Source organism: Nonomuraea sp. NPDC049684, assembly GCF_044465345.1.
In the GTDB taxonomy this organism is placed as follows: domain Bacteria; phylum Actinomycetota; class Actinomycetes; order Streptosporangiales; family Streptosporangiaceae; genus Nonomuraea.
This window is the reverse complement of record NZ_JBITLO010000022.1, coordinates 112,458-167,867: the sequence shown is the minus strand read 5'-3', so window position 1 is coordinate 167,867 and position 55,410 is coordinate 112,458. Positions and strand designations below refer to the sequence as shown.

Annotated in this window: 54 protein-coding genes and 1 pseudogene (2 of these 55 running past the window's edge); 32 read left to right on the top strand and 23 right to left on the bottom strand. The window is 71.8% G+C overall.

Annotated elements, in window-relative coordinates; genetic code table 11:
• Positions 1-282, top strand: the end of a protein-coding gene (locus tag ACIBST_RS44705) for a hypothetical protein (RefSeq protein ID WP_397179553.1). It extends 573 nt beyond the left edge of the window; only the last 282 of its 855 coding nucleotides appear in the window; the start codon falls outside the window, past its left edge; its stop codon occupies positions 280-282.
• Between the two features lie 236 nt (positions 283-518).
• Here the strand turns inward: ACIBST_RS44705 and ACIBST_RS44700 are convergent, their stop codons facing one another.
• A complete protein-coding gene (locus ACIBST_RS44700) occupies positions 519-818 on the bottom strand; it encodes a hypothetical protein (protein ID WP_397179552.1) in 300 nt (99 codons plus the stop codon).
• Between the two features lie 580 nt (positions 819-1,398).
• Between ACIBST_RS44700 and ACIBST_RS44695 the strand changes: the two genes are divergently transcribed.
• Complete coding sequence (locus ACIBST_RS44695; RefSeq protein WP_352361466.1) at positions 1,399-1,782, top strand: metalloregulator ArsR/SmtB family transcription factor; 384 nt, start codon at positions 1,399-1,401, stop codon at positions 1,780-1,782.
• Positions 1,782-2,681, top strand: a complete 900-nt coding sequence (locus ACIBST_RS44690) for a cation diffusion facilitator family transporter (protein WP_397179551.1) — start codon at positions 1,782-1,784, stop codon at positions 2,679-2,681. Before ACIBST_RS44695 ends, ACIBST_RS44690 begins: the two co-directional genes overlap by 1 nt.
• Positions 2,682-2,690: 9 nt before the next feature.
• On the opposite strand, the gene ACIBST_RS44685 is transcribed toward ACIBST_RS44690, so the two are convergent.
• On the bottom strand, positions 2,691-3,104 hold the full coding sequence (locus tag ACIBST_RS44685; protein ID WP_397179550.1) for a DUF3105 domain-containing protein: 414 nt from the start codon (positions 3,102-3,104) through the stop codon (positions 2,691-2,693).
• 454 nt (positions 3,105-3,558) lie between these two features.
• On the opposite strand from ACIBST_RS44685, the gene ACIBST_RS44680 reads away from it, so the two are divergent.
• The 6 genes and pseudogenes from ACIBST_RS44680 to ACIBST_RS44655 all read left to right on the top strand — a co-directional run bounded on the left by ACIBST_RS44680 (position 3,559) and on the right by ACIBST_RS44655 (position 10,405).
• Positions 3,559-4,806 carry a S1C family serine protease gene (locus ACIBST_RS44680; RefSeq protein ID WP_397179549.1) on the top strand — a complete coding sequence of 416 codons (1,248 nt, stop codon included), beginning with the start codon at positions 3,559-3,561 and terminating at the stop codon, positions 4,804-4,806.
• 585 nt (positions 4,807-5,391) lie between these two features.
• Positions 5,392-5,754 carry a hypothetical protein gene (locus ACIBST_RS44675; RefSeq protein ID WP_397179548.1) on the top strand — a complete coding sequence of 121 codons (363 nt, stop codon included), beginning with the start codon at positions 5,392-5,394 and terminating at the stop codon, positions 5,752-5,754.
• Positions 5,754-7,811: a hypothetical protein gene (locus ACIBST_RS44670; RefSeq protein ID WP_397179547.1), complete on the top strand. Its 2,058-nt coding sequence runs from the start codon at positions 5,754-5,756 to the stop codon at positions 7,809-7,811. Before ACIBST_RS44675 ends, ACIBST_RS44670 begins: the two co-directional genes overlap by 1 nt.
• A 43-nt stretch (positions 7,812-7,854) precedes the next feature.
• The gene (locus ACIBST_RS44665) at positions 7,855-8,391 is read left to right on the top strand and encodes a hypothetical protein (RefSeq protein ID WP_397179546.1); all 537 of its coding nucleotides are present in this window, start codon (positions 7,855-7,857) and stop codon (positions 8,389-8,391) included.
• Positions 8,392-8,430: 39 nt separating this feature from the next.
• Positions 8,431-8,829, top strand: a pseudogene (locus ACIBST_RS44660) (RNA-binding S4 domain-containing protein); the annotation flags it as partial.
• 421 nt (positions 8,830-9,250) lie between these two features.
• Complete coding sequence (locus ACIBST_RS44655; RefSeq protein ID WP_397179545.1) at positions 9,251-10,405, top strand: RNA ligase RtcB family protein; 1,155 nt, start codon at positions 9,251-9,253, stop codon at positions 10,403-10,405.
• Between the two features lie 84 nt (positions 10,406-10,489).
• Here ACIBST_RS44655 and ACIBST_RS44650 read toward each other — a convergent pair whose 3' ends face one another.
• Positions 10,490-10,957, bottom strand: coding sequence for a hypothetical protein (locus tag ACIBST_RS44650; RefSeq protein WP_397179544.1), 468 nt, complete (start codon positions 10,955-10,957; stop codon positions 10,490-10,492).
• A gap of 123 nt (positions 10,958-11,080) precedes the next feature.
• Positions 11,081-11,623 carry a hypothetical protein gene (locus tag ACIBST_RS44645; protein ID WP_397179543.1) on the bottom strand — a complete coding sequence of 181 codons (543 nt, stop codon included), beginning with the start codon at positions 11,621-11,623 and terminating at the stop codon, positions 11,081-11,083.
• 297 nt (positions 11,624-11,920) lie between these two features.
• On the opposite strand from ACIBST_RS44645, the gene ACIBST_RS44640 reads away from it, so the two are divergent.
• Positions 11,921-12,538 carry a DUF305 domain-containing protein gene (locus ACIBST_RS44640; protein WP_397179542.1) on the top strand — a complete coding sequence of 206 codons (618 nt, stop codon included), beginning with the start codon at positions 11,921-11,923 and terminating at the stop codon, positions 12,536-12,538.
• A 44-nt stretch (positions 12,539-12,582) separates the two neighbouring features.
• On the opposite strand, the gene ACIBST_RS44635 is transcribed toward ACIBST_RS44640, so the two are convergent.
• Complete coding sequence (locus ACIBST_RS44635) at positions 12,583-12,870, bottom strand: sterol carrier protein domain-containing protein (protein ID WP_397179541.1); 288 nt, start codon at positions 12,868-12,870, stop codon at positions 12,583-12,585.
• Positions 12,871-12,958: 88 nt separating this feature from the next.
• Between ACIBST_RS44635 and ACIBST_RS44630 the strand changes: the two genes are divergently transcribed.
• Positions 12,959-13,306, top strand: a complete 348-nt coding sequence (locus tag ACIBST_RS44630; RefSeq protein WP_397179540.1) for a hypothetical protein — start codon at positions 12,959-12,961, stop codon at positions 13,304-13,306.
• Positions 13,307-13,571: 265 nt separating this feature from the next.
• Here the strand turns inward: ACIBST_RS44630 and ACIBST_RS44625 are convergent, their stop codons facing one another.
• Positions 13,572-14,084 carry an RICIN domain-containing protein gene (locus ACIBST_RS44625; protein ID WP_397179539.1) on the bottom strand — a complete coding sequence of 171 codons (513 nt, stop codon included), beginning with the start codon at positions 14,082-14,084 and terminating at the stop codon, positions 13,572-13,574.
• A gap of 205 nt (positions 14,085-14,289) precedes the next feature.
• A complete protein-coding gene (locus tag ACIBST_RS44620; protein WP_397179538.1) occupies positions 14,290-15,462 on the bottom strand; it encodes an ROK family protein in 1,173 nt (390 codons plus the stop codon).
• 141 nt (positions 15,463-15,603) lie between these two features.
• Between ACIBST_RS44620 and ACIBST_RS44615 the strand changes: the two genes are divergently transcribed.
• From ACIBST_RS44615 to ACIBST_RS44605, 3 genes are all read left to right on the top strand, one after another.
• Positions 15,604-16,848, top strand: coding sequence for a Gfo/Idh/MocA family protein (locus ACIBST_RS44615; protein ID WP_397179537.1), 1,245 nt, complete (start codon positions 15,604-15,606; stop codon positions 16,846-16,848).
• Positions 16,800-18,452: a beta-N-acetylhexosaminidase gene (locus tag ACIBST_RS44610; RefSeq protein WP_397179536.1), complete on the top strand. Its 1,653-nt coding sequence runs from the start codon at positions 16,800-16,802 to the stop codon at positions 18,450-18,452. Before ACIBST_RS44615 ends, ACIBST_RS44610 begins: the two co-directional genes overlap by 49 nt.
• Before the next feature lie 216 nt (positions 18,453-18,668).
• Complete coding sequence (locus tag ACIBST_RS44605) at positions 18,669-21,083, top strand: hypothetical protein (RefSeq protein WP_397179535.1); 2,415 nt, start codon at positions 18,669-18,671, stop codon at positions 21,081-21,083.
• 79 nt (positions 21,084-21,162) lie between these two features.
• Here ACIBST_RS44605 and ACIBST_RS44600 read toward each other — a convergent pair whose 3' ends face one another.
• Entirely contained in the window at positions 21,163-22,329 is a 1,167-nt protein-coding gene (locus ACIBST_RS44600; protein WP_397179534.1) for an erythromycin esterase family protein, read from the bottom strand.
• Between the two features lie 153 nt (positions 22,330-22,482).
• Between ACIBST_RS44600 and ACIBST_RS44595 the strand changes: the two genes are divergently transcribed.
• On the top strand, positions 22,483-22,908 hold the full coding sequence (locus ACIBST_RS44595; RefSeq protein ID WP_397179533.1) for a DNA-binding protein: 426 nt from the start codon (positions 22,483-22,485) through the stop codon (positions 22,906-22,908).
• 16 nt (positions 22,909-22,924) lie between these two features.
• Here ACIBST_RS44595 and ACIBST_RS44590 read toward each other — a convergent pair whose 3' ends face one another.
• Genes ACIBST_RS44590 through ACIBST_RS44570 form a run of 5 tightly spaced genes read right to left on the bottom strand, consistent with a single transcriptional unit; the run spans position 22,925 to position 27,762 of the window.
• Positions 22,925-23,971, bottom strand: coding sequence for a VWA domain-containing protein (locus ACIBST_RS44590; protein ID WP_397179532.1), 1,047 nt, complete (start codon positions 23,969-23,971; stop codon positions 22,925-22,927).
• Positions 23,972-25,018 (bottom strand): VWA domain-containing protein, encoded by a 1,047-nt coding sequence (locus ACIBST_RS44585; RefSeq protein ID WP_397179531.1) that lies wholly within the window; start codon positions 25,016-25,018, stop codon positions 23,972-23,974.
• Positions 25,015-25,935: a DUF58 domain-containing protein gene (locus tag ACIBST_RS44580; protein ID WP_397179530.1), complete on the bottom strand. Its 921-nt coding sequence runs from the start codon at positions 25,933-25,935 to the stop codon at positions 25,015-25,017. The genes ACIBST_RS44585 and ACIBST_RS44580 overlap by 4 nt, the downstream gene beginning before the upstream one ends.
• A 6-nt stretch (positions 25,936-25,941) precedes the next feature.
• On the bottom strand, positions 25,942-26,919 hold the full coding sequence (locus tag ACIBST_RS44575) for an AAA family ATPase (RefSeq protein ID WP_397179529.1): 978 nt from the start codon (positions 26,917-26,919) through the stop codon (positions 25,942-25,944).
• Between the two features lie 36 nt (positions 26,920-26,955).
• The gene (locus tag ACIBST_RS44570; protein WP_397179528.1) at positions 26,956-27,762 is read right to left on the bottom strand and encodes a S1C family serine protease; all 807 of its coding nucleotides are present in this window, start codon (positions 27,760-27,762) and stop codon (positions 26,956-26,958) included.
• A gap of 237 nt (positions 27,763-27,999) precedes the next feature.
• On the opposite strand from ACIBST_RS44570, the gene ACIBST_RS44565 reads away from it, so the two are divergent.
• Positions 28,000-28,281 carry a hypothetical protein gene (locus ACIBST_RS44565; protein ID WP_397179527.1) on the top strand — a complete coding sequence of 94 codons (282 nt, stop codon included), beginning with the start codon at positions 28,000-28,002 and terminating at the stop codon, positions 28,279-28,281.
• On the opposite strand, the gene ACIBST_RS44560 is transcribed toward ACIBST_RS44565, so the two are convergent.
• A complete protein-coding gene (locus ACIBST_RS44560) occupies positions 28,262-28,600 on the bottom strand; it encodes a putative quinol monooxygenase (RefSeq protein WP_397179526.1) in 339 nt (112 codons plus the stop codon). The genes ACIBST_RS44565 and ACIBST_RS44560 overlap by 20 nt on opposite strands.
• Positions 28,597-29,658 carry an aldo/keto reductase gene (locus ACIBST_RS44555; protein WP_397179525.1) on the bottom strand — a complete coding sequence of 354 codons (1,062 nt, stop codon included), beginning with the start codon at positions 29,656-29,658 and terminating at the stop codon, positions 28,597-28,599. Before ACIBST_RS44555 ends, ACIBST_RS44560 begins: the two co-directional genes overlap by 4 nt.
• Positions 29,659-29,816: 158 nt before the next feature.
• On the opposite strand from ACIBST_RS44555, the gene ACIBST_RS44550 reads away from it, so the two are divergent.
• On the top strand, positions 29,817-30,680 hold the full coding sequence (locus ACIBST_RS44550) for a helix-turn-helix transcriptional regulator (protein ID WP_397179524.1): 864 nt from the start codon (positions 29,817-29,819) through the stop codon (positions 30,678-30,680).
• A 16-nt stretch (positions 30,681-30,696) separates the two neighbouring features.
• Here the strand turns inward: ACIBST_RS44550 and ACIBST_RS44545 are convergent, their stop codons facing one another.
• Positions 30,697-31,011, bottom strand: coding sequence for a hypothetical protein (locus ACIBST_RS44545; RefSeq protein ID WP_397179523.1), 315 nt, complete (start codon positions 31,009-31,011; stop codon positions 30,697-30,699).
• A gap of 169 nt (positions 31,012-31,180) precedes the next feature.
• Positions 31,181-31,477, bottom strand: coding sequence for a hypothetical protein (locus ACIBST_RS44540; protein ID WP_397179522.1), 297 nt, complete (start codon positions 31,475-31,477; stop codon positions 31,181-31,183).
• A gap of 431 nt (positions 31,478-31,908) precedes the next feature.
• On the opposite strand from ACIBST_RS44540, the gene ACIBST_RS44535 reads away from it, so the two are divergent.
• From ACIBST_RS44535 to ACIBST_RS44520, 4 genes are all read left to right on the top strand, one after another.
• A complete protein-coding gene (locus ACIBST_RS44535; RefSeq protein ID WP_397179521.1) occupies positions 31,909-33,033 on the top strand; it encodes a hypothetical protein in 1,125 nt (374 codons plus the stop codon).
• A gap of 56 nt (positions 33,034-33,089) precedes the next feature.
• Positions 33,090-33,698: a hypothetical protein gene (locus ACIBST_RS44530; RefSeq protein WP_397179520.1), complete on the top strand. Its 609-nt coding sequence runs from the start codon at positions 33,090-33,092 to the stop codon at positions 33,696-33,698.
• 14 nt (positions 33,699-33,712) lie between these two features.
• Entirely contained in the window at positions 33,713-33,907 is a 195-nt protein-coding gene (locus ACIBST_RS44525) for a hypothetical protein (protein ID WP_397179519.1), read from the top strand.
• A gap of 100 nt (positions 33,908-34,007) precedes the next feature.
• Positions 34,008-35,219: a PP2C family protein-serine/threonine phosphatase gene (locus ACIBST_RS44520; protein WP_397179518.1), complete on the top strand. Its 1,212-nt coding sequence runs from the start codon at positions 34,008-34,010 to the stop codon at positions 35,217-35,219.
• Positions 35,220-35,224: 5 nt separating this feature from the next.
• Here ACIBST_RS44520 and ACIBST_RS44515 read toward each other — a convergent pair whose 3' ends face one another.
• Positions 35,225-37,048, bottom strand: coding sequence for an ABC transporter ATP-binding protein (locus tag ACIBST_RS44515; protein WP_397179517.1), 1,824 nt, complete (start codon positions 37,046-37,048; stop codon positions 35,225-35,227).
• Positions 37,048-38,859 (bottom strand): ABC transporter ATP-binding protein, encoded by a 1,812-nt coding sequence (locus ACIBST_RS44510; RefSeq protein ID WP_397179516.1) that lies wholly within the window; start codon positions 38,857-38,859, stop codon positions 37,048-37,050. The genes ACIBST_RS44515 and ACIBST_RS44510 overlap by 1 nt, the downstream gene beginning before the upstream one ends.
• A 142-nt stretch (positions 38,860-39,001) precedes the next feature.
• Between ACIBST_RS44510 and ACIBST_RS44505 the strand changes: the two genes are divergently transcribed.
• Positions 39,002-40,201 carry a hypothetical protein gene (locus tag ACIBST_RS44505; protein WP_397179515.1) on the top strand — a complete coding sequence of 400 codons (1,200 nt, stop codon included), beginning with the start codon at positions 39,002-39,004 and terminating at the stop codon, positions 40,199-40,201.
• Positions 40,202-40,281: 80 nt separating this feature from the next.
• Here ACIBST_RS44505 and ACIBST_RS44500 read toward each other — a convergent pair whose 3' ends face one another.
• Both ACIBST_RS44500 and ACIBST_RS44495 read right to left on the bottom strand, forming a co-directional pair.
• The gene (locus tag ACIBST_RS44500) at positions 40,282-41,088 is read right to left on the bottom strand and encodes a hypothetical protein (RefSeq protein ID WP_397179514.1); all 807 of its coding nucleotides are present in this window, start codon (positions 41,086-41,088) and stop codon (positions 40,282-40,284) included.
• Between the two features lie 104 nt (positions 41,089-41,192).
• A complete protein-coding gene (locus tag ACIBST_RS44495; RefSeq protein WP_397179513.1) occupies positions 41,193-43,295 on the bottom strand; it encodes a histidine kinase in 2,103 nt (700 codons plus the stop codon).
• Positions 43,296-43,457: 162 nt separating this feature from the next.
• Here ACIBST_RS44495 and ACIBST_RS44490 point away from each other — a divergent pair, with 162 nt between their 5' ends.
• Positions 43,458-43,733, top strand: coding sequence for a sulfurtransferase TusA family protein (locus tag ACIBST_RS44490; protein ID WP_357976369.1), 276 nt, complete (start codon positions 43,458-43,460; stop codon positions 43,731-43,733).
• Between the two features lie 16 nt (positions 43,734-43,749).
• Here ACIBST_RS44490 and ACIBST_RS44485 read toward each other — a convergent pair whose 3' ends face one another.
• Positions 43,750-44,721 (bottom strand): GlxA family transcriptional regulator, encoded by a 972-nt coding sequence (locus ACIBST_RS44485; protein WP_397179512.1) that lies wholly within the window; start codon positions 44,719-44,721, stop codon positions 43,750-43,752.
• A 72-nt stretch (positions 44,722-44,793) separates the two neighbouring features.
• Here ACIBST_RS44485 and ACIBST_RS44480 point away from each other — a divergent pair, with 72 nt between their 5' ends.
• On the top strand, positions 44,794-45,990 hold the full coding sequence (locus tag ACIBST_RS44480) for an MFS transporter (protein ID WP_397179511.1): 1,197 nt from the start codon (positions 44,794-44,796) through the stop codon (positions 45,988-45,990).
• Between the two features lie 274 nt (positions 45,991-46,264).
• Positions 46,265-47,053, top strand: coding sequence for an alpha/beta fold hydrolase (locus ACIBST_RS44475; RefSeq protein WP_397179510.1), 789 nt, complete (start codon positions 46,265-46,267; stop codon positions 47,051-47,053).
• A 51-nt stretch (positions 47,054-47,104) separates the two neighbouring features.
• Here ACIBST_RS44475 and ACIBST_RS44470 read toward each other — a convergent pair whose 3' ends face one another.
• Entirely contained in the window at positions 47,105-47,851 is a 747-nt protein-coding gene (locus tag ACIBST_RS44470; protein WP_397179509.1) for an SRPBCC domain-containing protein, read from the bottom strand.
• A gap of 219 nt (positions 47,852-48,070) precedes the next feature.
• Between ACIBST_RS44470 and ACIBST_RS44465 the strand changes: the two genes are divergently transcribed.
• The 7 genes from ACIBST_RS44465 to ACIBST_RS44435 form a co-directional block, all read left to right on the top strand.
• A complete protein-coding gene (locus tag ACIBST_RS44465; RefSeq protein ID WP_397179508.1) occupies positions 48,071-48,658 on the top strand; it encodes a hypothetical protein in 588 nt (195 codons plus the stop codon).
• 16 nt (positions 48,659-48,674) lie between these two features.
• Positions 48,675-49,844: a sensor histidine kinase gene (locus ACIBST_RS44460; protein WP_397179507.1), complete on the top strand. Its 1,170-nt coding sequence runs from the start codon at positions 48,675-48,677 to the stop codon at positions 49,842-49,844.
• On the top strand, positions 49,841-50,497 hold the full coding sequence (locus ACIBST_RS44455; protein ID WP_397179506.1) for a response regulator: 657 nt from the start codon (positions 49,841-49,843) through the stop codon (positions 50,495-50,497). Before ACIBST_RS44460 ends, ACIBST_RS44455 begins: the two co-directional genes overlap by 4 nt.
• Positions 50,498-50,526: 29 nt before the next feature.
• Positions 50,527-50,844: a DUF3140 domain-containing protein gene (locus ACIBST_RS44450; RefSeq protein ID WP_352323139.1), complete on the top strand. Its 318-nt coding sequence runs from the start codon at positions 50,527-50,529 to the stop codon at positions 50,842-50,844.
• Positions 50,845-50,926: 82 nt separating this feature from the next.
• Positions 50,927-51,139 (top strand): hypothetical protein, encoded by a 213-nt coding sequence (locus tag ACIBST_RS44445; RefSeq protein WP_352323140.1) that lies wholly within the window; start codon positions 50,927-50,929, stop codon positions 51,137-51,139.
• A 171-nt stretch (positions 51,140-51,310) separates the two neighbouring features.
• Positions 51,311-54,277, top strand: a complete 2,967-nt coding sequence (locus ACIBST_RS44440) for an AfsR/SARP family transcriptional regulator (RefSeq protein ID WP_397179505.1) — start codon at positions 51,311-51,313, stop codon at positions 54,275-54,277.
• A 172-nt stretch (positions 54,278-54,449) separates the two neighbouring features.
• On the top strand, positions 54,450-55,410 hold the 5' portion of the coding sequence (locus ACIBST_RS44435) for a fatty acid desaturase family protein (protein WP_397179504.1). 56 nt of this gene lie beyond the right edge of the window; the window shows 961 of its 1,017 coding nt (coding positions 1-961); the start codon lies at positions 54,450-54,452; its stop codon lies beyond the right edge, outside the window.

The following is a 55,410-nucleotide window of genomic DNA, read 5'->3' as shown; positions in this document are numbered from 1 at the left end:
CACCCCGCCCGATCCGCGATGGCACAGGTCCAGGGCCGGGACGGACGAGCACGACACGAGATGGATATGACGGGAGTCGCGCCGCAGCCTCTCCAGCGGGACCGCTTCCTGTCCGCCCAACTGCCGGATCGCGCGCTGGTGCACGACGTGCAGTCAGGGGTGTCCGCCGAGATCCGCGGCATCGACACCCGGACCCGCTACCGCGCCCCGGCCGGCGGCAACATCGCCCTCTTCGGCCGCGGCGACAAGTTCGTGGTCGTCGACCTCACCGCTGTTCATTGACCGCTCGTCCAGAAGCCTGATCGTCGCTTTCCACATGACGCCAGAACGTCAGAACCCCTGCCCTCATGAACGAGCGGCCCCGACTTCATGACAGGCCGGCCACCAGCGCCTTGGTCTCTCGGCGGGTCTTATGCATGCCTGCACATTTGCAGGAGGCGACCGACTCCTCCGTGTGGGTGCCGACGACCGCTCTTGAGGACTGAACTTCATGTCCGTGTGCCGTCGCGGTAGAGCGATCAGCCGAATGCGCACAACCTGTTGAACTCCGCGACGTCCGTATTGATATCCGCGATCACCTGGTTGGGGTCGCCGCCGGTCATGCCCGTCAGGCGGAAGCTCAGTTCCTGGAACTCCGCGGCCAGTCGCCTGATCTTCACTCCTACCGCTCCCTGCGCGTTGAGTCCCGCGCCCATCAAGTCGCTGTACGTCTGCTGAGCCGCGGCCGCCTGGCCGCGGCGGCTGGTTCCGGCATTCCTGGTGTAGGCGGTCAGGACCGCCGCCGTCTCGTCACAGCCGACAGACCGGACCTCCGGCACCGCTGGAGGGGATTTCTGGACCGCTCGCGTGCGGCTCGGTGATTGGGACGTGCTGGGCTCAGGCGATGAATCCACCGGCGATGGTGGGTGGCGAGTGACGACCCGACCCGGCGAGGACGGCGGCGGGGACGGACTGGAAACCACTGTGCCGGGCGGGGTCTTGGGTGGCATCAGGTAAGCCAAGAGCGCGACCACGGCTGCGATCGAACCAGCCAGAGCGCTCACTGCCGTCCAGTTCAGGCGCGAGCCCGTTCCCCCGCCACCCGCCCCCGCTGATCCGCTTCCGGTCATGTTCTGATGGTGGCCGAGCCGCCGAACTCGGTCCAGGAGACTCCTGCAGCTGTTCTTGATCCGCAGACAGCACCGACGCCGGCTGCGCTCCGACCACGGACGATCCCGACCGGACGGCCACTATCCCGCTGCCCCTTCCCTACCGAAGGGCCAGCGCCGCTGACCGGGACGACGCCGCCTCGGGGTGCGTCCCGGCGTAGGTGCGGTGTGGGGGAGTTGTCGTTGTTGACATTCGCTGCATGGGCGCCAAAATACACATATGAACAGTTCTTCAGCTGAGAATGTGTTGATGGTGGACGGCTGCGCCGTCAAGGTCGTGGATGCCGACCGGGTGTCCGCGGTGTGCGAGCGGATGCCCGCTGCCGAGGACCTCACGGACACGGCGGACATCTTCGGCCTGCTGTCCGACCCCAACCGGCTGAAGCTGCTGGTCGCCCTGCTGGACGGCGAGCTGTGCGTGTGCGACCTGGCGGCGGTGACCGGGCAGAGCGAGTCGGCGGTCTCCCACGCGCTGCGGCTGCTGCGCGCCCATCGCATCGTGGCCGCCCGTCGCTCGGGCCGGATGGCCTACTACCGGCTGGAGGATCCGCACGTGCGGATGCTGCTGGACCTGGCGCTGGCCCACACCGAGCACACCGAGGCCATCCACCCGGAACGGGAGGGCGAACGCTGATGGGTCACGGGCATGGGCACGGGCACGCCGGGGCCCGGCACCGCTGGCGGCTGGCGGTCTCGTTCGTGCTGATCGGTGGATTCTTCCTGGTCGAGCTGGTCTACGGACTGATCTCCGGGTCGCTGGCCCTGATGTCGGACGCCGGGCACATGGCCGCCGACGTGGTCACGCTCGGCGCGGCGCTGGTCGCCACCAGGATCGCCGCCCGCCCCGACACCACCGGCCGGCGCAGCTACGGCTCCTACCGAGCCGAGGTGTTCGCCTCGCTGCTGGCCGTGGTCCTCATGCTGGGCGTCGCCGTCTACGTGGTCGCCGAGGCGATCGGCAGGATCGGCGGCTCGTCCGAGGTGTCCTCCGGGCCGATGCTCGTGGTGGGTGCGCTCGGGCTGGTGGTCAACCTGATCGCGCTGTTCCTGCTGCGGTCCGGCGCCAGTGAGAGTCTCAACGTCAAGGGCGCGTACCTGGAGGTGGTGGCCGACACGGCGGGTTCGGTCGGCGTCATCGCGGCGGGGTGGCTGATCACGGCGACCGGCCAGGTGTTCTGGGACACGGTCATCGCGCTGGCCATCGGCGTGTTCGTCGCCGTGCGTGCGATCTCGCTCGGCCGGCAGGTGTTCGCGGTGCTCGGCCAGCACGTGCCCGAGGGCATGGACGCCTCCGTCGTGGCGGCCGACCTGGCGGCCATCGAGGGCGTGCGCGACGTGCACGACCTGCACCTGTGGACGCTGACCTCCGGCATGAACGTCGCCACCGCCCACCTCGTCACGGGCGACCAGAGCGACAACCACGCCGTCCTCGATCAGGCCCGCGACCTGCTGCGCACCCGTCATGGGGTCGCGCACGCGACCTTGCAGGTGGAGCCGGACGGACACACCGGCTGCGACGAGATCGGCTGGTAGCCGTGAGCCTCACGCCGACGGCTCCCCGATCCCGCCGCTGCAGGACGCGCCCGGCTCGGGCGTCCCGGGGCCGTTGACGTTGGCGCGCGGGAACGCCGTCAGCCGCGGGTCGTCGGCGCTGTCGAGCTTCAGCTGCTTGCCCCACGCGCTGAGCACGACCGGCGCGGACAGCCCCGTGTACGGCGACAGCACGACGAAGTCGCGTCCCTGGGCCTGCTTGTACAGGGTCTCCAGTTGCTCCTTCGGCAGCCCCGGCCAGAAGGCGATCCAGACGGCTCCGTCCTCCTGGCTGTGGACGACGTTCTCGTTGCGCAGGGGCTTGCTGTAGATGCCGCAGTTCTGCCGCTCCGGCGCATGGTCGCCGCCGACCGGCGGGGCCTGCGGGTAGCTGACGACCTTGTCGGTGTGGTTGCGACTGCTCACGTCGATCGTCTGGACCGCGACCGGCGAACGTCCGGCCCGGTCGTCCAGGACGAACGCCGTGATCGCGCTGCTCGGCCTGCAGCGCGGAGAGCCGCTCCCTGCGCGCGCCCTCGGCGTTCTTGTCCATCCGCCACCTCCGACCTTCGATCCGTAGAACTTCTACAGTGCGTAGAATTTGGCCGCCGTAAGCGGACGTCTTCGACAGGCGCCGTGGTCGTGCTCACGGTCCTCGGCTCGCCGCCGCGAGTCGGGTTGCGCTCGTCAGGGTCGGATGCGCCGGTTCGGGCGGTGATGTTCGACAACTTGTAGAAATGAATGTCGGCGACTCATGCCCGCCCGACCTGGATCGATAAGGCCGCCATGAGGAGGAGGCCCGGTTCCGGGATCAAGGGCTTAGCCGGGTCTTACGCCGGAGTTGGCACCGTGAGGCAGCAGAACTTGAGGGAGATGACAGATGAACGCGCACGAGCCTCACGAGCAGGACCCTAGAGCGCAGGGCAACGGCGGGTGGAGCCAGTTCGGCACCACGCCACCGACCGTCGGAGGCTTCCCCCGCCGCGACCCGATCGTCACGGAGCAGCCGCCGCCCCCGCCTCCGCCGACCTTGAAGGCACGTTTCACCGCCGGCCAGAAGGCGGTGGCCGGGCTCGCACTGGCGGCCATGGCGATCGTCGGCGGGGTGGTCGGCGCCGTCGCGGCGACCTCCTTCCAGCCCGCGCCCGTCGCCACCACCAGCCACGTTCCCAGTCCCGTCCTCAAGCCGGCCTCCGGGTCGCTCACCGTGGCGGACGTCGCGGCCAAGGTGCAGCCGACCGTCGTGATGATCCAGGGGCAGACCGGCGAGGGCTCGGGCGTCGTGCTGTCGGCGGACGGCCTCATCCTCACCAACAACCACGTGGTCGAGGGTGCTAGCCAGGGCGGCGGGCAGATGAGCGTGAAGTTCAGCGACGGCAAGACGGCCAAGGCGAGCATCGTCGGCACCGATCCGGCCACCGACCTGGCCGTCATCAGGGCTGCGGACGTGTCCGGGCTGACCAAGGCGACGCTCGGCGACAGCGACGCGCTCAAGGTCGGTGACGCCGTACTGGCCATCGGCAGCCCCCTCGGCCTGGACGGATCCGTGACGGCGGGCATCGTCAGCGCGCTTGACCGTACCCTCACCACCGGCCCTGACCAGCGGCAGCAGGTCCCTCCCGGCTGGGGGCAGGAGCAGAGCCGGCAAAGCGCCGGCACGACGATCGGCGGCGCCATCCAGACCGACGCCTCGATCAACCCGGGCAACTCCGGCGGCGCGCTGGTCAACGCCGCGGGTGAGCTGGTCGGCATCAACACCGCCATCGCCTCGAACGCCGCCGGCGGCGGCGTGGGCTTCGCCATCCCGGTCAACACCGCCAAGCAGGTCTCCGACCAGCTCATCGCCACCGGCAAGGTCCGTCACGCGGTCCTCGGGGTGAGCGTCACCGACGCGACCGGCGACGTGCCCGGCGCCCTGATCAGCCAGGTCATAGCGGGAAGCCCGGCGGAGAAGGCCGGACTGAAGCAAGGCGACCTGATCACGAAGATCGGCAACACACCGGTCGACGCGGGCGAGACCGTCGTCGGACAGGTCAGAAGCTTCAAGCCGGGCCAACAGGTCAAAATCACCTACCTGAGGGACGGCCAGGCGCGCGACGTCAACGTCACCCTCCAGGAGAAGACCTGACCCGACGCCCACATGGCCATTGAACGGCCACGCCCCCGACGACGGCACCGGGATCCAGATTCGGATGACGGCATCCGTCGGATGGCGATCGGGGGCGGACGCGCCGCGCCGTCCCCGAGATCGCATCTCCGCTCGTCATGCCTACCGGCAAGAACACGGGCAGGCATCCGTATAGGCAGTGTCCGTCGGCTGTACGCCGGGATCGTCACCGACGCCGTAGTTCGCGGTCAGGAGGCCCCGCGCCCGGGGCCCCTTGCGCCCCGTCGCGGGTCGCCATTCGTCCGCGACCGCCTGAACCGCGCTCTGGGAGAAACCGCTTTCGATCAAGCGCGGTAGTGCTCAGCGCTCCGACGCTCTGTTGACGCAGGCGGCGGGCTGCCGCGGCTGTTCTGCTGCACGCTTTCCTATATGTGGACGCCACCGAGCCGGTGCTGAGGGTGCCGTTGGAGCATCCGCGGCCCGGGTTGACGAAGTTGCAGAGTTGGATGAGTTGTGGAACCAGCTTTTGTCACGTCATGAGGGATAAGCAGGCGGCCCGCGGCTCAAAACGTCCCAAACACTGGTATGGGCAACGGCTCGCTACGAATGTACGCACTGGACTTTGATTCGGCTCGATGGATTTCCCGGCAATCGCAAATGGGTCGGTTTCCCGAAGCGATCGACTCAGTTCGGGTTATCGTCATCGGGGGCCTTGAAGCCGTACCGAGGGGATCCGGGATGCCTGGGCTTGATCGCGAGGCGATGCAGGCAGCGGTGGTGCGCATCCAGAAGTTGTCTGACGACCACTGGTGGACGCTGCACCCTTCTTGCACATTGATGGATGCCCGGGCCTGGGTGGGACCGAGCGGGAGCCGCTTTCAGCAGGCCTTGCTCAGTCGCCAGCGCGAGCTGCGTGCGATGTTGGCCCAAGCCGTCGCGGCTGCGAACGACGAGTTGGCGAGCATGTGATGAGCTACAGCGGGGTCAAGCGACCCGAGTTCGACACTCTGGTCGCCCGCCACACCGCTGCGGCGCTGCAACTGGAGGACTTGGCCGCGATGCTGCACGGCGAGCTCTCCGCGGCAGGGCTGAGCACCGAGCCGGCCCTGCGCATCCGCAGCATGGCGAAGGAAGTCAGTGCGGAGGTGGACGATCTGCGACGCCGTCAGCACATCGTCCAGGAGATGGAACGGACGAAGGTCGTCCACCGTGACTGCACACCGGACGGGACCATGATCGCCGTCCCGGATTCGACGGCCGCCGCGCAGGGGCTCCTGGATGGCACGTTGGCCGCGAACGCGGCGGTTGCCGCCGGCCGCGGGGACAAGGCGGCGCTGGCCGGGCTGCAGGGGTATGCCGACAGGGCGGACGATCCGGAGTTCGTCAAGGTTTTCCTGGCGAAGCTGGGCGTCAAGGGCATCACCGAGCTACCGGCCGTGCTGGGGCTGCAAGTGCGGGCCAACGTCATGTCCCGACGTGATCCGCGACAGGTCAAGCAGGTCGAACAGGTGATGAAGCTGCTGTCCGTGGCCCTGGCCAAGGGCACCGACCCCGCCGACAAGGCGTATATGGGGCAGACGTATCTGGACCAGCTTGTGAAGGAAGGCCGTGCCGAGCACAAGGCGCTTGAGGTGACCTACGTCGGCTATCAGGCTCAAGCGCTGATCTGGCGAGCCGGCGAGGGCAAGCCACCGTTCTCGAAGCGGTTCATGGAAGTAGTGGGCCGGGACGTGGTTGTGCACCAGAAGGAGCTGTCGGATTCCCGCGGCCTGTACGCCAACAGCCTCGATCTGGCCACGGTGCTCGGCATCAGCGACTCCATGCAACCCGGCGGCCCTCGTATGGGGCAGCCGGGGGAACAGATCAAGGCCAGCGTCATCGACGATCTCTCGCAGGCCGGAAAGTACTCGTTGCCGGCGGCACAGGCGTTGCTCTTCCACACTCCGAAGGGGTGGACGAAGTCCATCATGGAGTATCTGCTCACCGACCGGCTGGACGGCTTCAACAACACACGCAACCAGGCCCCGTTCGCCGGCCTGCTGCAGAAAGCGCTCAGCGGCAAGGACAAGGAGTCATTCGAGCACGCCAACGAAGCGCTCGTGCTTCTCAAGAAGGAGCTCGACGGGGTTGTCGGACGGAGTGGCGACGGCAAACTGGAGATTCTCGACCGGAAGCAACTGGACCGGCTGTCCTTTCTCAGCGGACCGATAGGAACGGTCATGGCCGCCCATGTCGACGAGATCTTCGGAGTCTTCGACGACAAGACACCCGAGCTCAAAGACATCGACCGTGCCGAGATGGATCGCCTGCTGCTCTTCGTCGGCCGTGACGAGGCCGCCACCAAGGCGCTTGTGGGAGCGGAGGTCGAGAGAATGTTGCTGAAGGTTCAGGAGTCCTACCGGCGGGACGGCGGGGAGAGCCTGAACGAGGTGCTGCTCCCCGAGGCACGCTTCATGGGACATCTGCTCGAAACTCGACGCCTGTTCCTCCTCTCGCAGGCCAAGAGCGATGAGCAGGCCAAAGAGGAAATGAAGAGCCTGATCAGCGGTGTGCTCGGTGAGGCGACCGGGCCGGTGGGCAAACTCGCCACGCGATTCGGGTTCTGGGGCGACAAGGCACACGAGAAGCTCACGCCCATGGGGTTCGACAAGCTCTCGGCATTCCTGGCCGACCGGCTGATGAAACAGGGCCTCTCCTCGGAGTCGGCCCTGCAGGAGGCGGGCAACGATCGCGAGATGGCCATGTGGATGGTCCACAAGATGGTTCTCGGCAGCAGCATCGCGAACGGCCGGTGGAGTCGCAGCGCGCTCGACGACGCCAAGGGCTCTCCCTTCGCCACGAACGGCGATCCCCCCAAACTGAAACCGCTCGACGAGATCGTCGCCGACCCGGAGACCTTCGACAAGTTCATCGAATGGGCGCGCTGGCACACCAAGGTCGAGAGCAGCACTCAGACCGTCAAGGAAGCCATGGACAACAGCGCCCTGTTCGACGTGCACAGCAATCTCGGCATCGAGCGGTACTGACATGTCCACACGCGCCACGATGGCCGCCCTCTGCACTCTTCTCGTGCTGACGCTGAGCGTCGGCTGCGCCCAGCAGAACCCCTCTCCGCCGGCCAAGCCAACTGCCTCGCCACAGCCGGTGAGCGACTCCGGCCCTTACTGGTGCGACGTCGTCCCACAGGAAGCAATACGGACGATCAGCGGCTTGGCCATACCGTTGGAAGAGAACAAGGACGGCGTTCCCGCCACGCATGGCGCCTGCTCGCTGAGGAACGAGTACAACCGCTTCTCACTCAACTGGTCCATTCGTGATGGAGAAGGAGCGCTTGAGCTCGCCCGCGAGAACTTCGGGAAGAAACGGCTGTCCGAACTGCCGGCGGATCTCGGAAAAGGGCTGATCGCCTTCACGGGGAACAGCCCCAGGACGAAGCCGTACGTGGCGTTCATGCTGTTCCGGTGCGGCAACGACCGGCCCTGGATGGGAATGGATGTTTCGCAGGTGGCGCAAGGCCGGGATCTGGTCAAGGACTTCACCGACCTGCTCCGGATCGCCCGCGAACGCTACGGACGACTGCATGACTGTGTCCCGGCAGCGGCATAGCCTGCGCGGCGGCTGCTTCATGAACCGGACAATCAGTGGATGTCGGTGGTGTGGTGTTCTCAGTACAGTGGCGGGGTGGTGGGTGAGCAGCTGAGTGTGCGGGTGGACAGCTGGATCTGGGCGGTACGGCTCACCAAGACCCGTTCGATGGCGGCCGACGCCTGCCGGGGCGGTCACGTCCGGGTCAACGGGGTGCGGGTCAAGCCTGCGCAGGCCGTACGGGCCGGGGACGAGATCCGGCTGCGGCACGACGGGCGCGAGCGCATCGTGGTGGTCTCCCGTGCCATCACCAAGCGCGTCGGCGCCGCCGTGGCCGCCGAGTGCTACGTCGACAAGAGCCCCCCGCCTCCTCCTCGCGAGGAGACCGTGGTGGTGGCCGTCCGGGCTCGTGGCGCGGGGCGTCCCACCAAGCGCGAGCGCCGCAGCATCGACAAGCTGCTCGCGCGGCCGGTGGTGGAAGAGCGGCGGGGCGGCCGGGCACGCCCGGATTGGCCAGGCAGGTCTCGCCGTACCGGATCCGTGCGGCATTCCGACACCGCGCAGTGGTGTGCTCGCGCGGATGCGGCGAAGTCCGTCAGGACAGTTGCTGGACGCTGGCCCGCGATCCAGCCGATGTCTGCAACGGTCGGCTCGCAATGGGCTGCCGGTCGGGTCGGCGAACCCGAAGCCTGGGCCGGCTTAGCACTGCGTCGTGCTCGCAGGGGACGGGCTGAAAATCGGTTGCCTGGGATGGCCGGGGTTCGAGAACGTGATCCCCATGAGGCTCTGACGACAGACACCCCGCTCGCCGAGAGGCCGCGACGCCGGTTCGCGTCGTGATGCCGCCTGTCCATACCGTTCTGCAGGGAAGAGAACGTCTTTGTCTCAGCAACGCCCGGCCACGGGGGCCACCGTCACCGTGTTCGCCTCCCCCACCAGCTGGATCGAGTCCGACGCCGTCGCGCAGTGCCGTCAGGTGGCCGCGCTCGACGGCATGACGCACGTCGCCGCCATGCCCGACCTGCACCCCGGCAAGGGCGCGCCCGTCGGGGCCGCCATGGCGTCGGCCGTCCTGTATCCGTTCCTGGTGGGCTCGGACATCGGGTGCGGCATCGCCGTGTTCCCGGTCAGGCTCAAGCGCGCCGTGCCCGAGAAGCTCGCCGCCCGCTTTCCCGACCTCGATCGTGCGCTGGATCCCGAACGTGATGCCGACGATCCCGCCTGGGCCGTCATGAAGGACGACATCCCCGCCGGTCACGTCGAGGGCCTCGGGACGGTCGGCCGCGGCAACCACTTCGTCGAGCTGGCCCGGATCGGGACCGTCTTCGAACCCGGCCACGCCGCCCGGCTCGGCCTCGACGCCGGTGACCTGGTCCTCGTCGTCCACAGCGGTTCACGGGGGCTGGGCGAACGGATCCTGCGCGAGCACACCGACGTCCACGGCGCGGGGCCCGCCCCTGATCCCGGCGCCTACCTGGCCAGGCACGACCAGGCCGTACGGTGGGGGTCGCTCAACCGGCGGCTGCTGGCCGCGCGGGTCGCCCACGCGCTGGGGTTCGAGCCCGCCGAGCCGATCCTCGACCAGTGCCACAACCTGGTCGAACTGCGCGACGGCGGCTACCTGCACCGCAAGGGAGCGGCGCCGGGCGACGGCCGGGACGTGCTCATCGCCGGCACCCGCGGCACCCCGTCCTACCTGGTGGCCGCCCACGCCGGTCCGGACGCCGGCCACTCCGTGGCGCACGGCGCGGGCCGCAAGATGTCGCGCGCGGACGCCCTGCGCCGCGGCCGGGCCAAGCACACCGTCGAGGAGCTGCGCCGCACGCCGATGGGGTCGGTGGTGGTGTGCGGCGACCGTCAGCTCCTCTTCGAGGAGGCGCCCACGGCCTACAAACGCATCGAGCAGGTGATCGACGACCTCGTCGACCACGGCCTGGCCACGCCCATCGCCACCACGATCCCCCTGGTCACCTACAAGACACCCGATCTCGGACCGGACTCCCGGAAGGACCGCCGCAAGCGGGGGCGGCCGTGAACGTCGTCCGCCTGCCGGCTGGGCCACCGCCCTGTGCCGGCGGGCTGATATGCCGGAGATCAGGTGGTGGATGGCCGGGAGGCGTCAGACGCCGGATGTGCGTCCCACGCAGCGCAGGGTGTCGCCCTTCTTCACGAACGTGGCGTCCGCGAGGAGGTAGAGCTTCTTCTTGGCCGGGACCTTGACGTCGATGATGACGTCGTAGGAGAGGTCGGTGAGTGCTTTCTTCTCGTGAAGCGTCTCCCCGTGGACCTTTCTGTCCTTGCCGGGGCGTTCGACCATCAGGTTGAGGTGCACGGTCTTCAGGCGGATCGGCGCCTTGGAGTTCCATCGGTAGAAGATGTCGGAAACGCGGTGGTACCCGCCGGCCGTCCGGTACTTCATCTCGAAGTACGCCGTCTCGCCATCGCTCATCGTGCAGCTCGACCGGACGCTGTGCGCCGGGGCGGCCGTGGTGGCGGCCGTGGTGGCGTGCGCGGTGGACGTCAGCAGGGCGAGCGCCAGGCCGGCCCCGGCGAGCGTGGCCGCGGCGTTCCCGAGGATGTGCGTCATTTGCACGTCTCCCTTCGCATGGCTCGGATCTGTGGTCGAGATTGACGCCGGCGGTGTTGAGCATTTGTTGAGGATCTGTTCAGGCGGGCTGAAATGGAGGTGCCGGCCTGGGGAAGGACGGAGTCAGCGACCGATCAGGGTCGCGCCGGGGAGTGACTGCTTGACCGCCTCCGGCGTGCCCACGACGACCGTCAGTTTTTCCTGGGTCTTCTTTGCCGCCGCGTTCCCGTAAAGCTCCACCTTTCCGAGGTTTTTCGCCTTGACGGTGACGAACATCCGGGTGGGGGTGCACCACAGGGTCACGGTGCTCTCCGAACTGGTGCCGGCCATGCGTTCCTCGGGCCCGGCGAAGCCTTCATCCGTGGTGGCGACGTTGCCCTCGGACTTGGTCAGATCCTGGCTCATGTTGAAGTTCACGCTGGAGGAGCCCTGGTCGGCGAGGCCGCACACGCCCTTGCTGCTGATCCAGGGGACCATGTCGTACTTCCCGACCTGGATGCGCGCCAGCACCTTGTCCGCCCCGTCCGGCATGCCCGATTTGGAGGCCGCGGCCGGCAAGGATGCCAGCGGCCAGCGGCTCGGATCCTTGAGCAGCCAGTCCTTCGGCTCGTTCGTCGAACAGCCCGTCAGTAATAAAACCGCGAATATCAAGATTTTTCCCTGCATAGGGGGATCATCATAAGGTCGAGAATCCTCGACTTACCGCCGTTCCGTCGGCGCGGGGCAGCGCGGGCCTCCCTGGGGGCCGGCCTGAGCGGTGGGGTTACCGTGGGAGTAGGTGTCGAATCGGCGTTGGGGGTACGCATGAAGCGACGCTCCACGAAGACAGCGATGGCCGCAGGGGCATTCCTGGCCGCCATCGCCACCGCGTCGGGGGCCACTTCGGGGGCCACCGCGGCGGCCATGGCATCTCCGCCGGCGCCGTCCCCGAGCCCTGACGGAACGCAGCCCACGTGCCCAGGCATGGGGCAGATGCATCGCGTGACCAGCGAGTACGACTACCTGTCGCAGATGGTCCCGCACCACCAGGACGCCATCGCCGCGGCCCGTCAGTTGCAGCGGTCCAGCAGGCCGGAGATGCGGCAGCTCGGGCAGTCGATCGTCACGACGCAGACGGCCGAGGTCGCCAGGATGAAGGGCTGGCTGCGGCAGTGGTACCCGCAGAGCCCGGCGCCGAGCCCGAGCGGGACCACGATGCCCGACCTGTCGGGGCTCTCGGGGAATCAGCTCGACAAGGCGTTCCTGCAGCACATGATCCCGCACCACATGATGGCGATCATGATGTCGCAGCAGCTCCTGGTGCACGGCGAGGCGCTGCATCCCCAGGTCGCCGACTTCGCCCGCAAGGTGCGCGACGACCAGCGGGCCGAGGTCGCCACGATGCGGCGGTACCTGGTCCAGTGGTTCGGCGAGCAGAGCATGCCCTGCATCCCACACATGCCCGGCATGACACCGGAGCCACAGATGCCGGACATGACGCCAGGGCCGCACATGTCCGACATGACGCCAGAGCCGCACATGACCGACATGACGCCAGAGCCGCACCTGAGTGACATGACACCCACCACCGACACGTCCTGACGACATCCCGGCCGCTACGTCCGTGAGCCAAGGGACACGGCGGGTCAGAAGGTAGGAAACGCCCAGCTCGACAGGTGGAAGGGCGCCCGCTCCCGGCGGAAGGCGAGCGAGGCGGCGGTGACCGCGCCGGGCCGCAGTTCCTCGCCCCGGCCCGCCGCGGCCAGGGACGACAGCGTGGCGCCGCCCCGGTAGGCCGCCCCCAGCTCGGCGCAGGTCAGCCGCAGGTCGGAATGGGCCGGGGTGGGTTCGCAGGTGACGGAGTCGCCGTCGGCCCGCAGGCGGTGGCGTCCGGCGTTCCAGGGGCAGAACGGGTCCTGGACCTCCAGGACCACATCCGGGGGGTCAAGTACCGGTCGACGTCCACCAGGCGGACCCAGAGGTTGTCGATCGTGGTGACGCCCCGGACGGTCCTGGTCGCCGGTGTCCTGGCGCAGCGGGGGCGGCCGGCTCGCGGCGCGCCCCGCGAGGCGGGTCGCGGCCCGGCAGGCCGAACTCGCCGCGGCCGATGCGATGCTCGGCGTGGACGGGCCGTTCGACCGGGCCAGGCAGTCCATGCTGCGCGTACTAGTCGAGGACGCCGACTGGGACGACGCGGCGGCCGCCTGGCGGGACCTGGGGCAGCCCTACGAGCCGGGCGCTGAGCCTGTTCCACGACGCGCGGGCCGCTCCGGCGGCGGGCGACCGACCCGGCAGAACGGCCCAGCAGAACGGCCCGGCTCAGGGAAACCGCGCGGCCGGCCCGTGAGCCGGGCGCCGCGCGCCCGGTAGATCGCCCGGCTCGGACGGCCCCGACCGGCGCAGGACGGGCTCACCGAGCGCGAGCGAGAGCGCGATGTGCTCGTCCTGATCGCCGACGGGTTGGCAACCGGCAGATCGCCGCCCGGTTGCACATCTAGCCCAGCACGGCGGGCGTGCACGTCCCCACATCCTGGCGAAACCGGGCGCGGCCCCCGTACCGAGGGGGCGGCCATCGCGTTCCGCGAGGGACGGGCGGGATCCGCCACGACCGCGCCGTGATCCGGGGTCGGTCAGGTCAGGTCAGGGTGTCCTCGACCTTGATCTGGCCGCCCTGGACGACCCACTTCTGGTTGGGGTGGTTCAGGCACGTCCAGAGCCGCACCACGGTGTTGTTGGCGCGGCTGTTGGTGGTGTCGAGGCAGACCTCGCGGCCGGTGCCGACGGTGTCCTCGACCTTGATCTGGCCGCCTCGGATCACCCACTTCTGGTTCGGGTGGTTCAGGCACGTCCACAGGCGCACGTTGGTGTTGTTGGCGCGGCTGTTGGTGGCGTCCAGGCAGACCTCCCGGCCGCTGCCGACGGTGTCCTCGACCTTGATCTGGCCGCCCTGGATCACCCACTTCTGGTTGGGATGGTCCAGGCACGTCCACAGCCGCACGTTGGTGTTGTCGGCGCGGCTGTTGGTGGCGTCCAGGCAGACCGGCGGGCCGGCCTGGGCGGCGTGGGCCGTCGAGGTGGGGGCGATGGCGGCGGCCACCAGGGCGACGGCGGATGCGGCCGTCAGGCGGGCGACGGGGCTGGCGGGCATGGGTTACCTCCACTGAAGCGGTGGGCGGGCGGGCGCCGGCCTCCACGGCGGGCGGGCCCGCGAGATGATCGGCCGGCTCGGGAGGCCGGCGACGACCACGAACAATGCATACAGAAAGTAATCTTCCGATTGCACAAAGTGACCTGACGAAAAGGTGACGCATCCCTGGCCGACGTCCCGAAGTTTCTCGTGCGGCCGGGAGAAGTCAGGAAGGTCGCTGCGGAGCGGCGGGGCTGGAGAGGGAACCCTCAGGGGAGAAGAACCGATCGTCCACGTGGTCGAGCGCCAGACAGGCCCCGCCCAAGGCGACGCACTCCTCGCCGAGCGTCGAGGGGCGGATGTCGGGCACGCGTACACAGTGGGGTTCGAGCGCCCGGCGCAGCGCGGGCAGCAGGACGTCGGCCGAGCGGGAGAACCCGCCGCCGAGCACGACCAGTTCGGGGTCGAGCGTCAGCACCATCGCGGCGGTGCCGAGCGCGAGATGGCAGGCGTACGCGTCGACCGCGGCCCTGGCCTCCGGGTCGCCGGCCCGGGCCGCGCCGAAGACCTGCCGGGCGGCCTCCTCGGGCGAGGCGCCCTTGGCCGCCGGGCCGCTCTCCAGGAGCTCGGCCATGGTGCTCCAGCCCGTGATCTTCATGAGCCCGACCTCGCCGGTGGCCCCGCTGAACCCGTGGTGCAGGCGCCCGTCGATGATCAGCGCGGCGCCGGGTCGGCGGCCGACGTGCAGGTAGACGAGGTGCTGGACGCCCGCGGCCACCCCGAGCCGCTGCTCGGCGAGCGCGGCGAGCTTGCTGTCGTTCTCGATGGCGATCGGGCAGGCGAGCCGCTGCCCGAGGTGTCCGACGAGGTCGACGCCGGCCCAGTCGGGCAGGTCGTTGACCATGGTGACGAGCCCTTCGCGGTTGACGACGCCGGTGCTGCCCGCGGTGACGCCCCACATGTCGGACGCGCTCAGCCCGCCCGCGAGGAGCGCGGCGTCGACGGCCCGCCACACCGCCTCCAGCCGCTCCCGCTGGGCGGTGTGCCGGTCTACGGCGACCCGCCCGCTGGCCACGACCCGGCCGGCCAGGTCGGTGATCACCGCCAGCACCTTGTGCACGCCCACGTCGATGCCGAGCACGTGCCCCGCGTCGGTACGGAACCGGTAGCGCTTGGCGGGCCGGCCCATGGCGCCCGGCGCGGGCGGCACCTCGCCGATCCAGCCGCGCTGCTCCAGATCCGTGACGACGTCCACGACGGAGGCCCGCGACAGCCCGGTGCGGGCGGACAGCTCGGTGAGCGTCAGTGGCTCGCGCGCCTCGCGCAGGGCGCGGATGCTGCTCAGGGAGTTCAGCTGGCGTAGCCGCTGAAGGTCGCCGCCACTGACCTGCACGGTCACACTCCTCACTATCACTGGTCTCTGAACTATATCCCTTCGGCCCATCCCCTCTTCTAGCTGCATGTGCCCTGCGAGCAGAGGCTTGACGGCAAGGTCATTCTCGTGACTATCTATGGAGACCTTCATAAAGGAGTTTGCGAAATGACCGTGACCATAGCCATCGTCGGGGCCGGATCCCGCGGCCAGATCTACGCCAGGGCCGCCGCCGCGGACGGCCGGGCGCGCATCGTGGCAGTGGCCGACCCGGACCCGGCCCGCCGGGCCAAGGTGGCCGCCGACCACGACCTGCCGGACAGCGCCTGCTTCGCCGGATGGGACGAACTGGCCGCCGTGCCGAAGCTCGCGGACGCCGTGGTGATCGCGACCCAGGACCGGTTGCACGTCGAGCCGGCCGTGGCCTTCGCCGACCTCGGTTACGCCATCCTGCTGGAGAAGCCGATGGCCCCGACGGAGCCGGAGGCCCGCCGCATCGTCGAGGCGGTCGAGCGCAACGGCGTGCTGTTCGCGGTCTGTCACGTGCTCCGCTACACGGCCTACACCAGGGCGTTGAAGAAGCTCCTGGACAGCGGCCGGTTGGGCACGATCTCCAGCGTGCAGCACCTGGAGCCGGTGGGCTGGTGGCACATGGCCCACTCCTTCGTGCGGGGCGCCTGGCGGAACGCGGCCGAATCGGGGCCGATGCTGCTGACCAAGTCCTGTCATGACATCGATTGGTTGCTCCACATCCTCGGCGAGCAGCCGGTCGCGGTGTCGTCCTTCGGCTCGCTGACCCACTTCCGGCCGGAGAACCGGCCCGAGGGCGCGAGCACGCGGTGTGTGAGCTGCGCCGTCGAGCCCGACTGCGCCTACTCCGCCAAGCGTCTGTACCTGAGCTGCCTCGGCGACCCGCGCCGGGAGTTCTGGCCGCTCGGCGCCGTCACCTCCGACGCCACCGTGGCGGGCGTCACGCACGCACTGGAGACCGGCCCGTACGGCCGCTGCGTCTACGACTGCGACAACGACGTGGTGGACCAGCAGGTCGTCACGCTGGAGTTCGCGAAGGGCGCGACCGTGTCGTTCACCATGACGGCGTTCACGCCGCTGGAGCACCGCAGGACCCGGATCTTCGGCACCCGCGGGTACGCCGAGGGCGACGGGCGCGAGATCAGGGTCGTCGACTTCGTGACCGGCGCCGAGGAGCTGATCGACACCGAGACGTCGGCGGGCGCGTCGCTGGCCGACGGCCACGGCGGCGGCGACGGGGGCCTCACCGAGGCGTTCATCGACGCCGTCGCCGCCGGGGACCAGGCGCCGCTGGGCGCCGGCCCGGCCGAGGCGCTGGCCGGGCACCTGGTCGTATGGGCCGCCGAGCGCGCCCGCGAGACCCGTACCGTGCAGGCCCTGTGAACGCGACGATCCCGGCGCCCGCCCGCCGCACGCCCGGCGAGGGCCGGTTCACCTTCACCGCCACGACCCCGCTGTCCGCCGACCCGGCGCTGGCCGGGGCCGCGCAATGGCTTCGCGGGGCCCTCACCCCGGCCACCGGCCTGCCGCTCCCTGAAGGGCCGGGCGGGGTGGAGCTCCGGCTCGTCGCGGGCCTCGGGCCCGAGGAGTACCGGCTCACCGCCACGTCCGGGTCGGTGCTGATCGAGGCGACGGGCCCGGCCGGCGCCTTCTACGGGGCGCAGACGCTGCGCCAGCTCCTCGACCCCGCCGCCTTCCGGGCCGGACGCACCGGGGACAGGGCGTGGAGCATCCCCGCCGTCGAGATCGCCGACGCCCCGCAGTACGGCTGGCGCGGCTGCCTCATCGACGTGGCCAGGCACTTCCTGCCGAAGAACGACCTGCTGCGGTACATCGACCTGCTGGCCGCGCACAAGCTCAACGTCCTGCACCTGCACCTGACCGACGACCAGGGCTGGCGGCTGGAGATCAGGAAGTACCCCAGGCTCACGGAGGTCGGCGCGTGGCGGCGCGAGTCGCCGGTGGGCGCCGCGCGGCACCAGCGGTTCGACGGGCGCCCGCACGGCGGCTTCTACAGCCAGGACGACATCCGCGAGATCGTCTCCTACGCCGCCGACCGGTTCGTCACGATCGTGCCGGAGATCGACCTGCCCGGCCACACACAGGCCGCCATCGCCGCCTACCCCGAGCTCGGCAACCTCGACGAGCGCCTGCCGGTCCGCACCGAGTGGGGGGTCGGCGAGAACGTGCTCAACGTCGCCGACGCCACGATCGCCTTCTTCACCGACGTCCTGGACGAGGTCCTGGAGCTCTTCCCCGGCCGGTACGTCTGCGTCGGCGGCGACGAGGTGCCGAAGACCCAGTGGAACGAGAGCGTCCCGGCCAAGGAGCGCATCCGCGAGCTCGGCCTGCACGACGCCGACGAGCTGCAGAGCTGGCTCATGCGCCACTTCACCGACTACCTGCTGGCCCGCGGGCGCAGCCCGCTCGGCTGGGACGAGCTCCTGGAAGGCGGCCTGCCGCCCGGCGTCACCGTCGCGGCCTGGCGCGGCGACAAGTGCGCGGTGCTGGCCGTGCGGGCCGGTCACGACGTGGTCGTCTCGCCGTTCAGCGAGACGTACCTGGACTTCCGCCAGGCCGACGGCGACCAGGAGCCGGTGCCGATCGGCAGCGTGACGTCCCTGCGCGCGGTCCACGCCTTCGACCCCGTCCCCGGCGGCCTCGGCGACGAGGAGCGCGGCAGGATCCTCGGCGCGCAGGCCGCTCTGTGGACCGAGCACATCGACTCCCCCCGGCTGCTCGACTACATGGCCTTCCCGCGGCTGGCCGCCTTCGCCGAGGCGATGTGGAGCGGCGCGCGCGACTTCGAGGACTTCCTGGCGCGGCTCGCCGTGCACGAAAGACGCCTCGACGCGCTGGGCGTGGAGTACCGGCCGGCGGGCGGGCCGCACCCCTGGCAGCGCCGTCCCGACGCCCCCGGTCATCCCCGGACCAGGGCGGAGATCGACGCCCAGCTCGCCCGCTGGACGTCCAGCCTGCGGCTCTGAACCCCCTCCCCGTCGTGGGACCAGGCCGAACGCGCTGCTACCTCAACCCGGAATGCCTGCAAAGAGGGACGGTGTCATTCGTGGTTGATCATTTGCTATGTCGATCGAGCTGTTCACAAGTGCGCATGGTTACCTTCAGTATTCGTGAAGATACGATCTGGCCCCGCGGGGCCGGGAAACAGCTCATCGGGCCCTAAACGTGCGGCCATTTCCACCATGCTCCTTCTGAGCGCGGTGTCGGTCGCGCTGCAACCTGCCCGTCCAGCGGCGGCGCAACCGGTTCCGCTGGTCGAGGAGGACTTCACCGGGGCCACCGCGATCCCGCAGTTCATCGGCGTGGGATCGGCCTGCCTGACCGGCGCGCCGGCGGCTCCGCCCGCCGGGCCCGGCGACCATCCGCTCGGGGGCTGCCCCGCCAACGCGGCGGGTCCCGTCCCGCCGACCGGAGGAGCGCCGTACGGCTATCTCCAGCTCACCAGCGCCGACCTGGACCAGACGGCGGCCGCCCTCTACAACGAGCCGATCCCGGCCGAAGAGGGCCTGGACGTGACGTTCGAGCAGTGGCAGTACGGCAACACCACGGCGGTGCCCGCGGACGGCATCTCCTTCTTCCTGATCAACGGGGAAGCCTCGCTGGACCGGCCGGGCGCGTTCGGCGGCAGCCTCGGCTACGCCCAGAAGCTGCCCGACGACGACCCGGCGAACCCCTTCGAGCCGGGGGTCAACCAGGGCTACATCGGCGTCGGCCTGGACGTCCTCGGCAACTACTTCGGGGACTGGGAGCAGCGCGGCCGCACCTGCGCCGAGCGCTCACCGGCTGGCACCGGGTTCCGTGTCCCGGCTCCCGGGCCGAACATGGTGACGGTGCGCGGGCCCGGCAACGGCACCGCGGGCTACTGCTTCCTGACCGCCACCACCAGCAACTTCACCACGACGGGGCCGTGGCCCTCGACGCTGCCGGGCCAGTTGCAGGGCCCCACGATGTCGGTGCCCAACGACCCGCGGGCGGCCCAGGCCGTGCTGGAGGAGTCGAAGCGCACGGTCAACGTCCGGATCACGCCGGCGCCGAACCCCGAGATCACCGTCTCGATCGACTTCAACGACGGCAACGGGATGCAGGAGGTGCTGTCGCTGCCCGCGCCGCAGCCGGTCCCGGCGACCTACAAGTTCGGGTTCGGTGCGTCCACCGGCCTGTTCAGCGATGTGCACCTGATCCGGAACGTGGTCGTCCGTCCGGTGGCCGAGCGGCCTGAGCTGTCGCTCAGGAAGCGCGTCGCCGAGGACGCCGACCTGCCCGACCCGGTGCCGGTGGGCACGGAGGTGCCCTACGAGTACGTGGTCACCAACACCGGCAACATGAACATCGCCGACCTGATGGTGGACGACGACGTCGTCGAAGAGGTCACCTGCCCGCAGACCACCTTGAACGTGGGCGAGCGGGTCATCTGCCGCGGCTCGTACACGGTCACGGAGGAGGACGCCGAGCGCGGCTCGGTCACCAACGTCGCCACCGCGATGGGCCGGGCCGACGGCAACGAGGTCACCTCGCCGCCGTCCGAGGTCACCATCGGCGTCACGGACGAGCGCGGGATGCTGGAGCTGGACAAGCGCGTCGACGACTCCCGCATGTACCGCCCCGGCGACCGGGTCACCTACCGCTACGTCGTGCGGAACACGTTCCGGGAGACCGTGACGGACCTGCGGATCGACGACAACCGGGTGTCGGACATCGTCTGCGAGACCACCGCCCTGGAGCCCGGCGAGTCCACGCTCTGCACGGGCACCTACACGGTCACCGAAGAGGACGCCGCCCACGGCTCGGTCACCAACACCGCCACCGCGGTGGGCATGATCGACGACACGGAGGTGAGCTCGCCGCCGTCGGAGGCGACCATCGACGTCATGGGCGAGCGCGGGACGCTCCTGCTGGAGAAGACCGTGGACGACACCCGCACGTACCGGCCGGGTGAGCGGGTCACCTACCGCTACGAGGTCAGGAACAACTCCGACGAGACGGTGGAGAACCTCCGGATCGACGACAACAGGGTGACGAACATCGTCTGCCGGACCACCACTCTGGAGCCCGGCGAGACCACCACGTGCACGGGCGTCTTCGTCGTGCCGAGCCGTCCCGGCGGCAACAAGGACTGCCGGAAGGGCTGCCGCTTCACCATCACCAACACCGCCGTGGCGCGGGCGGACGGCCTGACCTCCGCTCCGGCGACGGCGACCATCCGGGTCGTGCAGAAGTCGCAGCACCCGCGGCCGCCGTGCCGGCCGGGCAAGAAGAACCACCACTGCCGTCCCGGCAAGAAGCCGCACCACCACCACGGCCACGGCCGTCACCACGGTCACGACCACGACCACGGCCACGGTCACGGTCACGGGTACGACCACAGGTACGACCACGGCTACGACCACCAGTGCCCGCCCGGCAAGATGCCGTACGACGGCAAGACCGCCGAATCGGGATGCGTCCCGGAGCACGCGGACAAGGACGAGCGGGACATGGGCCACTCCATGGACGAGTCCTACGAGCCTCGGCCTGAGGACATGACGGACGACCCGTACATGGAACGTTCCTACCGGGAGACGGGCGACATGCCGATGCCCTGGGAAACCTCCATGTAGGTAGCCCTCTTCCCATCCGCGTCAACCTGATGGTCCCTCCCCGCGGGGAGGGACCATCGTGCTGCCCGCCCCCGGACGCTCACCCCCAGGCGCCGACCCGCTTGAGGAAGACGACGGCGTCGATCGCGCCCAGGTGGGACGGCTCCAGCGGGAAGTAGGCGAAATCCTGGGACACGCGCTTCGCCGGGCCGGCGACGGCCTCGGCCAGGCGGCGGGCGTCGATCACCGAGTGCTCCCACGGGAGCGCGGACAACGCGCCCTCGACGGTGTCCTCCGGCGGGGCGTCGTCGCCGGTCGTGCCGAAGGCGGAGGCCAGGTAGGCGTACCGGTCGCCCAGGTGGGCGGCGGCGATCGCCCCCGCGCTCCACCACTCCAGCCGCTGGTCGCCGAACGACATGACCGTCCTGTCGCGCTGGAGGTGCAGGTTGGAGGAGAAGACCAGGGCCGGGCCGTGCTCGGCGACGGCACGCAGGTTGGCCGCCATCATGGCGTCCCGCAGGGCCGACAGCCGGGTCCAGCGCGCCGGGGAGGCGTCGGCCATCCAGTGGTGGTAGCGCAGCAGGCCGGTGGCGGTGCGCGCGTACAGGTGCGCGCGTTCCCTGTCCCGGGCGCCGAGCTGCGGCGACTGCGTGTCGAGCAGCGCCGCCAGGTCGTCGGCGATCACCCGGAGCCGCTGGGCGTCGGCGGACTGGCCGATCGACTTCGCCGGGTCCATGGCCGTGGCCTCGTCGGACCACCGGTCGTCCTGGCCGAGCAGCGCGTCGAGGGTGTCCCTGGTCACCACCGCGGCGGGGAGCGGACCGTCGAGCAGGTCGTACAGGCCGGTGAGCGCCTCGCGCGGGCTCGCCGCCCAGTACTCCAGCGGGCCGTCGACCCCGAAGAAGCGCAGCTTCTCGTCGTGCTCCTCGTTGTGGGCGCGCATCCATCGGACGAGCTCGCGGTTGGCCGGCAGGGCGCCGAAACCGTGGCTGAAGCCGCGGTCCATGACGTCGTCGAGGGTGCCGGCGCCGGTCGTGACGTAGTCGTCCACCAGGAGGCCCTTGAGGCAGTCGCTCTCGATGGCGAACGACCGGTAGCCCTCGTTCTCGACGAGGTGCCGGAAGATCTCGTTGCGCAGCTCGCCCAGTTCCCCCACGAAGTGCCGGGCCTCACCGAGGCCGAGCAGCAGCGGCCGGGCGGGAAGCGTCCCCAGGAACGCCGAGAGACCCGCGCCATCGACCGGCCAGGCGATGTCCTTGATATCCATGCCTTCAACGCTATCGTTGAACTTTCGGTGTAGCCTTTGCCGCCGAATCCCTCACTGATCTCCCGCAAACCTTCAACCGGCGCTCCACGCTTTGAACGGTTTGTTCAAAACAAGCTGTTGACATCAAAAGGTTCCCGCGACATCGTTGCCTGCATGTCCATCGATCACCCCTTCTCCCCGCCGGACCCCGAGCAGGCGCGCGCCCGGCGGGTGCACGCGTCCCTGTTCCGGATCGCCGAGCGGCACGCGGCCACCGGCGAGCAGCGGCTCAGGCAGGCCCACCCGTCGGTCATCGGGCCGCACGAGGCCGTCCGGCTGGTGTCGTTCCTGCTCAGCGGGGCCGCGCAGCTCGACGACGGCGAGCCGGAGGTCGACCAGGCCGACATCACGGCGGCGTTGAGCCTCGTCCCGCTGGTTCGCGGAGAGCTCGACGCGCTGGAGGCCGGGCTGCTGGCGATGGCCCGCGGGCGCGGCATGACCTGGCAGGAGATCGCCTTCGGGCTCGGCCTGGGCACCGCGCAGGCCGCCCGGCAGCGCCACGAACGGCTCGCCGAACGGTCGGCGACGACCCTCGACTAGGCCGCCGGCCAGGGGGTCAGGCGCGGCGCGGGCGGTTCCACCAGAGGGAGAGCGACAGCGCCGCGACCACCAGCAGGGCGCCGGCCCCGGCGAAGGCGGCGGCCGTGTCCACCCGTTCGCGGACGACCGTGAAGGTGCCGGGAAGGGCGTCGAGGGCGGTCGCGAGCTGGTCGGCGTTCTCGGCCCGGTGGTAGGAGCCGCCGGTCGTCCGGGCGATCTGCCGGAGCGCCGGCTCGTCGATGACCCGGGGGTTGCGGCCCCGGTCGAAGCCGCCGCCGGACCCGCCGCCCCAGTTGCCGAAGCCGCGGCCGTCGAACTGGGAGTTGTCGCACACCATCGGGACCACGTTCGTGGTGCCGAAGCCGATGGTGAACACGCGTACGCGGCGCAACGCCGCCTCCTGGGCGGCCCGCTGCGGGTCGACGCCCTGGGTGTTGGCGCCGTCGGTGAGCACGACGATCGCGGCGCCGGCGTACCCGGAGGTCGCGGCGGGCGGCGTGGCGGCGGTGGCGGCGACCGAGGGGTCCACCTCGGCGATCGCGTCGATCGAGGTCAGCATGGCCTGGCCGATCGCGGTGCCGCGGGCGACGGTGAGCCCGTCCAGGGCCTCGATCAGGGCGTCGGTGTCGTCGGTGGGCGGGACGAGCAGGCCCGCGGTGCCGGCGAAGGTGACCAGGCCGATGCGCGGCCCGCCGCGCTGCGACTCGATGAAGCCGGCGGCGGCCTTCCTGGCGGCGGTGAGGCGGTTGGGATCGACGTCGGTGGAGCACATGGAGCCGGAGGTGTCGAGCGCGAGCAGGATCGTCGCCGACCGCATCGGCACCGGCACCGACGCCTGCGGCCGCGCCGCGCCCGCCGCGAGCAGCGCCAGCCCGGCGACGAAGAGCGCCACGGGGATGCGCCGCGTCCAGCGCGTACGCCCGGGAAGGGCGGCCCGTACGAGCGCGATCGAGGTGACGCGCACGACCACCCGCCGCCGCCGGCGGCCCGCCCACCAGCGGATCGCGAAGATCAACGGGATGACCAGCGCGGACAGCAGCGCCCACGGCCAGGACAACGACATTCAGATCACCCGCCCCGACCGGAACACGGTGACCGCCGCGCCCGCGGCGAGCAGCACGAGGGCGAGCCCGATCAGCCCGCCGGCGAGCGGCAGCGGCTCGTCGGAGACCGTGAGCCGCAGGTCGATCGCGTCGGCGACGCCGTCGAGCCGCGCGGCGTCGGCGGCCGGGTGGTAGGCGCCGCCGGTGGTCCGCGCGATCGTGGTGAGGGTGCCCTCGTCGAGCGAGGTCTGCAGGTGGTAGCCGTCGACCTGCACCGCCGCCCCGGCCGCGGTGCCGACCCCCATGGTGTGGACGCGCACGCCCGCCTTCTGGGCCGCGGCGGCGGCCCGTCCGACGTCGCCGCCCTGGTTCTGGCCGTCGGAGAACATCACGATCGTGGCCGACGGCCAGTAGCCGAGGTCGGGCGGCGTCCCGTCGCGGCCGATGACCACCTGCCTGCCGGTGATGGCCGTCAGCGAGGCCGTGATGGCCGCCGCGAGCGAGGTGCCGCCGGTGATCCTCAGGCGGTCGATGGCCCTGAGCGCGACGGAGTGGTCGGCGTCGGGCCGGGCGGTGGTGAGCGCGCCGCGTTCGAACGCGACGACCCCGATGTCCACGCTGTCGGGCTGCGCCGCCACGAACGCGCGGGCCGCCCGCTGCGCGGCGGCCAGCCTGGTCGGCGCGACGTCGCCGGCGCCCATGCTGTTGGAGACGTCGACGGCGAGGATGACCGTGCCCGCGGTCCGCGGCACCGGCAGCATCGCCGCCGGTCCCGCGGCGGCGACCGCGAGCACGCCGACCGCGGCGATCGTCAGGCCGGTCCCGAGGTACGCGCCGCGCCCGCCCGGCCCGGCGACCCCGGCCGCGGCCAGCGCGGACCTCCGGCGGCGGGCCGAGACGACGACCGCCCAGGCCAGCGCCGCCGTCACGAGCAGCCCCACGGCCAGCACCAGCGGGGACGACAGCGTCAACCGATCCCCGGCGACCCCGCTCACGGCGACCGACCGGAAACGGGGACCGACCCCGATCATGGCGACCGATCGGAAACCGGGACCGATCCCGATCATGGCGACCACTCCCCGCGCGGTCCCGAACCCGCTCGTGACGATCGCTTTCCCGTGCGGGCCGTGATCTCGACGAGCGTGTCGGTCAGGTCGTGGTCGGTGGCGACGCGGTGGACCGGCACCCCCGCCCGGCGCATGCCCGCCGCGAGCCGGGCGTCACGGGCGTCCACGGCCTCGCGGAAGCGGACCCGCAGCAGCGGGTCGGCGGAGTCGACGACGAGCTGCTCGCCGGTCTCGGCGTCCTCGACCACGATCAGCCCGGCCTCGGGCAGCGCGTCGTCGGCCGCGTCCACGACGCGCAGGGCGACGACCTCGTGCCGCCGGGCCAGGCGCTGGAGCGAGCGTTCCCAGTCGCCCTCGCCGATGAAGTCCGACAGGACGACGACGAGCGCGCGGCGGCGGGCCAGCCGTCCGGCCGCGTCGAGCATCAGGGCCAGGTCGGTGGTGGCGCCGGCGCGCGGGCCGGCGGTGCGCTCCAGCTCGGCGCCGATCCGCAGCGCGTGCCGCCGGGACGTGCCCGGCGGCACGACCCGAACCACCCCGGTGTCGAACAGCAGCGCCCCGACCCGGTCGCCGCCCCGCCCGAACAGCCGGGCGAGGACGAGCGCCAGCTCGGCCAGGACGTCGTGCTTGCCGCGCCCCGGCCGCCCGGCCGTCATCGAGGCCGACCGGTCGAGCACCAGCCACACCGTCAGCTCGCGGTCCTCGGTGAACACGCGCAGATGGGGCTCGTCCAGGCGGGCGGTGACGTTCCAGTCGATGTGCCGGGCGTCGTCGCCGTCGGCGTAGCGGCGCAGGCCGGTGAAGTCGACGCCGGAGCCGCGGTGCGCGGTGCGGTGGGCGCCCTGGAGGCGGCCGTCCAGCCTGCGGACGACCTTCCACTCCAGGCGGAGCAGGAGTCTTTCGGGGGCGGTGGCCATGACGGCTCAGCGGTTCCGCAGGACGACGTCGGGCGTCCGGACGGCCCCGAGCACCCTGCTGATGATCGTGTCGGCGTCGACGTCGTCCGCCAGGGCCTCGTAGGACAGCACGAGACGGTGGCGCAGCACGTCGAGCGCGAGTTCGGACAGGTCGTCCGGCAGGACGTAGTCGCGACCGCGCAGGAACGCCAGCGCGCGGGCGCCCGTGACGAGCGCGATGGACGCGCGCGGGCTGGCCCCGTACGTGACGTACCGCTCCAGCTCCCCCAGCCCGGCCGTGCCCGGCGAGCGGGTCACGGCGACCACGCGGACGGCGTAGTCGACGATCGACGGATCGACGTACACCTGCCGGGCGCGGGCCCGCATCTCCATCAGCTCGGCGGTCGTGACCGTCGGCTGCGGCGGGTCCGGCGGGCGCAGCGCGCGCTCGACGATCGCCTGCTCCTCGTTCCGGGCGGGATAGCCGACGACCACCTTCATCATGAACCGGTCCACCTGCGCCTCGGGCAGCGGGTACGTGCCTTCGGACTCGATCGGGTTCTCCGTCGCCATCACCAGGAACGGCTCCGGCACCTGGAACGTCTCGCGGCCGATCGTCACCTGGTGCTCCTGCATCACCTCCAGCAGGGCGCTCTGCACCTTGGCGGGGGCGCGGTTGATCTCGTCGGCGAGCAGCAGGTTCGTGAACACCGGGCCGAGCTCCGTCCGGAACTCGCCGGAGTGCTGGTGGTAGACCCGCGTGCCGACGAGGTCGGCGGGGACCAAGTCTGGGGTGAACTGCACGCGCTGGAAGCCGCCGGTGATCGCCGCGGCCAGCGACCGGACGGCCAGGGTCTTGGCCAGGCCCGGCACGCCTTCCACCAGCAGGTGACCGTCGGCGATCAGCGCGACGGCCATGCGTTCGAGCAGCACGTCCTGGCCGACGATGGTGCGTTTGACCTCGAAGAGGACCTGTTCGAGCGGATAAGCCTGGGCCGGGGGCATGATGTCCCTTCTGTAGGCGCTTCGGGGGGGTGCCGGTCAGATCTGGGGTCCGTCGCCCGGCGGGCCGTCGCCGTCGTCGCCGCCCAGGGCCGCGCCGATCGGCACCGCGAACGCGATGCCGGCGAACGCGTCGTCGCCCCCGGGGTCGGCGATCGAGACGACGATCCCGACGACCAGCCCGCGGGCGTCCAGCAGGGGGCCGCCGGAGCTGCCCGGGTTGACGGAGGCGTCGAACTGGATCAGCCCGTTCAGGCCGGCGTCCTTGCCGGTCCGGCCGGTGGTCCGGTCGAGGCCGGACACCACCCCGGTGGAGACGCTGTAGGTCAGGCCCAGCGGATTGCCGATCGCCACGACCGGCGCCCCCACGGCCACGGCGCCGCCGAGCGTCGCGGGCACGACGATCTCCGGCAGCTTCACCGGCTTGAGCACGGCGACGTCCCGCTTGGGGTTCGCGGTGGCGACGACGGCCTTGGCCCTGGTCCCGTCCGCGAACGTGAGGTCGATGTCCTTCGCGGACTTGACCACGTGATGGGCGGTCAGGATCGTCCCGTCCTCGGCCGCGATCACCCCCGTGCCGAGCGACCTGCCCGCCTGGATGACCACGACCGACGGCCCGACCCGCCGGAAGACGTCCGGCACCGTGAGGGTCGCGGTGGGCGTCGGCGTGCCGCCCGGCCCTCCCCCGGCCCTGTCGTCGCCGCCGCTGCCGCCCAGCCAGTACGCCAGCGCCGCCACGACGACCAGCACCCCGCCTCCGGCGGCGGCTCGCCGAACCCTTCCGGCCCTGGCCCGCCCGGCTTCCCGAGCCCCGGCCGCACCGTCCTCCTGCGGCACGCGCTCCATGCTCCTCATACTCAGCAATCGCACCGAAAAGCGCCATAAAGAAGGACGCACAAATGCCCGGCGCCTCCGGACGCGTCCAGGCCGGGCCGCAACCCATACGGCAGGACCGATTCCCCGCCGCCGTGCACTGACGGCTCCCCCGCATTGGCCTCTTGCGGACACCCCCGGCCAGATCGGGCCCGGCGCGGCTCGGGTACAGGTGCAGGCGTCCGCACCTCCCGCAGGAAGGGGCACGTCGTGAGATCCCTGCTCAAGCGCGTGGTCACCGTCGCCGCCTCCGCCGCCCTGGTGACGGCGGCGACCGTCGCGCCGGCCGCGGCCATGGACGCCTCCTACGTCTGCACCAGCGGCTCGCGCATCCTCATCTCCGACCTGGTCGGGTACGTCATCGTCGCGAGCGGCTGCACCGGATCGGGCAGCGGCACCTACGGCACGATCACCATCCCGTCCGGCAGCTACTTCTGCCAGACGGTGACGCACAGCCCGGCGATCGACTACGTCAACGGACAGCGTTGCTGACCGCTCCGCCCGCACCGGAGGCGGTCACCAGCGTGCGCACGACCATCGGCTCGGCCAGGACGAGGTCCAGCACCTGCGCCGCATGACGGTGATGCGGGGTGGTCAGGTGCCGCTCCCGCGCCCCGGCGCCGGCCCACTCCTCGATCACCACCATGCTCGCCGGGTGGTTCGGATCGCCGTAGGCGCGGTAGGCCAGGCAGCCGGGCTCGTCCAGGGACGGTTCGATCATGGCTTCGAGCGCGGTCCGCAGCCGGTCCTCCTGCCCGGCCGCGGCCACGTACTCGGCCAGCACGACGAGGGACGTCTCCGGCGCCGTCACGCGAGGGGCCGGGCGGGGCCGGTCCCGGCGCCGGAGGCGGTGATCGCGGCGGCGATCTCCGCCAGGTCGGCCGGCGTCAGGTCCACCGCGGCGGCGCCGATCCAGCCGTCCACCTGCTCCGGCCGCCGGGCGCCGACGATGGCCCCGGTGACGCCCGGCCAGGCCAGGACCCACGCGATGGCCACCTCGGCGACGCCGACGCCGTGCCGGGCGGCGACCGGGCGCAGCGCCTCCGCCAGCCGCAGGTTGGCCGCCAGCCCGGTGGTGAAGTCGTGGTGGGCGGTCCGCCAGTCGCCGGCGGGCAGGCCCGCGACGCGCTCGGCGGAGAACGTCCCGGTGAGCAGGCCCGACTGCAGCGGCGAGTACGCGATCACGCCGGTGCCGTGGGCGTGCGCCCACGCGATCTCGGCCGCCGACGACCGGTTGATCGCCGAGAACGGCGGCTGGACGACGTCCACGTGGGCGACGCGCTCCGCGGCCGCCAGCTCCTCGGGCGAGTGGTTGGACAGGCCGATCGCGCGGACCTTGCCCTCGGCCTTCAGGTCGGCCATGACCTGCCAGTACTCCTCCAGCGGCGTGGCGTTGGGCGACACCGCGCCGAATCCGCCGCCGGCGTACTCCAGCGACTCGCCGGTGTCGGGGTAGTGCACCTGGTACAGGTCCACGCGCTCGACGTTCAGGCGGCGCAGCGAGTCCTCCAGCTCGCGCCGGACGCTTGCCGGCTTCATGATCCGGCGCGGGGCCGCCTGCGGGTCGTCGGGGTCCCAGACCAGGCCCGCCTTGGTGAAGACGTACGGGCGGTCGGCGTCGGGCAGGTCGGCGATGGCCTTGCCGACCAGTTCCTCGGAGTGGCCGAGCCCGTACACGGCCGCGGTGTCGATCCAGTTGACGCCGCGGGCGACGGCGTGCCGGATCGCGGCGATCGACTCGGCGTCGTCGGTCGCGCCCCAGCCGAACTTCCAGCCGGCTCCCGACACCGCCCAGGAGCCGAAGCCGAGGCGGGTGACGTCCATGCCGGTGCTGCCCAGAGGCCGGGTGGGCAGGTGGGTGGTGCTCATGTCGCGTTGCTCCCTGTGGGATCGAGGGGCCGGGCATCCCGTACGGATGTCCGGTGCGCCCCACTCTGGCGCGCCGCCCGCGGCCCACCCAGTGCCCGCCGCTGCCTAGGCACGGCATGACCAGGCTCGCGCCGGCGCCGGACGGCGATACTGGTCGCATGGCACTGGACAGACGCGCAGAACTGGGCGAATTCCTCCGATCCCGCCGCGCCCGGCTGCGTCCGGAGGAGCTCGGCCTGCCCGAGTACGGCAGCCGCAGACGCGTGCCCGGCCTGCGCAGGGAGGAGCTGGCCCAGCTCGCCGGGGTGAGCGTGGACCATTACGTCCGGCTGGAGCAGGGCCGTACCCTGCACTTCTCCGAAGCGGTCCTGGACGCCGTCGCCCGCGCCCTGCGCCTGGACGACGTCGAGCGCGCGCACCTCCACCGCCTGGCCCGCCCCTGGAACGACGGCGACCGCGGGCAGGCCGCGCCCCCGCTGCAACGCGTCCGGCCCGGCCTCCAGCGCCTGCTGGACGCGTCGGCCGACGTGCCGGCCTATGTCGTCGGCCGCAACACCGACGTACTGGCCTGGAACCACCTCGCGGCGGCGCTGATCACCGACTTCGGCGCGCTACCGCCCGAGCAGCGCAACCTGGCCCGCCTGGTGTTCCTGGACGAGGGCATGCGCGACCTGTACGCCGACTGGCCCGCCAAGGCCGCCGACGTGGCCGCCTACCTGCGCCTCGACGCCGGCCGCCATCCCGAGGACACCCGGACGCCGGAACTGGTCGAGGAGCTGTCGGCGGCCAGCCCGGAGTTCCGCGAGCTGTGGGCCGAGCACCGGCTCAAGGACAAGACCCACGGACGCTACGTCTACCTGCACCCGGTGGTCGGCAGGCTCGACCTCGGCTTCGAGACCCTCCGCCTGCCCGACGACCCCGACCAGGCGTTGATCGCCCACACCACCGAGGAGGGCTCACCCTCCCAGACCGCTCTCCGCCTGCTGTCCGCCTGGACCCGCCAGGCCCACGCCGCCTCCTGACCTCCGGCGGGGCCCGCTAGGAGTCGTCCTTCTCCAGCAGGCGGTCGAGCCTGATGGCCAGATCGAGGGTCTCGCAGCGCAGCAGGTCGAGCCGGCGGCGGATCTTCGACCGGATCGCCTGGAAGTGTTCGTCGGTCTGCCCGCGCAGGCCGAGCAGCTCGTCGGTCAGGGTCGTGACGTCCTGGCCCGACTCGCTGCGGGTCTCGGCGAGGTCGGCGCGCATCTCGGCGACGCCGAGCACCGCCTCGGAGCAGTCGGCCTCGGCGCACAGTGTCGCCTCCAGCGCCTGGACCCGAAGCCTGATGTCCAGGATCTCCGCCTCTACATCCACTTACTCCTACCTTTGCCGGTAGTCGGTAGGGAACCGGCCCAGTGGTGGAGGGCGGCCGGGTCCCACTTGCTGTAAGCACATGGTGGCAACCCGTGTATACCCGACACGACCGCCGGCAAGCAACGGGTGCGGGGCCGCGGAGGGCTCAGGCCGAGCCGGGCGCGGCAGGTCAGTTGTTGATCGGGTCCGGGCCGTACGCAGGCGTCCCCTGCGGGCAGCCGGGCGCCGCCTCCTTGCAGCAGCGCGGCCGGCTGGAGGTGAAGTGGGCGTTCATGTGGTGGCGCAGGGCCGCCAGCTCGTCGCCGAGCGCGGCGAAGTCCTGTCGCATCTCCGTACGGATGTCGGCGATGTCGGCCTGCATCCGGGTGATGCCGGTCGTGGTCGCCGTGGTGTCGCCGGTCGGCCTGCCTGCTCTGAGCTTCCGCAGGCGCGACAGCAGCCTGAGGATCCGTGTCTCTAGGTCCACACATTCCTGCCTTTGCGCAGCTGGACGGGGGCCCGCTCCGGACGAGCAGGCGGGCGCCCCGGGATTGAGAAAACGGTGACACATCGGCCGCCCGCGTGGGGATGATCAAGAAATCGCCGGGTGGGGTTCCATTACACCGGCGCCCAAGTTTCTTTTCTGCCAGCGGATATTGCCGCCGAAAGTGACGGACCGAAACCGGGCCAGGCCGGAGGAAGGACGGCAGAGACGGCGGCCCGCCGCGACGGGCGCGTACCGGCCGGTGGCAGGGCCGTGGGGACCGGTCGTCCTCTGGAAAAATCTTCTGGCGCATATCACGGCAAATCCGCAGATCAGGGACCGGCAACCCTGCGAATTTCCCTCCGCGACCACTCCGGATCAAGCATCCTGAGCATGTCATCACGCTCCCCCACCCCCCGTTGTAAGGAGCCTCCGTGACCCGGTTCGCCGTCGACCACTCACGCCGCGCGCTCATCGCCACCTGGGGTACGGGGATCGGCGACATCGCCACCACCGTGGCGGAACAGGTGCCTTCGAGCCCCGACGTGCTTCGCCTGGCCACCAGCCTCACGGAGCTGTCCTATGCCTGCTGGCGCTGCTACACCCACCCGTCCAGCGCCGCCGACCAGCACGGCCCCAACAGCGTCGGCTGGCAGCGGCAGGCCGAGCGCGACGCGTTCGCCTCGGTCATCCCGGCCCTGCTGGCGCCCGTCCGGCCGGCCAACGGCGCCTTGACCCTCTACTCCACGCGGGTGGAGGAGGTCGCCCACCGCGTCGGCCGTACGCTGCACACGATCAACCACGCCCCGCTGGCCGGCAGCGTGGCCACCGACGTCACCGCCGAGCTGGCCGCCATCGAGAACGCCGAGCTCGGCGACCTGACCGCGCGCGCCCAGCAGGCCGTCATGCTCAGCCGCGAGGACGCCTCGCCCCTCCAGGTCGCCCAGGCCGACAGCCTGCTGCACCAGCATCCGTTCGGCACGGAGGCGCTGTTCACCAAGATCGACCCCACCGCGGCCGCGATAGCGGCGGCCCACTGGCTCCACGCCGCCGCCACCATCAGCGCCCGGCACACCGGCCTGCACCCGATGCAGACCATCTCCGAGGTCGACAACATCAAGGCCCCCGCCCAGGAGAGCCTCACCGAGGTGCTCTCCGCGATGAGCGGCGGCGGCTCGCCCAGGGCCGCGGTCATGCCGATGATCCGCAACGCGCTGCACGTCGCCGAGGGCCACCTGTACGGCGTCACCGAGGCCAAGCACCGCATCGGCGTGGCCGAGGAGCTGATCGCCCAGGCCCGCACCGACCATCCCGAGCTCGGCCTCGGCCCCAGCACCGTCTACCTGCCCATCACCCCGCTCAACCCCGCCCGCCCGGCCCTCGACCTGCTGGAGAACCTCCTCTACGGCATCCGCAGCTGCTGGCTGACCTTCTCCCAGCACGCCGACACCCCGCCCGGCCGCGAGCCCGGCCGTCCGCGCCGCCACCACCGCCACACGGAGGTCTTCCTGGCCGAGGTGCGGAAGAGGGCGGCGCTGGACCGTTCCCGGCTGCTGTAGCGGGTCTGCCCGGCCCCTTCTCCGCCGAGGGTCCGATGATCACGGTACTCTCGGGCATGTCGGAAAACGTCGCCGAGCGACCTCCCTTACCGGCGCTCACCCGGGCCCTGGTCGGGCCGCCCGGCAAGGTGCTGCTGCCGCTGGTCGCCGTGGTGGGGCTGATCATGCTCGACTACACGAGCATGCCGGGCGGAGGCTCGTTCACACTGCTGCTGGCGGGTCTCGTGCTCGCCGTCGTCACCGTGGTCGTCTGGGTCGCCCGGTTCGCGGTGGGCCTGCTGCGCGCCGACGGACGTCCCGGGCTGCGCCGCCACTGGGTCCGCTGGACGGCCGCGCCGCTGATGGGCGTGACCGTGACCGCGCTGGTGCTCACCGGGATGCCGTCCGAGGTCCGGTTCGCGCTGTCGGAGTCGGCGCTGGAGCGGTTCGCCCGTACGGTGGCCGCGGACACCAGGGCCGTCGAGCACGAAGACCAGTGGGTGGGCCTCTACCCGCTGACGGTGATCCAGCGGATGCCGGGCGGAGCGCGGTTCCTGGTGAGCGACACCGGCCTCTTCGACCAGTACGGCTTCGCGTGGAGCCCCGGAGGCGAGCCGCCCGAGGAGTCCCACACGGGTTACACGCATCTCGAAGGCCCCTGGTACGTATGGGAGAGCCGATTTTGAGGATTCCTGGATCGGTGAGCGGATGGGTCTTCACGTCCGCCGCGCTGCCGGTGCTCTGCGTCTTCGCAGGCGGCGGCATGATGCTCTGGCCGGCGGTGGCCGGCGCCCAGGCAGCCATGATCGTCGCGGTGACGAAGGCGTACCAGGACGCGGCGCGGTGGCGGGCGCCGGAGCCGGAGCACCCGGAAGGACCGCCTGCCGCCGAGTGAGGGCGGCCCGGCCCGTACGGAGACGTCGGCGGCAGCCGACCGGGCAGGAAGCGCCACTCGAGTGGGTCGGTTCCCCGGCAGATCTCAGGAAGGGGTGCCGATGCGGCGGAGTGGCGGAGAGCTGATGCTGGGCGGCATGCTGTCCGCCAATCACCTGACCGCGATGGAGGACCTGCCGCACGTGGTCGCCGGGCACGCCGCGCTGGTGGGCTTCGCCGAGACCGCGATCTACGTCACCGACCTGCAGCAGCAGGAGCTCATCCCGCTTCCGGAGCAGCGTGGCCCGTCCGGCGAGGCGCTGACTGCCCTGCGGATCGACGGCACGCTCGCCGGGATCGCCTTCCGTAACGTGGAGGTCGTGCACGTGCCGGGCGGGCCCGACGCCACGGCTCGGCGGCTGTGGCTGCCGCTCCTGGACGGCACCGAGCGGGTCGGCGTGCTCGGGGTGACGGTGCCGCTGGACGACGAGGTCGCCGAGTGGCGGGCCAAGCAACTCGCGTCGCTGGTCGCGCTGCTGGTGATCAGCAAGCGGCCGCACAGCGACTCCTACTCGCGCTTGATCCGCGCCCGGCCGATGACGCTGTCGGCCGAGGTGCTGGTGCCGCTGCTGCCGCCGGGGACGTTCGCCGACGACGACGTGGTGGTCAGCGCCGTGCTCGAACCGGCGTACGAGGTGGGCGGGGACGCCTTCGACTACGCCATCGACGGCGAGACGCTGCACGTGTCGATCTTCGACTCGATGGGCCACGACACCTCCGCCGGGCTGACGGCCACCATCGCCGTCGGGGCCAACCGGAACAGCCGGCGGCAGGGCGCCGATCTCGTCGGCACGGGCGAGGCGATCGACGAGGCCATTGCCGAGCAGTTCACCGGCCGCTTCACCACCGGCATCCTGGCCTGCCTCGACCTGAGCACCGGCTGGCTGACCTGGGTGAACCGGGGGCACCATCCGCCGCTGGTGATCCGCGAGGGCCAGCAGGTGGCCACGCTGTCCAGCGAGCCCGACCCGCCGATGGGCTTCCTGCTGCGGCCGTACACCGGGGAGCTGCGCTACCAGCTCCAGCCCGGCGACCGGCTGTTGTTCTACACCGACGGGATCATCGAGGCGCAGAGCCCGGACGGCGAGCTGTTCGGCCTGGAGCGCTTCATCGACTTCATCCTCCGCCAGGAGGCCGACGGCCTGTCGGCGCCCGAGACGCTGCGCCGGCTGGTGCAGGCCATCATGGAGCACCAGCACGGACGGCTCCAGGACGACGCGACCGTGCTGATGGTGGAATGGCGCAGCAGCATGCAGCAGCGGCTCGTCATGTGAGCCCGTCAGGTCTCGCCGACGGCGACGAACCCGCTGTCGGGCCGGTAGTCGGGCGACTGGTGGCGGAAGTAGGTGTTGTAGACCTGGCAGTAGCGGCCGCCGCGGGCCAGCAGCGAGGCGTGGTCGCCCTCCTCCACGATCCGGCCGTGGTCGAGCACGATGATGCGGTCGACGTGCTCGATCGTGGACAGCCGGTGGGCGATGACGATCGAGGTGCGGCCGGCCAGCACCACGTCGAGCCCCTCCTGGATCTGGGCCTCGGTCAGCGGGTCGACGCTGGCGGTGGCCTCGTCGAGGACGACGATCGCCGGGTCCTGGATGAGCAGGCGAGCCAGCGCGACGAGCTGCCGCTGCCCCATGGACAGGGCCCGCCCGTGCTCGCCCACGTCGGTGGCCAGGCCGTGGGGCAGGGCCTCGATCCAGTCGCCGCCGCCGACCGCGGCCGCCGCGGCCAGCACCTCGTCGTCGCCCGCGTCGGGACGCGGGTAGCGGATGTTGTCGGCGACCGTGCCGCTGAACAGGAACGGCGCCTGCGGCACCGCGCCGATCTGCCGCCGGTACGCGCCGAGGTCGAGCGAGCGGATGTCGTGGCCGTCGATCAGCAGGCGGCCTTCCTGGAACTCGTAGAAGCGGGTGATCAGCTTGCCCAGCGTGGACTTGCCGGCGCCGGTGTGGCCGACCAGCGCGACGGTCTCGCCCGCCTCGACGACCAGGTCGAAGCGGCGGAGCACGGGGTGGTCCGCGTCGTAGCCGAAGGTGACGTCGTCGAACTCGATGCGCCCGGCGAGCCTGCCCGGGTCGGCCGAGCCGGTCTGGACGACCCGGGGCGGGGCGTCGATCAGGGCGAAGACCCGCTCGGAGGCCGACAGGCCCTGCTGGAACTGCGACCAGAAGGCGGCGATGGAGGTGAGCGGCATCCAGAACAGCGACACGCCCTGCAGGAACAGGTACCAGTCGCCCGCCGACAGGTCGCCGCCGAGCACCTCGGCGCCGCCGAGCCGGACCAGCGCGACCGTCGCGAGCCCCGCCACGAGGAACAGCAGGGGGAAGATGGCCGAGAAGACGAAGCCCTGGCGCAGCGTCACCCGGTAGCTCTGCTCGTTGACCGGCCGGAACTCGTCGTAGACCTGCTGCTCCTGGCGGAAGTTCTTGGCCACGGCGATGCCGCCCATGGTCTCCTGCAGGTTGGCGTTGACCCGGCTCAGCGACCGCTGGGCCCGCCGCGTGCTGGAGCGGGCCAGCCGCCGGAACAGCAGCGCCATGCCCATCACGACCGGCGCCACCAGCAGGGTCAGCAGCGCCAGCTCGACGCTGCGCAGGAACAGCAGGACGGTGACGAACCCCACCATCAGCACCTGGCTGATCAGGTCCATCGTCAGGGTGGAGACGGTGGCGAAGTCGTCGGTGTCGGAGGTGACGCGGCTGACGATGCGGCCCGACGGGGTCTCGTCGTAGAACGACAGGTCGCGTTCGAGCACGGCGTCGAAGGCGTCCTCGCGCAGGCGCAGCACGACGTCGCCGGTCACCCGCGCGCTGTACCACTGGCGGACGAAGTTGAAGGCCCAGCTCAGCGCGCCGGCGAGCAGGATGCCGGCGGCGAGCAGCGGGCCGACGCCGGCGATCGTGCCGTCCTGGATGGCGTCGACGCCCTGGCTGGCCAGCAGCGGCAGGGCCGCCTGCGCCGCCGAGACCAGCACGATCATGGACGCCACCAGGAACATCGCGCCCAGCTTGGGACGGAAGTAGGCGAGGATCCGGCGCGTGAGGTCACGGTCGGAGTAGGTGCGGTCGTAGTCCTCGGCGTCGAGGCCGTCCATGATGAAGCCCATCAGTGGACCCTTTCCTGCTCGTCGAGCGCGCCCTGGTCGGCCGGGACCTCGTCGTAGTGGGCGAAGATGCGGCGGTAGAGGGGGCTGCCGGCGATCAGCTCGTCGTGGGTGCCGAAGCCGGCCACCTCGCCGCGCCGCAGCAGCAGGACCTTGTCGGCCCAGCGGATCTGGGAGAGCCGGTGGGTGATCATCAGGGTGGTGCGGCCTTCCTGGATGCGCTCGATGGCCTGCTGGATGCGGTCTTCGGTGGCGGAGTCGATGGCGCTGGTGGAGTCGTCGAGGACCAGGATCGCCGGGTCGGTCAGCAGCGCCCGCGCGATGGCCAGCCGCTGGCGCTGGCCGCCGGACAGCGTGAGGCCGCGCTCGCCGATGACGGTGTCGTAGCCGTCGTCGAGCTCGGCCACGAACTCGGCCGCCTGCGCGTCCTCCGCCGCTCTGACCACGGCGGCGCGGTCGGCCCGCTGGCCGAGGCCGAAGGCGATGTTCTCGGCCACGGACCGCGAGAACAGCACGACGTCCTGCTCGATGGTGGAGATCTGGGAGCGCAGCGAGTCGAGGTCCCAGTCGCGGACGTCGACGCCGTCGACCAGGATCCGGCCCGAGGTGACGTCGTAGATGCGGGGCACCAGCTTCGTCAGCGAGCTCTTGCCCGCCCCGGTCTCGCCGACGATCGCCACCGTCTCCCCCGGCCGCACGGTGAACGTCACCCCCCGCAGGACGGGCTCGCCCTCGCCGTAGCCGAACGTGACGCCGTCGAAGACGATCTCGCCCCCGATGGGCGCGACGTGGCCGGCGGCCGGCTGCTCCAGCTCGGTCTCGGCGCCCACGATGTCGAGGATCCGGCGGGAGGACACGATGCCGATCTGGACCAGCGAGAACGTGAAGATCGAGATCTGGGTCGGGAAGCCGAGCATGCCCATCAGCCCCATGAAGGCCACCAGGTCGCCGATCGTGATCGCGCCGGCGGCGTGCAGGAGGAGGGCGTGCCACAGCGCCCCCGCCATGGCGCAGGCGAACAGCAACGTGGGCAGGTAGCGGGCCTGGACGAGGCCGTTGCGCACGAACGAGTCGCGGTAGCGCCGGGCGTTGGCGCGGAAGCGCAGCCGCTCCTGCTCCTCCTGCGCGGTCACCTTGATGACCTCGATGCCGCGCACCGCCTGGCTCAGCCCGGCGTTGAGGTCGCCGAACTCGTCGCGCATGCGGGTGGCCACCGGGTTGAGCTGCCCCATGTAGTGGCGCAGCGCGAACGCGAACAGCACCCCGAACACCACCGGCACCAGCAGCAGCCGCGGGTCGATCGCGGCGATGAAGACCAGGGGCACCAGGCCGGTGAGGCCGGAGTCGACGATCAGGTCGACGCCCGGACTGATCATGATGGAGAGCTGGCGGATGTCGTTGGCCGCCCGCGCCATCAGGTCGCCCACCCGCTGCCGGTTGTGGAAGGTCTGGCTCTTGCCGAGCAGGCCGGCGTAGAGCTCGTCGCGGGCGTCGCGTTCGAGCCGCTTGGCCAGCATCTCGCTGCTCAGCCGGGCGAGGAGGTCGAACAGGCCGCGGGCCGACACCACCGCCAGCAGCACCAGGGCGACCAGGCCGAGCGCGGCGGGCGCACCCCGCCCGCCCAGCACCGCGTCGAAGGCCGAGCCGATGAGCTGGGGGACCAGCGCGTTGAGCACCACCATCACCAGCGAGCCGCCGAGGAAGCCCGTCAGGGGGAGCGGGTGGCGGCGCAGGTGGGACCAGAGCCAGCGGACGGGCCCGCGCCGGTCGTAGCGCGGGCCTTCGACGGAGAACTCCGAACTGCCGCTGGTCACGGTGAAACCCCTTGGCCGAGGGCGGGCGAACGTCGGACCCGTTTGTATCACCGGGCACCGACAGAATCCGAGGGGTTTTCCGGCCGCGCATGAAGGCAAAGAGCGGGCAGCGTCACGCAATGAGACAGTAACCTTACCCACCGTGGACTCCTTCCTCCATCAAGCGGACCTGCTGCCGCTCGTGACCCTCCAGCCGCCGGTGCGCCTCCTCCCGGCCGACGACCTCGCGGCCGTGGTCCGGGCGACGCCGGTCGTCCACGACCTGCTCCGCCTGGCCTCCGCCGCCGGTGAGCCGGGGGCGGCGCGGCCGGAGCAGGGGCGGCTGTGGGGCGTGGCCGAGGACAGCCGGCTCATCGACGTGCGCGACGGGGCCGCCACGACCGGCCCGGCGGTCGAGACGCTGACGTCGGGTCCGGCCGACGACGTGCTGGACACGTGGGGCGACATCCTCTACTCGCTGTTCTCCCCCGAGGCCGACGCCGCCGCGCTCGACGCGGGCACGAGCACCCTGCTGATGCTGCTCAGCCACCGTGACGCCCTGCCGGTGGCGGAGATCCCCGAGCTGACCGACGAGGCGGCCGACGAGCTGGCCTGGTTGCGGCTGATCCGGCGCGAGGGCTCGTCGGTGTCGCTGACCCCGCTCGGCACCTGGAGCGCGCTCGACCTCTTCAAGACCCTCATCGGCCAGGACATCCCGGTCCACGGCGGCACGGCCGGCGCCGACGCCCCCGCGCTGCTGCGGGCCCTGCGCACCTACGACGACGACGAACGCGCCGAGGAGGTGCGCGTCTGGCTGGGCGGGCGCGATCCAGCGCGGGCCGCCGAGGAGATCGCCGACGTGCTGCTCGACGTCAGCCCGCTGAGCCGGGCCGTCGGGCTGACCGTGCTGCTGGAGGACCTCGGCCGGCCGGGCCGGGAGATCGCCGCCGCGTTGCGCGAGGTGCCCCGGCTGGGGGCGCTCATCCGGGCCAGGGAGAAGGAGGACCACGACGTCCCGCCCGCGCCCGTCGACGTGGCCTGGGTGTACGCCGACATGACCGTGGCCGCGATGGAGATCGGCGGGCCGGCCGAGTCGATACTCCAGCTCTCCGGCAACCTCGACGTCGACGACGTGCTCAGCATGCTCGGCATGATGACGTGCAGCGACCACCCCTACACGACGCCGATGCTGCGCTTCCTCATCGAGCACCATCCGGCGCCCCGGGTGGCCTCGGCCGCGCGCGTGGCGTTGCAGCGGTGGCGCGGGGTGCACGTACGGCCGCCGGGCGAGCGCGGCCGCCTGCCCAGGAAGCCCCGCAAACCGGGCAAGACGGCAGGCGCCCAGAAGCGCCGGCGACGCTGACCGAACCCTGTAGGGCAGGGGCCCGAAAGACCTTGTAGGGCGGGGGCCCGCAAGACCCTGTAGGGCGAGGGCCCGAAAGGTCAGGGCTTGCGGGTCAGTCTGAGGGCGGCGCCGACGCGTTCGGCCCACTGCCATGGGGCGTCCGTGCCGCCGGGCAGGGCGTTGTAGTACTCCCAGCCGCTCACCCCGCCCATCCCGGGATGCCGGCGCAGCAGCTCGGCGACGGTGGCGGCCAGGCGGTCGACCTCGACGTAGCCGCCGCCCCCGTTGTCGGGGCTGGTGACCGCCCCGGCCACCAGCTTGCCCGCCGGCACCACTCCCCCGGCGAGCACGGCGTCGTAGTCGCACGGGTCGGCCAGGCTCCGCGGGCCGCCGTACATCGGCAGGTTGAGCCAGGCGAGGTCGCCACCCCTGTCGCGGAAGACCTCGTCGTGGTCCACGGCGGCGGACGGGGTGAGCGCGAGCAGGAAGGCCGGGCCGAAGTCGGCGCGCAGCCGGTCGATCAGGCGTCCGAGGCCGGGCGGCGAGACGGGCTCGGTCAGGTGGAGGTCCACGCCGTCGAGGCGGCGGCGGGCGAGCAGGCGGCGCAGCGGCGGGTAGCAGGCGTCGAAGTCGTGGTCGAGGCGGTCCAGCCCGTCGATCCTGGCCAGGGCGCGGGCGCCGTACACCTGGGTGACCTGCACGTCGTCCCACATCTGGGCCAGGTCGGGGCAGTCGGGCGGGGCGCCGTTGAGCCGGACGTCGCCGTCCGCGCCGATCTCCACGGTGGCGACGACCAGGTGGGTGAGGCCGGTACGCCGTTCGATCAGGGGCAGCGGGGAGACGTAGAGACCGCAGTCGACGTGGGTCCGGTAGTACATCACCAGGCGGGGTGTGTGCTGGGGCAAGGCACGTCCTCCGTGAGGAATGAGGTGATACTTCACCATGTTCCACACCAAGAGTGAGATCAAAACTACCCTCGGTCAATTTTGCCGAGGACGGCCCGCGGCGCTCAGCGGCCCGCGCGCGGCGGCCTGACCGGCTCCTTCGCGGCCGACCCCAGGGGCAGCATGACCTCGACCCGCGTCCCGGCCCCCGGCCCGCTGTTGACGACGCAGATGCCGCCGAGCTCGGCCGCCCGTTCCCGCATCGAGCCGAGGCCCACCCCCGCGCTGTACGCGGCGGGCAGCCCGCGGCCGTCGTCGGCGACCAGCACGCGCAGCACCGAGTCCCGCTGGAGCACGATGCGGGCGCGGGAGGCCCTGGCGTGCCGCCGGATGTTGGTCAGCGCCTCCTGGACGATCCGGTAGACGGCCACCTCGACGGCGGCGGGCAGGTCGGTCAGGCTGCCCTCGACCTCCACCTCGATCTCGGTGTCCGGCGAGGACTGCCCGGCCAGCTCGCGGACGGCTCTGGCCAGCCCGAGGTCGTCGAGCGCGGGCGGGCGCAGGCCGTACACCAGCTCGCGGATGTCGTCGGTGACCGCGCCCATGCCGGTGTGCAGCTCGCGCAGCAGCTCGTCGGCGGCGTCGGGCGACTTCTTCAGGCTCATCCTGGCCATGTTGATGGTCATGGCCATGGCCGAGAGGGTCTGGCCGAGCCCGTCGTGCAGGTCGCGGCGCAGGCGGCGGCGCTCCTCCTCCCTGGCCGTCAGGATGCGTTCCCTGGAACGCTGCAGGTCGGCGGCCATGCGCACGGCGTGCGCCACGTCGGCGGCGTACGGCGTGAGCGTGGTGAGGACGCGCTCGTTGTGGGCGGCGGGGAAGCGGCGCGGGCCGGGCGGCCCGACGAACAGGCGGCCGACGCGCTCGCCGTGCCACACCAGCGGCACCTGGCGGGGCTCCGCGCCCACCCGGCCGCTCTCGACGTAACGCGGCTCGCCGTCGGCGACCTCCACGGCCACGCCCTCGACCGCGAGCCCGTCGCGCAGCACGCTGACCACGGAGGTCAGCGCCTTGGCCGGGTCGCCGCGCCGGACGGCCTGGGTCAGGCGTTCGGCCAGCACGGCGGGGTCGCCGACGCTGCCGTACAGGAGGCGGTCGACGGCGCGTTGCAGCACGTGCCGCAGCGGCTGGAAGAACGCGCCCGCGAACAGCGCGGCGGCGATGCCCGCGATCTCGTCGTAGCCGGAGACCACGAGGCTGGACAGCGCGCCCGCGCCGAAGTAGACCGCGCTCACCACGGCCACCAGCCCGGCCGCGACGAAGGCCCGGCTGATCACCGTGTCGATGCCGTAGAGCCGGTAGCGGGTCACCGAGAACGCGACGGCGACCGGGATGAGCGCCGCCCACACGACGCTCGGCCACAGCAGGGCGGGCACGAACGCGGCCGTGATCAGGAACACGACGTAACCGGCGAACGCGAACAGCGGCCACCCGATCTGCCGCCTGCCCACCGGGTCGGCCCGGCGCAGCCGCAGCGCCAGGGAGATCGCGGTCAAAGCCATGGCGACGTAGATGCCGGTCCAGGCGACGGCGGAGACGGCCTCCACGTACGGCCCGAGCGCGCGGATCTGCAGCGGGTTGGGGATGACGGCCGGGTAGGGGTAGCTGCCGGGGGGCGGGTCGGGCCGGAACACCGAGCGGGCCAGGTCGAGCCCGAGCGAGAACGCGCCCAGCAGCAGCACCCACCGCCAGCGCGGCGAGGGCAGCCGCCCGTCGGGCGAGTAGAGCGGCAGCAGCATGGTGAGCGCCAGGCCGCACACCGCCCAGCCGACCTGTGCGGGGAAGCGTACGAGCCCGGCCGCGACCAGGTCGCCGTCGGCGGCCAGCCGGAACATCATCGCGCTGGACAGGTCGCTGACGGCGGCGGCGATGCCGCCCGCGACCATCAGCCACGCCATGTTCAGCCGCGGCCGGTGGAAGATCAGGAACGCGCCGACCGCGGGGAAGGTCAGGGCGGCGGCCGTCTGGGGCGAGGCGGTCCGCAGCGGGGTCCACGCCGCCGGCAGGCGGGCGTAGACGAGCAGCGCGGCGACCGTGAGGACCGGCGAGGCCACCGCCAGGGCGACGGCCGTGACGCGCGCGAGCCGCACGCCCTGGCCGGGCGAGCCCCGCCCGGTCCCGCGGCTCTCGGCCGGCGCGGCCTCTTCGGCGATCTCGGCGAACCCGGTCATCTCATCACCGCCTTCCCCAACACTTGAACAGGATTATGACCCTTTTACTGGGATAATCCGCCCGTTGTGTCCGGGCCGTTACCGTCCGACGCCTGATCCGGCTCTCACCGGGCCGGGACAGGCCTCAACCTACTCGACGGCGACGCGTGGTTTCCTGTACGCATGCCCGAACCTGATCTCGTGATCGACGGCGGCGACAAGATGTGCGTCCAACTGCTCATCGAGCTGCGCGGGCACGTGCTGCGCGCCGGTCCGGGCGCCGTGATCCACCTGATCGCCACCGACCCCGCCGCGCCCGTCGACCTGCCCGCGTGGTGCCACCTGACCGGCCACTCCTACCTCGGGCCGGTGCCCGGCGCCGGGCGGCCGACGTACGCGGTGCGCGTCGCGGACGCCGCCAAGGAGACCGAGCCCGCCCGTCCCTGGCACGCGGCCTGACGGCGGCCGCCGTCCGTCAGCGGAAGGAGCGGCGGTAGGCGGCCGGGGTGGTGCGCAGCGCGGTGTGGAAGCGGCGGCGGAGGTTGACCGCCGAGGAGAGCCCGACGCGGGCGGCGATGGTCTCGACCGGCAGGTCGGTCTCCTCCAGCAGCGCGCGGGTGGCGGCCAGCCGGCGTTCCAGCAGCCAGCGGGCGGGCGGCACGCCGAGCTGGTCGGCGAACTGCCGGGTCAGGGTCCGCGTGGAGACGCCCGAGTAGGCGGCCATGTCCTCGACGGTGACGTGGTCGGGCAACCGGCCGAGCAGCCATTCGAGCAGCGGGGCCAGCGAGTCCGGCATGGGCCCCGCGGTGGGCAGCGGCGGGTACTGGCGCTGGCAGCCCTCGCGGTGCGGCCCGGCGGCGAGCTGACGGCCGATGCGCATGGCGTGGGCCGCGCCGTGGTCCTGGAGCACCTGGTGCAGGCACAGGTCGAGGGTGGCGGCCGAGGCTCCCGCGGTGGCGACGTCGCCGTGGTCCACGTAGATGACGGTGTCGTCGGGGATGACCCGCGGGTGCCGGGCGGCCAGCTCCCCGGACAGCTCCCAGTGCACGGACGCGCGGCGGCCGTCCAGCAGGCCCAGGGCGGCGGGGATGAAGATGCCCGCGCAGACGGCGACGATCCGCGCCCCGCGTGCATGGGCCCGGGACACCGCGTCGAGCACGGCCGGCGAGGGGACCAGGGTCCAGCCCGCGACGATCACGGTGTCGGCCTCGTCGATGGCTTCGAGACCGCTGTCCACCCGCATGGGGACGCCGAGGGTGGTGGGCAGCGAGCCCGGCCGCTCGGCGCACAGGGTGAAGCCGTAGTGCTGGGGGATGTCGGGCCCGTGGTAGCCGAAGACGGCCGAGGCCGAGGTGACGGGATAGAGCTCCTGGTTGGGCGCGACCAGGGCGACCACGCGGTGGGGGCGCACGGGGGCCGGTGGGGTCTCGGGGCAGTCCAGGGCCATGGCGCAAATGTACCCAATGATGTCATTTGGGACACCGGTGCTTTGATCTGGAGAAATCCAGAATTGGGGCTCATGTGGACGAGGAGTTTCGCCCTCTACTTCGGGGCCCGCACGATCTCGCTGCTCGGCGACGCGATGATGCCCGTCGCCTCGGCGCTGGCGATCGGCAAAGTCTACGGGATCGCCGGCGTCGGCTTCGTGCTCGCGCTCTGGACCGCGTCGGCCGTGCTGGTCATGTTGTTCGGCGGGGTCGTGGCCGACCGGATCGGGCCCCGGCGCCTGATGATCGGCGCGGACGTGGTCAGGGTGGTCACCCAGGCGGTCGTGGCCGTCGCCTTCCTCGACGGGGCCCCGCCGTTCGCCCTGCTGCTGGCGATGGCGTTCCTGTCGGGCATGGCCGCCGGGGTGTTCGAACCGTGCGTCAACGGGATGGTGCCGCTGGTCGCCGAGGATCCGCAGCGGGCCAACGCGACCCTGAAGATCGCCGAGGCGGTCACCCAGCTCGCCGGGCCCGCGCTGGCCGGGATCCTCATCGTGGCCACCGGGCCGGTCTTCGTCTACACCGTGGACGCCGCGACGTTCCTGGTCAGCGCGGTGTGCCTGGTGCTGGTGCGGGTCGCCGTGCCCAGGCCGGAGCCGTCCGACGTGCTGAGCGACCTGCGCAGGGGCTGGGAGGAGTTCAAGGCCAGGAGCTGGATGTGGTCGGTCATCCTGGTATGGGTGTTCTGGGGCGTGCTGGTGGTGGGGCCGTACGTGCCGCTGTCGTCCCAGGTCATCGGGGCCGACTACGGCTGGGTGATGGCGGCGCTCGGCCTCGGGACCGTCCTGGGCGGGCTGGTGGCGATCCGGCTCAAGCCGCGCAGGCCGCTGGCGGCGGGGGCGGTGGCGCTGATCGGGTACGTCGCCGTGCCGCTGTCGGTCGCGCTCGGCGCGCCGCTGCCGCTGCTGATGGCCGGGCACCTGGCCGGGGGGTGCGCGATGGCGTTCTGGTCGGTGATGTGGTCGACGACCGTGCAGACCCAGATCGCGCCGGACGTGCTGAACCGGGTCAACGCCTACCAGGTGGCCGGGTCGGTCGCGGGCATGGCGGTCGGGCAGGCGCTGGCCGGCCCGGTCACCGCGCTGGTCGAGCCGCGCGTCTTCATGCTCGGCTCGGCCCTGGTGACGGTCGGCGTGGTGACGGCGCTGCTGGTGATCGGGCCGGTACGGCGGCTCGGCCGCAGGTCGCAGGCGTCCGCGAGCGGGCCGGTCACGGTCCCGGCGACGTAGCCGGCGCCGAGGGGCGGTGCCCACGGCACGTGCCGCGGCCGGGGCGTGCGGCTGGCAGACCGCCCGCCCCCGTCTGCGGCACGTGCCGTCCCCTCCTTTTCGCGGCACGCGATGTGGGAGCCGTCCCAGCGTCCCCCGCGCTCGGGACGACTCCATCAGGTAAGAGCGCAGAGGTACCCGTATCAGTACGTCCTCCACCAAAAGATTTCTTGACAATTTTATTTGTCGGTAGCTAGCGTGGGCACCACGAAACGGGAGGAACACCATGAGCAGCATGATCAACTCCGCGGACGGCACCCCCATCGCGTACGAACGCGCAGGCCAGGGCCCGGCGGTCATCCTCGTGGACGGCGCACTCAGCTTCCGCGGCTCCAGCATCAACGGCGGCCTGGCGGAAGCGCTCGCCCCTGACTTCACGGTCTACACCTACGACCGGCGCGGACGGGGCGAGAGCGGCGACACCCAGCCCTACGCCCTCGAACGGGAGGTCGAGGACCTGGCCGCGCTGGTCAAGGAGGCCGGCGGCCCGGTCCGCCTGTACGGCACCTCCTCCGGCGCCGCCCTCGCCCTGGCGGCGGTCCAGAGCGGCCTGCCGGTCGAGCGCCTGGCCCTGTACGAGCCCCCGTTCATCGTGGACGGCTCCCGTCCCCCGATCAAGGACGACTACCCGCGACGGCTGGAGGCGCTGGTGGCCGCCGGCCGCCGGGCCGAGGCGGTCAGGCTGTTCATGCGCGAGGGGGTCGGCCTGCCGGCGATCGTGGTGGCGATGATGCGGTTCATGCCCGCGTGGGCCACGCTCAAGGCCGTGGCGCACACCCTGCCGTACGACACCGCGATCGTCTTCCCGTACCAGCGGGGGGTGGCGTACCCGGCGGGCGCGTGGGCGTCGGTGACCGTGCCGACGCTCGTCGCCGACGGCGGGAAGAGCCCGCGGTGGATGCGCGACTCCGTCGCCGCGCTGGCCGAGGCGCTGCCCGCGGCCGACCACCGCACGCTCGACGGGCAGACCCACATCGTCAAGCCGGCGGCCCTCGCGCCGGTGTTGCGGGAGTTCTTCGCCTGAGGGCCGCCGGTCAGGCCGAGACGGTCAGCTTCTTCGCCTGAACGACGCCGGTCAGGCCGAGACGGCGTCGAGCCAGCGGGTCCAGGCGGTTTCCAGGGCCTCGCCGTCCACCGGGGCGTAGGCGTGGTGCTCCACCACCGCCATGCCGCGTCCCTGGACGAACATGTACAGGCCGTCGTCCGTACGGACCGCCACGAACGTGCCAGGGACGGTCACCCACTCCACGACGCCCCGCTCCGGCGCCCGCCCCTCGACCGCGACCGTCACCTTCTCCCCCGCCACCGGACGTCCGGCGACGCCGAGCGCGGCCCCGAGCTCGGCCCAGAACCGCTCCTCCGACGCGCACGGCCCGGCCAGGAACAGGTTGTGGGTGGAGATCCTGCCGGGGAAGTGCCTGAGGTATACGGCCAGCTTGTACAGGTACTGGAGGTCGCCGCGCTCAAGGTCGTCGTACTCCGACTCCCAGTCGTCGCCGAGGAAGCCGCTGTGGACGAAGCGGAGCACCGTGCTGCCCGAGCCGCGGGCCTCCAGCAGGTACTCGAAGGCCATGAACGTGCCGTCGGGGTTCTCCACGCCGCGGTGGGCCAGGCGCCTGCCCGGCTCCCAGGCGGTCACCACCGACTCGGTGGCGACGTCGGCGCCGAAGGTCTGCGTGCCCCGGCCGCCTTCGCGCGGTTCCAGTTCGGTACGGCCCATGAACCACGAGTCGATGCCCGGGCCCTCCGCGATGGCCTGCCAGACGACGTCGGGGGCGGCGTCCAGCGGGATCTCGTGGCGGATCTCGAACTCGTGCGGCATGGCGGTCTCCCTGTCACGGCCCGGCGCGGTGTGCGGCCGACGATCGCACCGACAATATCGCTTGTCAAGCCGACTCCTGTTGTCGGCATGCCTCTGGGGCGTGCGAGCGAGGGGCATCCCTCTTGAGAGCGAGGCGCGGGATCGCCCGTCCCGGCGATCACATCCGGAGCGGAAAACCGCAGGATAAGTGCATCACCCCGCCGCTTGAGGAGAACCCTGATGAACACCCGCGCCGCCTTCGTGGCCGCCCCGCTGCTCGTCCTGTCGTACGGCGTGATCCGGATCGTCGACGGCCTGGACGGGAGCCGAGGGCCGGGGTTGGCCTGGACGGCCGGCCATCTCGCCTTTCTTGCCGCTCTCGCCCTGTTCGTCGTGATATTTCGGGAAATGTGGCGGATGCTGGGTCGCAACCCCATCGCCACCACCAGCCTCGTGGTCGGCCTGGTGGGCATCGCGTGCGCGGCCGCGCAGTTCCTGATCGACATCGTCGTCGGGTTCATGGCCGCCGACCACGACGCGATGTCCCCGCTGTTCGACCAGGTCCAGGCGGTGCCGGGGGTGTCGCTCGCGGTCTACGCCGCCGGTCCGGTCCTGTTCTACCTCGCCCAGCTGGCCCTGGTCGTCCAGCTCGCCGCGCGGCGGCAGGTCAAGCTCTGGACCCCCGTCCTCGTCCTGCTCGACTTCGCCCTCCCGATCCTGGAGAAGGACCTGATCCCGCTCGGCGCCGTGTGCATGCTGGTGTCGTTCTGGCCGCTGGCCCGCCGCCAGGACCAGGCCGGCGCCCGGCATGCGCTCGTCCATGCGTGAGGAACAATGGGACCCCGTGTCCGATCTGACGCTTGTCGACGTCTTTCGTCGCCGGCTCCGAGCGCTCCCCCACCTCTGGGTGGACGGGGCGCTCGCCCTGTTGATCGCCCTCGTCCAGACCTGGCCGCTGATCTCCAGCCATGACCCGTACGGCGGCCGATGGGACTGGTGGGGGTACGTGATCGCGATCGGCGCCTCGCTGCCCGTCGTCTGGCGGCGCCGGTGGCCGGTGACCATGCTGATCGTCAGCCTGGCCGTGGGCGCGCTCTACGACTTCGCCGACAACGTCGCCCGCCAGCCGATCTGGTACGGCGCGCTCGTCGTCTTCTACACGGTCGCCGCGTACTCGCCCCGCCTGCCCAGGGTCGTCATGCTCGTCGTGACGCTCGTCGGCGGCCTGACCTCCGTCGGCTCGTGGGAGACCGCGATGCGCGGGGTCGCCCTGTTCACCGCCGCCTACGCCATCGGCCGCGCGGCGGCCACGTCCCGCGCCCACGCCGCCGAGCTGGCCGAGCGCGCGGCCCGGCTCGAAAGGGAGCGTCAGTTGGAAGCCGAGCGCGCGGCCGAACGCGAGCGGGCCAGGATCGCCCGCGACATGCACGACATCCTGGCCCACGCGGTCAGCCTCATGGTGGTCCAGGCCGAGGCGGGGCCCGTCGTGGTGCGCAGCAACCCGGCCAGGGCCGAGGCCGCCTTCGACGCCATCGCCGCCGCGGGCCGGGACGCGATGGTGCAGCTGCGCCGCATGCTCGGCGTACTGAAGGAGGACGAGCCGCAGGCGCCGCGGGCGCCGCAGCCGACCCTCGCGGACCTGCCCGCGCTGGCCCGCCAGGTGGCGGGCACCGGCCTGGACGTGAGCTTCGCCGAGTCCGGCGAGCCCGGCCCGATCGGCCCCGACAGCGCGCTGGCCGCCTACCGGATCACGCAGGAAGCGCTCACCAACATCGTCAAGCACTCCGGCGCCGACCGCGCCGAGATCCGGCTCACCTGGGAGGACGACCACCTGATGATCGACGTCACGGACAACGGGCGCGGCGGCGGCCCCGCGCTGCCCTCGGGCGGCAACGGCCTGATCGGCATGCGCGAACGGGCCGCGGCCTGCGGCGGCAGCGCGACCGCCGGCCCGCGCGCGGACAGGCCCGGCTTCGCCGTGTCGGCGCGGCTGCCGCTGGGGGCCGGACGATGAGCGTGCGCGTCGTGGTGGCCGACGACCAGGAGCTGGTCAGGGGCGGGTTCGCGATGATCCTCGACGCCCAGCCCGACATCTCGGTGGTGGCCGAGGCGGGCGACGGGGTCGAGGCCGTGGCCGCCGTACGGGCCCACGAGCCGGACGTGCTGCTGCTCGACATCCGCATGCCCAGGATGGACGGCATCGAGGCGGCCAGGATCGTGTGCGCCGAGACCGCCTGCCGGGTGCTGATGCTGACCACGTTCGACCTGGACGACTACGTGTTCGACGCGCTGCGCGCGGGCGCGAGCGGGTTCCTGCTGAAGGACGTGCGGCGGGACGACCTGGTGACCGCGGTGCGCGTCGTGGCCGCGGGCGAGTCGCTGCTCGCGCCCACGGTGACCAGGAGGCTGATCGCCGAGTTCACCTCACGCCCCGCGACGACCGCCGCCCCCGCGCACACGCTGGAGTCGCTGACCGCCAGGGAGCGCGAGACGTTGCAGCTCATCGCGCGCGGCCTGTCCAACGCGGAGATCGCCCAGGCCATGGTGGTCAGCGAGCACACCGTGAAGACGCACGTCAGCAACGTGCTGAGCAAACTGGGCCTGCGGGACCGCGTGCAGGCGGTGATCGCGGCCTACGAGTCGGGGCTGACCGTTCCCGGGGCGTAACGCGAGGTCCGGGCGGGTAGGCGGCCCATATGACTGAGGGTTTCGACACGGACACGCTCTGGAACGAGTTCCACCGGGCGGTCAACATGAACTCGGAGGAGCTGCGCGGCTACCTGCTCGCCGACGCCTCGGACGAGGAGGGCTTCCCTCCCGATCCCGACATGGGCATCGACGAGCTGGGCAGGGGCGTGCTGCACGTCCTGAGCAAGCGGAAGGGCGACCTGACCAAGGCCGACCTGGACGTGATGCGTCAGGTCGTCGAGCTGGTCGAGACCATGGGCGACCGGACGGACGACGACTCGCGGCGCGAGCTCATGTCCGTCGGGCACGACCCGCTCAGGGCATAACGTCCCGAATTCAACAAATGGTGGATGTGGGGCGACGCAAAGTGATGAAATGTGCGAAGCCGACTTCGTCCGAGGAGATCCGTTGAGAGACAACCTCGACCTCGCCGCGAGCGCCCAGCAGCTGGCCGACGCCGCCCCGACGGGATCGATCGACCGCGCCGCCGCCTCGTCCGTGGCCATCACGCTGGCCACGACGCGTGACATCGCCGACGCGCGGCAGGCCCTCGACGGGTTGACCCCGGAGGAGGTGCGCCAGGCGGCGCTCACCCTGTTCGACCGCCTCTCGGAGAGCTGACCTCACCGTTCGGGACCGCTCGGACCGGGTGAAGCCGGGCGATCCGCTCGGACCGGGTGAAGCCTGGCGATCCGCTCGGACCGGGCGAAGCCGGGTGATCTGCTTGGACCGGGTGACGGCGGGCGGGCCGTCGGGCGCTCGGCACCGGCCGTCTGCCCGTACGGTGGGGGCATGCGGATCGGGGTCCTCGGGCCGCTCCAGGTGGCTGGGGCCGAGATCGGCGGCGCCCGGGTGCGCGCCCTGCTCGTCCGTCTGGCGCTCGACCCGGGCCGGGTGGTGACCGCCGAGCGGCTGATCGACGACCTGTGGCCCGGCGAGCCGCCCGCCCACCCGGCCGCGGCGCTCCAGTCGCTGGTCTCGCGGGCCCGCAGGCAGGCGCCCGGGCTGATCTCCTCGCACCCGGCCGGCTACCTGCTGGACGTGCCGCCCGGCGAGGTGGACGCGTCGGCGTTCGAGCTGCTGGTGCGGGCCGGTGACCCGCGCGGCGCGCTGGCGTTGTGGCGCGGGCCCGCGCTGGCGGACGCGGCCGGGCTGGCGTTCGCCGCCGCGCCCGCGGCCCGGCTGGAGGAACTGCGTCTCACGGCCCTGGCCGCCGCGATCACCGCCGACCTGGCGTCCGAGCCCGCGTCCGCCCCCGCCTCCGCGCCCGGCTTCGCGCCCAAACCCGGCTCCGTGCCCGGCTCCGTGCCCGGCTCCGCCCTCGCGTCCGAGCCCGCGTCCGAGCAGGCGCGGGGCGGACGTGGGGGCGGGCCGGGGGTCGTGGCCGAGCTGGAGGAGCTGGTCGCGGCGCACCGGCTGCGGGAGCCGTTCCACGCCCTGCTCATGCGCGCGCTGGTGGCGCGCGGACGGCGCGGCGAGGCGCTGGAGGTCTTCGAGCGGATCAGGGCCGACCTCGCCGACGAGCTGGGCGTCGATCCCGGCCCCGAGCTGCGCGCGGCCCACATGGCGGCGTTGCGCGACCCGGCTCCCGCGCCGAGGGGCAACCTGCCCGCCCGGCTCACCGGTTTCGTCGGCCGGGCCGGCGACGTCGCCCGGCTGCACGCCCTGCTGGGCGGCCCGGACGAGCGGCTGGTCACGCTGGTCGGCCCCGGCGGCGTGGGCAAGACCCGCCTGGCGCTGGAGGCGGCCGGCGGCCTCGACGTGCCCGACGGCGTGTGGCTGGTCGAGCTGGCCTCCGCCACCGGGGTGCGGGCCGCGGTCGAGAGCGTCCTGCGGACGACCGACGTGGTCCGGGCGCTGCGCGGCACGTCGCCGCTCATCGTGCTGGACAACTGCGAGCACGTCGTGGAGGAGGCCGCCACGGTCGCGCGGTGGCTGCTGTCGGAGGTCGCCGGGCTGCGCGTCCTGGCCACCAGCAGGGAGCCGCTCGACATCCCCGGCGAGGTGCTGCATCCCGTCCTGCCGCTGCCCGAGGCCGCGGAGCTGTTCCTGGCGCGGGCCGCGGCGGCCAGGCCCGGCCTGGCGGTGAGCGCGGCCGAGGCCGGGCGCATCTGCCGGGAGCTCGACGGCATCCCGCTGGCGATCGAGCTGGCCGCCGCCCGGCTGCGCACGATGCCGGTGTCCGTGCTGGTCCGGCAGCTCGGCGACCGGCTGGCCTTTCGCGGGGGACGTACGTCCGAGCCGCGTCATCGTACGTTGCGCGACGTCATCGACTGGAGCTGGAACCTGCTGTCGGCGCCGGAGCGGGAGCTGCTGCGCGGGCTGACCGTCTTCTCCGGCGGCGCGACGTACGAGGCCGTCGCGGAGGTGTGCGGCGGCGACCCGGACGATCTCGCCTCGCTCGTGGACAAGTCGCTCGTCTCGGTCTCCGGCGACCGCTACTCGATGCTGGCCACCATCAGGCAGTACGCCGCCGCCGACCTGCCCGCCCTCCGGCAGGCCCACGCCCGCTACTACACCCGGCTGGCCGAGACCGCCGACCCGCTCCTGCGTACCGGCGAGCAGCTCGCCTGGCTGGCGGTGCTGGACGCCGAGCAGGACAACCTCGACGCCGCCCTGCGCCACTCCGACGACCCGCTCAGGCTGATCCTGCCCCGGTTCTGGCCCTGGATCATGCGCGGACGGCGGCGCGAGATGAGCGAGCGGGCGGCGGCCGTGCTGCGCCGGGTCGGGGACGTGCCGCCGCCGGGACGCGAGCTGGCGCACGGGCTGTGCCGGGTGCTCACGGGCGGCGAGCCGACCCCGGCGGTGCTCGGCTCCGACCATCCCGCCGCGCTGAACTTCTGGGCCATGAGCGGCGCGCAGCGCCCGCCCGCCGACGTCGTCGAGCTCACCGAGGACGTCGTCGAGCGCCTGCGCGACTCCCCCGACCTGTGGACGCGCTCGGCCGCGCTGCTGGTCGGCGGCATCGTCCGGTTCGAGTACGGCACGGTCGCGGGCGCGCAGGACCTGCTCGGCCCGGCCCTCGACGGCTTCCGCCGCACCGGCGACCGCTGGGGCCAGTGGGCCTGCCTCTACTGGTTGTCGCTGGTCGCCGAGAACCGGGGCGACTTCGCCGCCGCGCTCGCCCGCGCCGAGGAGCCGGGACGGCTGGCCGCGGAGCTGTCGGGGCTGGACGCGCCGTTCGGCCCGATGACGTTCCTGCTCCGGCTCGGGCAGCTCAAGGCGCGGGCGGGCGACCACGAGGGGGCCGCCGCCACGCTGGCGCAGGCGTGGCGGTCGGCGCTGCGGGCCGAGGACGCGGTGACCCAGGCCAGGGTCCTGCACGCCCGCGCCGAGCTGGCCCGGCGCAGCGGCGACCGGCCGGAGGCGGCCCGGCTGCTCGACCGCGCGCTGACGCTCGACAACGGGGAGGGGCCCGCGCAGTTCAGGGCGTTCATGCAGGTCGAGCTGGCCCGCGTGGCGGAGCCCGGCCAGCCGCTGCGCACGGCGCTGGAGCTGATGGAGACCTGCGGCGACCGGACGGCCCGCGCGACCGTGCTGGAGGGCGCGGCCGAGCACCTGCCGCCCCGGCCGGCGGCCGAGCTGCTGGGCGCGGCCCGCGCGCTGCGCGGCGTCGCCGGCTCAGCCGACCCCGCCCTGGTCGCCCTGGACGGACGGTGCCGCTCCGCCCTCGGCACCGACGCCTTCCACGAGGCTCTGACCAGCGGCGCGGCCCTGCCGAACCCGGAGCGGCACGCATTGTCGCTGCTCGGCTGAGCCCGTCGCGTACGCGGCATCCGCCGCCGGGCCATATGGTCGGGGAAGAGGCCACGGAAACCGACGACGAACCCCTTCTCCGCCGCTCCCGGGACGACCATGGAAAACCTTCCGGTTTCGCGGCGGATACGCGAGGGTTGTGGCAACTTTCCACCGCAATGTGAGGAGATCTGTGGCCAGTCCAAGTGTGGTCGACACCCGGGGCAGTGACTTCGCCCGGCTAGCCCGCCGAATCTCTGACGCCGGTCTCCTCGACCGGCGTCCGGTCTATTACGCGGTGCGGCTGACCATCGTGGTCGCCGCGTACCTCGGCTGCTGGGCGTTGTTCGCCTGGGTGGGCGACTCGTGGTGGCAACTGCTCGTCGCGGTCGCGCTGGCCGTGGTCTTCGCGCAGATCGGCTTCGTCTCCCACGACCTCGGCCACCGCCAGGTGTTCAGGAAGCGGCGGCCGAGCGACGTGACGGGTCTCCTGCTGGGGAACCTCGGCATCGGCCTGGGCTGGGGATGGTGGACCAGCAAGCACAACCGCCACCACTCCAACCCCAACCACGAGGACCACGACCCCGACGTCTCACCCGCGGTCATCGTCTGGTCGGACGACCAGGTGGCGCGCAGCGCGGGCCTGCCGCGTGCCGTCGCGAAGTACCAGGCGTTCCTGTTCTTCCCGCTGCTCACCCTTGAGGCCTGGCACCTGCACATCGCCAGTTTCAAGGCGCTGCTCGCGCCGTCGGCCAAGCGGCCGTGGGCGGAGCTGGCGCTGCTGACCGCCCACGTCGTGCTCTACTTCGGCGCGGTCTTCGCCGTGCTGCCGTTCGGCAAGGCGCTGGTGTTCCTGATCGTGCATCAGGGGCTGTTCGGCCTCTACCTGGGCTCCACGTTCGCGCCCAACCACAAGGGCATGCCCGTCCTGACCAAGAACGACAAGCTGGATTTCCTCCGCAAGCAGGTGCTGACCTCCCGCAACGTCAGGGGCGGCCTGTTCACCGACGTGGCGCTCGGCCAGCTCAACTACCAGATCGAGCACCACCTGTTCCCGAACATGCCCGCGCCCAACCTGCGCAAGGCGCAGCCCATCGTCGAGAGCTACTGCGCCGAGGTCGGCGTCAGCTACCTGCAGACCGGGCTTCTCGCCT

What these genes read in the sequence shown, in the direction of transcription:
- ACIBST_RS44530 (WP_397179520.1), top strand. Translation starts at nt 33,090, where the DNA reads ATGTCGGAAAACGTCGCCGAGCGACCTCCCTTACCGGCGCTCACCCGG.
- ACIBST_RS44585 (WP_397179531.1), bottom strand. Translation starts at nt 25,018, where the DNA reads ATGATCGGGATCGGTCCCGGTTTCCGATCGGTCGCCATGATCGGGGTC.
- ACIBST_RS44670 (WP_397179547.1), top strand. Translation starts at nt 5,754, where the DNA reads ATGAGCTACAGCGGGGTCAAGCGACCCGAGTTCGACACTCTGGTCGCC.
- ACIBST_RS44485 (WP_397179512.1), bottom strand. Translation starts at nt 44,721, where the DNA reads ATGGCCCTGGACTGCCCCGAGACCCCACCGGCCCCCGTGCGCCCCCAC.
- ACIBST_RS44600 (WP_397179534.1), bottom strand. Translation starts at nt 22,329, where the DNA reads ATGGATATCAAGGACATCGCCTGGCCGGTCGATGGCGCGGGTCTCTCG.
- ACIBST_RS44580 (WP_397179530.1), bottom strand. Translation starts at nt 25,935, where the DNA reads ATGGCCACCGCCCCCGAAAGACTCCTGCTCCGCCTGGAGTGGAAGGTC.
- ACIBST_RS44570 (WP_397179528.1), bottom strand. Translation starts at nt 27,762, where the DNA reads ATGGAGCGCGTGCCGCAGGAGGACGGTGCGGCCGGGGCTCGGGAAGCC.
- ACIBST_RS44520 (WP_397179518.1), top strand. Translation starts at nt 34,008, where the DNA reads ATGCGGCGGAGTGGCGGAGAGCTGATGCTGGGCGGCATGCTGTCCGCC.
- ACIBST_RS44515 (WP_397179517.1), bottom strand. Translation starts at nt 37,048, where the DNA reads ATGGGCTTCATCATGGACGGCCTCGACGCCGAGGACTACGACCGCACC.
- ACIBST_RS44590 (WP_397179532.1), bottom strand. Translation starts at nt 23,971, where the DNA reads ATGTCGTTGTCCTGGCCGTGGGCGCTGCTGTCCGCGCTGGTCATCCCG.
- ACIBST_RS44595 (WP_397179533.1), top strand. Translation starts at nt 22,483, where the DNA reads ATGTCCATCGATCACCCCTTCTCCCCGCCGGACCCCGAGCAGGCGCGC.
- ACIBST_RS44440 (WP_397179505.1), top strand. Translation starts at nt 51,311, where the DNA reads ATGCGGATCGGGGTCCTCGGGCCGCTCCAGGTGGCTGGGGCCGAGATC.
- ACIBST_RS44480 (WP_397179511.1), top strand. Translation starts at nt 44,794, where the DNA reads ATGTGGACGAGGAGTTTCGCCCTCTACTTCGGGGCCCGCACGATCTCG.
- ACIBST_RS44450 (WP_352323139.1), top strand. Translation starts at nt 50,527, where the DNA reads ATGACTGAGGGTTTCGACACGGACACGCTCTGGAACGAGTTCCACCGG.
- ACIBST_RS44555 (WP_397179525.1), bottom strand. Translation starts at nt 29,658, where the DNA reads ATGAGCACCACCCACCTGCCCACCCGGCCTCTGGGCAGCACCGGCATG.
- ACIBST_RS44490 (WP_357976369.1), top strand. Translation starts at nt 43,458, where the DNA reads ATGCCCGAACCTGATCTCGTGATCGACGGCGGCGACAAGATGTGCGTC.
- ACIBST_RS44675 (WP_397179548.1), top strand. Translation starts at nt 5,392, where the DNA reads ATGTACGCACTGGACTTTGATTCGGCTCGATGGATTTCCCGGCAATCG.
- ACIBST_RS44690 (WP_397179551.1), top strand. Translation starts at nt 1,782, where the DNA reads ATGGGTCACGGGCATGGGCACGGGCACGCCGGGGCCCGGCACCGCTGG.
- ACIBST_RS44610 (WP_397179536.1), top strand. Translation starts at nt 16,800, where the DNA reads ATGGGCCGCCGAGCGCGCCCGCGAGACCCGTACCGTGCAGGCCCTGTG.
- ACIBST_RS44695 (WP_352361466.1), top strand. Translation starts at nt 1,399, where the DNA reads ATGGTGGACGGCTGCGCCGTCAAGGTCGTGGATGCCGACCGGGTGTCC.
- ACIBST_RS44575 (WP_397179529.1), bottom strand. Translation starts at nt 26,919, where the DNA reads ATGCCCCCGGCCCAGGCTTATCCGCTCGAACAGGTCCTCTTCGAGGTC.
- ACIBST_RS44495 (WP_397179513.1), bottom strand. Translation starts at nt 43,295, where the DNA reads ATGACCGGGTTCGCCGAGATCGCCGAAGAGGCCGCGCCGGCCGAGAGC.
- ACIBST_RS44550 (WP_397179524.1), top strand. Translation starts at nt 29,817, where the DNA reads ATGGCACTGGACAGACGCGCAGAACTGGGCGAATTCCTCCGATCCCGC.
- ACIBST_RS44470 (WP_397179509.1), bottom strand. Translation starts at nt 47,851, where the DNA reads ATGCCGCACGAGTTCGAGATCCGCCACGAGATCCCGCTGGACGCCGCC.
- ACIBST_RS44645 (WP_397179543.1), bottom strand. Translation starts at nt 11,623, where the DNA reads ATGCAGGGAAAAATCTTGATATTCGCGGTTTTATTACTGACGGGCTGT.
- ACIBST_RS44605 (WP_397179535.1), top strand. Translation starts at nt 18,669, where the DNA reads ATGCTCCTTCTGAGCGCGGTGTCGGTCGCGCTGCAACCTGCCCGTCCA.
- ACIBST_RS44615 (WP_397179537.1), top strand. Translation starts at nt 15,604, where the DNA reads ATGACCGTGACCATAGCCATCGTCGGGGCCGGATCCCGCGGCCAGATC.
- ACIBST_RS44625 (WP_397179539.1), bottom strand. Translation starts at nt 14,084, where the DNA reads ATGCCCGCCAGCCCCGTCGCCCGCCTGACGGCCGCATCCGCCGTCGCC.
- ACIBST_RS44465 (WP_397179508.1), top strand. Translation starts at nt 48,071, where the DNA reads ATGAACACCCGCGCCGCCTTCGTGGCCGCCCCGCTGCTCGTCCTGTCG.
- ACIBST_RS44640 (WP_397179542.1), top strand. Translation starts at nt 11,921, where the DNA reads ATGGGGCAGATGCATCGCGTGACCAGCGAGTACGACTACCTGTCGCAG.
- ACIBST_RS44650 (WP_397179544.1), bottom strand. Translation starts at nt 10,957, where the DNA reads ATGACGCACATCCTCGGGAACGCCGCGGCCACGCTCGCCGGGGCCGGC.
- ACIBST_RS44680 (WP_397179549.1), top strand. Translation starts at nt 3,559, where the DNA reads ATGAACGCGCACGAGCCTCACGAGCAGGACCCTAGAGCGCAGGGCAAC.
- ACIBST_RS44455 (WP_397179506.1), top strand. Translation starts at nt 49,841, where the DNA reads ATGAGCGTGCGCGTCGTGGTGGCCGACGACCAGGAGCTGGTCAGGGGC.
- ACIBST_RS44475 (WP_397179510.1), top strand. Translation starts at nt 46,265, where the DNA reads ATGATCAACTCCGCGGACGGCACCCCCATCGCGTACGAACGCGCAGGC.